The 56,424-nt window shown below is 71.7% G+C and carries 54 protein-coding genes and 1 pseudogene (2 of these 55 only partly in view); 16 read left to right on the top strand and 39 right to left on the bottom strand.

Annotated elements, in window-relative coordinates:
- Positions 1–157: the 3' end of a hypothetical protein gene (locus A4R43_RS07350; protein WP_113691621.1), read on the top strand. The gene continues 224 nt to the left of window position 1, outside the view; only the last 157 of its 381 coding nucleotides appear in the window; its start codon lies off the left edge, out of view; the stop codon is at positions 155–157.
- Between the two features lie 7 nt (positions 158–164).
- On the opposite strand, the gene ligA is transcribed toward A4R43_RS07350, so the two are convergent.
- The 4 genes from ligA to A4R43_RS07330 are packed head-to-tail and all read right to left on the bottom strand — an operon-like array spanning position 165 to position 4,534.
- Positions 165–2,150 (bottom strand): NAD-dependent DNA ligase LigA, encoded by a 1,986-nt coding sequence (ligA, locus tag A4R43_RS07345; protein ID WP_113697406.1) that lies wholly within the window; start codon positions 2,148–2,150, stop codon positions 165–167.
- A 41-nt stretch (positions 2,151–2,191) separates the two neighbouring features.
- Entirely contained in the window at positions 2,192–3,433 is a 1,242-nt protein-coding gene (locus tag A4R43_RS07340; RefSeq protein ID WP_113691620.1) for an RNA polymerase sigma factor, read from the bottom strand.
- The gene (locus A4R43_RS07335) at positions 3,434–3,802 is read right to left on the bottom strand and encodes a YciI family protein (RefSeq protein WP_113691619.1); all 369 of its coding nucleotides are present in this window, start codon (positions 3,800–3,802) and stop codon (positions 3,434–3,436) included. It lies immediately after the preceding gene.
- Positions 3,803–3,847: 45 nt separating this feature from the next.
- Complete coding sequence (locus A4R43_RS07330; protein WP_113691618.1) at positions 3,848–4,534, bottom strand: DUF998 domain-containing protein; 687 nt, start codon at positions 4,532–4,534, stop codon at positions 3,848–3,850.
- A gap of 395 nt (positions 4,535–4,929) precedes the next feature.
- Between A4R43_RS07330 and A4R43_RS07325 the strand changes: the two genes are divergently transcribed.
- A complete protein-coding gene (locus A4R43_RS07325; protein WP_418190810.1) occupies positions 4,930–6,912 on the top strand; it encodes a hypothetical protein in 1,983 nt (660 codons plus the stop codon).
- A 10-nt stretch (positions 6,913–6,922) separates the two neighbouring features.
- Here A4R43_RS07325 and A4R43_RS07320 read toward each other — a convergent pair whose 3' ends face one another.
- Genes A4R43_RS07320 through A4R43_RS07310 form a run of 3 tightly spaced genes read right to left on the bottom strand, consistent with a single transcriptional unit; the run spans position 6,923 to position 8,690 of the window.
- The gene (locus A4R43_RS07320) at positions 6,923–7,336 is read right to left on the bottom strand and encodes an acyl-CoA thioesterase (RefSeq protein WP_113691617.1); all 414 of its coding nucleotides are present in this window, start codon (positions 7,334–7,336) and stop codon (positions 6,923–6,925) included.
- 17 nt (positions 7,337–7,353) lie between these two features.
- Positions 7,354–8,121, bottom strand: coding sequence for a helix-turn-helix domain-containing protein (locus A4R43_RS07315; protein WP_113691616.1), 768 nt, complete (start codon positions 8,119–8,121; stop codon positions 7,354–7,356).
- 2 nt (positions 8,122–8,123) lie between these two features.
- Positions 8,124–8,690 carry a carboxymuconolactone decarboxylase family protein gene (locus tag A4R43_RS07310; protein ID WP_113697405.1) on the bottom strand — a complete coding sequence of 189 codons (567 nt, stop codon included), beginning with the start codon at positions 8,688–8,690 and terminating at the stop codon, positions 8,124–8,126.
- A gap of 200 nt (positions 8,691–8,890) precedes the next feature.
- Between A4R43_RS07310 and A4R43_RS07305 the strand changes: the two are divergent.
- Positions 8,891–9,590, top strand: a pseudogene (locus A4R43_RS07305) (S1 family peptidase).
- A 17-nt stretch (positions 9,591–9,607) separates the two neighbouring features.
- Here the strand turns inward: A4R43_RS07305 and A4R43_RS07300 are convergent.
- Complete coding sequence (locus A4R43_RS07300; protein WP_113691615.1) at positions 9,608–9,961, bottom strand: cupin domain-containing protein; 354 nt, start codon at positions 9,959–9,961, stop codon at positions 9,608–9,610.
- 157 nt (positions 9,962–10,118) lie between these two features.
- Here A4R43_RS07300 and A4R43_RS07295 point away from each other — a divergent pair, with 157 nt between their 5' ends.
- From A4R43_RS07295 to A4R43_RS07285, 3 genes are all read left to right on the top strand, one after another.
- On the top strand, positions 10,119–10,337 hold the full coding sequence (locus tag A4R43_RS07295) for a hypothetical protein (RefSeq protein ID WP_113697404.1): 219 nt from the start codon (positions 10,119–10,121) through the stop codon (positions 10,335–10,337).
- A gap of 25 nt (positions 10,338–10,362) precedes the next feature.
- Positions 10,363–11,607 (top strand): PucR family transcriptional regulator, encoded by a 1,245-nt coding sequence (locus tag A4R43_RS07290; protein WP_113691614.1) that lies wholly within the window; start codon positions 10,363–10,365, stop codon positions 11,605–11,607.
- 89 nt (positions 11,608–11,696) lie between these two features.
- Complete coding sequence (locus tag A4R43_RS07285) at positions 11,697–11,951, top strand: hypothetical protein (RefSeq protein WP_236808820.1); 255 nt, start codon at positions 11,697–11,699, stop codon at positions 11,949–11,951.
- Here the strand turns inward: A4R43_RS07285 and A4R43_RS07280 are convergent, their stop codons facing one another.
- Positions 11,952–12,302 (bottom strand): arsenate reductase family protein, encoded by a 351-nt coding sequence (locus A4R43_RS07280; protein WP_113691613.1) that lies wholly within the window; start codon positions 12,300–12,302, stop codon positions 11,952–11,954.
- Between the two features lie 176 nt (positions 12,303–12,478).
- Here A4R43_RS07280 and A4R43_RS07275 point away from each other — a divergent pair, with 176 nt between their 5' ends.
- Together A4R43_RS07275 and A4R43_RS07270 are read left to right on the top strand one after the other, a co-directional pair.
- On the top strand, positions 12,479–14,284 hold the full coding sequence (locus A4R43_RS07275; RefSeq protein ID WP_113691612.1) for a rhamnogalacturonan lyase: 1,806 nt from the start codon (positions 12,479–12,481) through the stop codon (positions 14,282–14,284).
- A gap of 13 nt (positions 14,285–14,297) precedes the next feature.
- A complete protein-coding gene (locus A4R43_RS07270; protein ID WP_113691611.1) occupies positions 14,298–15,686 on the top strand; it encodes a glycoside hydrolase family 30 protein in 1,389 nt (462 codons plus the stop codon).
- A 38-nt stretch (positions 15,687–15,724) separates the two neighbouring features.
- Here A4R43_RS07270 and A4R43_RS44595 read toward each other — a convergent pair whose 3' ends face one another.
- Positions 15,725–15,886, bottom strand: a complete 162-nt coding sequence (locus A4R43_RS44595; protein ID WP_335645147.1) for an NADAR family protein — start codon at positions 15,884–15,886, stop codon at positions 15,725–15,727.
- A gap of 299 nt (positions 15,887–16,185) precedes the next feature.
- On the opposite strand from A4R43_RS44595, the gene A4R43_RS07260 reads away from it, so the two are divergent.
- Entirely contained in the window at positions 16,186–16,896 is a 711-nt protein-coding gene (locus tag A4R43_RS07260) for an SDR family oxidoreductase (RefSeq protein WP_236808818.1), read from the top strand.
- Between the two features lie 17 nt (positions 16,897–16,913).
- Positions 16,914–17,786, top strand: a complete 873-nt coding sequence (locus tag A4R43_RS07255) for a LysR substrate-binding domain-containing protein (protein ID WP_113697402.1) — start codon at positions 16,914–16,916, stop codon at positions 17,784–17,786.
- Positions 17,787–17,790: 4 nt separating this feature from the next.
- On the opposite strand, the gene A4R43_RS07250 is transcribed toward A4R43_RS07255, so the two are convergent.
- Entirely contained in the window at positions 17,791–18,231 is a 441-nt protein-coding gene (locus A4R43_RS07250) for a PaaI family thioesterase (protein WP_205215262.1), read from the bottom strand.
- A gap of 47 nt (positions 18,232–18,278) precedes the next feature.
- Positions 18,279–19,439 (bottom strand): MFS transporter, encoded by a 1,161-nt coding sequence (locus tag A4R43_RS07245; RefSeq protein ID WP_113691610.1) that lies wholly within the window; start codon positions 19,437–19,439, stop codon positions 18,279–18,281.
- Positions 19,440–19,530: 91 nt separating this feature from the next.
- Between A4R43_RS07245 and A4R43_RS07240 the strand changes: the two genes are divergently transcribed.
- Entirely contained in the window at positions 19,531–20,478 is a 948-nt protein-coding gene (locus A4R43_RS07240; RefSeq protein WP_113691609.1) for a LysR family transcriptional regulator, read from the top strand.
- A gap of 273 nt (positions 20,479–20,751) precedes the next feature.
- On the opposite strand, the gene A4R43_RS07230 is transcribed toward A4R43_RS07240, so the two are convergent.
- The 6 genes from A4R43_RS07230 to A4R43_RS07205 all read right to left on the bottom strand — a co-directional run bounded on the left by A4R43_RS07230 (position 20,752) and on the right by A4R43_RS07205 (position 27,687).
- A complete protein-coding gene (locus A4R43_RS07230; RefSeq protein WP_162788356.1) occupies positions 20,752–22,191 on the bottom strand; it encodes an alpha/beta hydrolase in 1,440 nt (479 codons plus the stop codon).
- Between the two features lie 94 nt (positions 22,192–22,285).
- Entirely contained in the window at positions 22,286–22,915 is a 630-nt protein-coding gene (locus tag A4R43_RS07225; protein ID WP_113691607.1) for a response regulator transcription factor, read from the bottom strand.
- Entirely contained in the window at positions 22,912–24,051 is a 1,140-nt protein-coding gene (locus tag A4R43_RS07220; RefSeq protein WP_113691606.1) for a sensor histidine kinase, read from the bottom strand. The genes A4R43_RS07225 and A4R43_RS07220 overlap by 4 nt, the downstream gene beginning before the upstream one ends.
- 31 nt (positions 24,052–24,082) lie before the next feature.
- The gene (locus A4R43_RS07215) at positions 24,083–25,675 is read right to left on the bottom strand and encodes an FAD-binding oxidoreductase (protein WP_113691605.1); all 1,593 of its coding nucleotides are present in this window, start codon (positions 25,673–25,675) and stop codon (positions 24,083–24,085) included.
- Between the two features lie 123 nt (positions 25,676–25,798).
- Positions 25,799–26,668, bottom strand: coding sequence for an LLM class flavin-dependent oxidoreductase (locus tag A4R43_RS07210; RefSeq protein ID WP_113691604.1), 870 nt, complete (start codon positions 26,666–26,668; stop codon positions 25,799–25,801).
- Positions 26,668–27,687 carry an aldo/keto reductase gene (locus tag A4R43_RS07205; protein WP_113697399.1) on the bottom strand — a complete coding sequence of 340 codons (1,020 nt, stop codon included), beginning with the start codon at positions 27,685–27,687 and terminating at the stop codon, positions 26,668–26,670. Before A4R43_RS07205 ends, A4R43_RS07210 begins: the two co-directional genes overlap by 1 nt.
- A gap of 96 nt (positions 27,688–27,783) precedes the next feature.
- On the opposite strand from A4R43_RS07205, the gene A4R43_RS07200 reads away from it, so the two are divergent.
- A complete protein-coding gene (locus tag A4R43_RS07200) occupies positions 27,784–28,356 on the top strand; it encodes a TetR/AcrR family transcriptional regulator (RefSeq protein ID WP_236808816.1) in 573 nt (190 codons plus the stop codon).
- Here A4R43_RS07200 and A4R43_RS07195 read toward each other — a convergent pair.
- A complete protein-coding gene (locus A4R43_RS07195) occupies positions 28,347–30,155 on the bottom strand; it encodes an AMP-dependent synthetase/ligase (protein WP_113691602.1) in 1,809 nt (602 codons plus the stop codon). The genes A4R43_RS07200 and A4R43_RS07195 overlap by 10 nt on opposite strands.
- Before the next feature lie 33 nt (positions 30,156–30,188).
- On the bottom strand, positions 30,189–33,065 hold the full coding sequence (locus tag A4R43_RS44590) for a type II toxin-antitoxin system Rv0910 family toxin (RefSeq protein WP_113691601.1): 2,877 nt from the start codon (positions 33,063–33,065) through the stop codon (positions 30,189–30,191).
- A 63-nt stretch (positions 33,066–33,128) separates the two neighbouring features.
- Here A4R43_RS44590 and A4R43_RS07185 point away from each other — a divergent pair, with 63 nt between their 5' ends.
- Complete coding sequence (locus A4R43_RS07185) at positions 33,129–33,749, top strand: TetR/AcrR family transcriptional regulator (RefSeq protein WP_113691600.1); 621 nt, start codon at positions 33,129–33,131, stop codon at positions 33,747–33,749.
- Here A4R43_RS07185 and A4R43_RS07180 read toward each other — a convergent pair.
- From A4R43_RS07180 to A4R43_RS07155, 6 genes are all read right to left on the bottom strand, one after another.
- Entirely contained in the window at positions 33,701–34,702 is a 1,002-nt protein-coding gene (locus A4R43_RS07180; RefSeq protein ID WP_113691599.1) for a proline racemase family protein, read from the bottom strand. The two genes, A4R43_RS07185 and A4R43_RS07180, sit on opposite strands and share 49 nt — an antisense overlap.
- Positions 34,702–35,619: a dihydrodipicolinate synthase family protein gene (locus tag A4R43_RS07175; protein ID WP_113691598.1), complete on the bottom strand. Its 918-nt coding sequence runs from the start codon at positions 35,617–35,619 to the stop codon at positions 34,702–34,704. Before A4R43_RS07175 ends, A4R43_RS07180 begins: the two co-directional genes overlap by 1 nt.
- On the bottom strand, positions 35,616–36,977 hold the full coding sequence (locus A4R43_RS07170) for an NAD(P)/FAD-dependent oxidoreductase (RefSeq protein WP_113691597.1): 1,362 nt from the start codon (positions 36,975–36,977) through the stop codon (positions 35,616–35,618). The genes A4R43_RS07175 and A4R43_RS07170 overlap by 4 nt, the downstream gene beginning before the upstream one ends.
- The gene (locus A4R43_RS07165; RefSeq protein WP_113691596.1) at positions 36,974–37,243 is read right to left on the bottom strand and encodes a (2Fe-2S)-binding protein; all 270 of its coding nucleotides are present in this window, start codon (positions 37,241–37,243) and stop codon (positions 36,974–36,976) included. The genes A4R43_RS07170 and A4R43_RS07165 overlap by 4 nt, the downstream gene beginning before the upstream one ends.
- Positions 37,240–38,391, bottom strand: coding sequence for an NAD(P)/FAD-dependent oxidoreductase (locus tag A4R43_RS07160; protein ID WP_113691595.1), 1,152 nt, complete (start codon positions 38,389–38,391; stop codon positions 37,240–37,242). The genes A4R43_RS07165 and A4R43_RS07160 overlap by 4 nt, the downstream gene beginning before the upstream one ends.
- Before the next feature lie 61 nt (positions 38,392–38,452).
- Positions 38,453–39,025, bottom strand: coding sequence for a helix-turn-helix domain-containing protein (locus A4R43_RS07155; protein WP_113691594.1), 573 nt, complete (start codon positions 39,023–39,025; stop codon positions 38,453–38,455).
- Positions 39,026–39,139: 114 nt separating this feature from the next.
- On the opposite strand from A4R43_RS07155, the gene A4R43_RS07150 reads away from it, so the two are divergent.
- Together A4R43_RS07150 and A4R43_RS07145 are read left to right on the top strand one after the other, a co-directional pair.
- Complete coding sequence (locus A4R43_RS07150; RefSeq protein WP_113697398.1) at positions 39,140–40,117, top strand: LLM class flavin-dependent oxidoreductase; 978 nt, start codon at positions 39,140–39,142, stop codon at positions 40,115–40,117.
- 214 nt (positions 40,118–40,331) lie between these two features.
- Positions 40,332–41,195, top strand: a complete 864-nt coding sequence (locus tag A4R43_RS07145; protein WP_113691593.1) for an NAD(P)-dependent oxidoreductase — start codon at positions 40,332–40,334, stop codon at positions 41,193–41,195.
- Here A4R43_RS07145 and A4R43_RS07140 read toward each other — a convergent pair.
- From A4R43_RS07140 to A4R43_RS07090, 11 genes are all read right to left on the bottom strand, one after another.
- Positions 41,182–43,104, bottom strand: coding sequence for an SUMF1/EgtB/PvdO family nonheme iron enzyme (locus A4R43_RS07140; protein WP_113691592.1), 1,923 nt, complete (start codon positions 43,102–43,104; stop codon positions 41,182–41,184). The genes A4R43_RS07145 and A4R43_RS07140 overlap by 14 nt on opposite strands.
- A complete protein-coding gene (locus A4R43_RS07135; RefSeq protein WP_113691591.1) occupies positions 43,101–43,979 on the bottom strand; it encodes a ribokinase in 879 nt (292 codons plus the stop codon). Before A4R43_RS07135 ends, A4R43_RS07140 begins: the two co-directional genes overlap by 4 nt.
- Positions 43,976–45,283 carry an ADP-ribosylglycohydrolase family protein gene (locus A4R43_RS07130; protein ID WP_113691590.1) on the bottom strand — a complete coding sequence of 436 codons (1,308 nt, stop codon included), beginning with the start codon at positions 45,281–45,283 and terminating at the stop codon, positions 43,976–43,978. Before A4R43_RS07130 ends, A4R43_RS07135 begins: the two co-directional genes overlap by 4 nt.
- Positions 45,280–46,443 (bottom strand): ADP-ribosylglycohydrolase family protein, encoded by a 1,164-nt coding sequence (locus A4R43_RS07125; RefSeq protein WP_113691589.1) that lies wholly within the window; start codon positions 46,441–46,443, stop codon positions 45,280–45,282. The genes A4R43_RS07130 and A4R43_RS07125 overlap by 4 nt, the downstream gene beginning before the upstream one ends.
- 35 nt (positions 46,444–46,478) lie before the next feature.
- The gene (locus tag A4R43_RS07120; protein ID WP_113691588.1) at positions 46,479–47,747 is read right to left on the bottom strand and encodes an ABC transporter substrate-binding protein; all 1,269 of its coding nucleotides are present in this window, start codon (positions 47,745–47,747) and stop codon (positions 46,479–46,481) included.
- A gap of 29 nt (positions 47,748–47,776) precedes the next feature.
- Positions 47,777–48,604, bottom strand: a complete 828-nt coding sequence (locus A4R43_RS07115; protein WP_113691587.1) for a carbohydrate ABC transporter permease — start codon at positions 48,602–48,604, stop codon at positions 47,777–47,779.
- Complete coding sequence (locus A4R43_RS07110; RefSeq protein WP_113691586.1) at positions 48,604–49,503, bottom strand: carbohydrate ABC transporter permease; 900 nt, start codon at positions 49,501–49,503, stop codon at positions 48,604–48,606. The genes A4R43_RS07115 and A4R43_RS07110 overlap by 1 nt, the downstream gene beginning before the upstream one ends.
- Entirely contained in the window at positions 49,503–50,498 is a 996-nt protein-coding gene (locus A4R43_RS07105; protein ID WP_113691585.1) for a LacI family DNA-binding transcriptional regulator, read from the bottom strand. Before A4R43_RS07105 ends, A4R43_RS07110 begins: the two co-directional genes overlap by 1 nt.
- 163 nt (positions 50,499–50,661) lie before the next feature.
- Positions 50,662–51,663, bottom strand: coding sequence for a helix-turn-helix transcriptional regulator (locus A4R43_RS07100; RefSeq protein WP_162788355.1), 1,002 nt, complete (start codon positions 51,661–51,663; stop codon positions 50,662–50,664).
- Positions 51,664–51,744: 81 nt separating this feature from the next.
- Positions 51,745–52,257 (bottom strand): RICIN domain-containing protein, encoded by a 513-nt coding sequence (locus tag A4R43_RS07095; RefSeq protein WP_162788354.1) that lies wholly within the window; start codon positions 52,255–52,257, stop codon positions 51,745–51,747.
- Between the two features lie 124 nt (positions 52,258–52,381).
- Positions 52,382–52,921, bottom strand: a complete 540-nt coding sequence (locus A4R43_RS07090) for an isochorismatase family protein (protein WP_113691582.1) — start codon at positions 52,919–52,921, stop codon at positions 52,382–52,384.
- A 105-nt stretch (positions 52,922–53,026) separates the two neighbouring features.
- On the opposite strand from A4R43_RS07090, the gene A4R43_RS07085 reads away from it, so the two are divergent.
- Complete coding sequence (locus A4R43_RS07085) at positions 53,027–54,463, top strand: Nramp family divalent metal transporter (protein ID WP_113691581.1); 1,437 nt, start codon at positions 53,027–53,029, stop codon at positions 54,461–54,463.
- A gap of 66 nt (positions 54,464–54,529) precedes the next feature.
- Here A4R43_RS07085 and A4R43_RS07080 read toward each other — a convergent pair whose 3' ends face one another.
- Both A4R43_RS07080 and A4R43_RS07075 read right to left on the bottom strand, forming a co-directional pair.
- Positions 54,530–55,672, bottom strand: coding sequence for a M20 family metallopeptidase (locus tag A4R43_RS07080; protein ID WP_113691580.1), 1,143 nt, complete (start codon positions 55,670–55,672; stop codon positions 54,530–54,532).
- A gap of 6 nt (positions 55,673–55,678) precedes the next feature.
- Positions 55,679–56,424, bottom strand: partial view of an AbgT family transporter gene (locus tag A4R43_RS07075; RefSeq protein ID WP_113691579.1) — the 3' end only. The gene runs 799 nt beyond the window's last position; the window shows 746 of its 1,545 coding nt (coding positions 800–1,545); its start codon lies beyond the right edge, outside the window; the stop codon is at positions 55,679–55,681.

The raw sequence follows: 56,424 nt of genomic DNA, 5'->3' as shown, positions 1-56,424 counted from the left end.
GCTCACCGAGGCACGGCACGACGCGGAGGACAACCAGCGCGCGTTCCGCGAGATCCAGCGCGCGGAGGAGGAGCAGGCGCGGCACAGCAACCAGCCGCCGCCCCAGGAGGACTGGTCCGAGGGCGACTGGACCTGGCTCTCGAACGCCAGCGAGTGACTACCGGTTACACGACGCCCGCCTCGATCAGCTGCCGCCAGATCTCACCCTGGTCGACGACTTCGACACCGTGCTTCTCGGCCTTGGTGAGCTTGCTGGCCCCGACGTCGGCCCCGGTGATCAGCAGGTCCGTGCTCGCCGAGACCGAGGACGCGATGGCCGCGCCCGCCTTCTCGCACAAGCGCTGGAAGGTCGGGCGGGCGACCTTCTCCCCCGACCGCGGATCGCTGATCGCGCCGGTGATCACCACGGTCTTCCCGGCCAGCGGCGCACCGGCCGCCACCACCGGCGGCAGGTCCTCCTCTCGCACGTCCAGCGACACTCCCCGCTCGCGCAGCCGCGCCAGCTCCGGCCGCAGCCGCGTGAGGTGCTCGATCAGCGACGCGGCGACCTTCGGCCCGATGTCCTCCACCGCCACCAGCCCGTCCACGCCGGCGTCGGCGACCTCCTCCAGCGAGCCGAAGCCCGCACGGCACAGCCGCGCGGCGGTGCCTTCCGACGCCATCGGGATCGCCAGCCCGATCAGCGCACGGCGCAGGCCGACCTGCCTGCTCGCGTCGATCGACTCGATCATGCGGGTGGCCGACACCTCGCCGATGCGCTCGAACTCCAGCAGCCGTTCCTTGGTCAGCCGGTAGAAGTCCGACGGGTGCTCGAGAATGCCCGCTTCGGCCAGCCGTTCGATCCACACGCCGCCGATGGCGTCGATGTCCGCCGCCGCGCGCGAAGCCCAGTGGATCAGCCGCCGCACCGTCTGCGCCGGGCAGGACACGTTGGTGCAGAACAGTTCCCGGCTGTTGCCCTGCTCGGTCAGCGGCTGCCCGCAGGACGGGCACTCGGCGGGCGGCACGATCTCGCGCTCCGCGCCGGTGCGCTTGGCCGCGTCGAGCACCCCGGCCACGAACGGGATCACGTCACCCGCGCGGCGCACCAGCACGGTGTCACCGATCTTGATGCCGCGGGCGCGGATGACCTCCTGGTTGGCCAGCGTCGCGCGGCTGACCGTGGTCCCGCCCACAAAAACCGGCTCCAGCCAGGCCACCGGGGCGATCTTGCCGGTCTTGCCGACGTCCCAGACCACATCGGACAGCACGGTGGTGCGTTCCTCGGCGGCGAACTTGTACGCCAGTGCCCCACGCGGTGAAGCCGACCGCGTCCCGGCGGCGGCGTACGCGTCCCGGTCGGCCAGGCGCAGCACGGCGCCGTCGAGGTCGTAGTCCAGCTCGTCGCGCTGCCGCTCGATCTCGGCGATCACCTCCTGCGCTTCGTCGGCGTTCGCGCAGCGGCGCATCTCGGCGGCGGTGAACCCGAGCGTCTGCAGCGCGCTGCCGAGGTCGGTCTCCGCGATTTCGGAGTACAGGTCGAACGCGAAGAAGCGCAGGTTCCGCCCGGCCACGGTGGCCGGATCCTTGGCACGCAGCGTGCCCGCGGCCGCGTTGCGCGGGTTGATCAGCGGCTTGTCGGGATGCGCGGCGTTGTAGGCGGCGAAGGTGGAGCGCAGCATGACCGCCTCCCCACGCACCTCCACCCGGCCGGGCGCGTCGACGCGGTCCGGGATGCCGTCGGTCAGCGCCCGGACCAGCATGGTCACGTCGTCACCGGTGGTGCCGTCACCCCGGGTGACCGCCCTGGCCAGCCGCCCGTTCTCGTAGACGACGGCCAGTGACAGCCCGTCCAGCTTCGGCATCACCACCACCGGCTGGCCGGGGAAACGGGCGAAGAAGGCGGCGACCTGCTCGGGCTGGGTCGCCTTCTCCAGCGACAGCATCGGGCGGGAGTGCCGGATCGGCGCGTGCAGCACCGCGGGCGCGCCGACCTGGTCCAGCGGGTTGGGGTCGGGCGCCAGCTCGGGGTGCGCCTCGATCAGCCCGCGCAGCTCGTCCTCGATCGCGTCGTACTCCGCGTCGGCCACTTCCGGCGATCCCCGGTAGTAGGCGTCGCGCAGCACGACGATCCGATCGGCGAGTTCCTCTATGCGCTCCCGTGCGTCCACGACCAGCAACTTACCCGCGCCCACCGACAATCCCGTGCAGGCTACGGCGGTGTCCGCGCGGCTCGCTGGGTGAAGAGGTGGCGTTCGGCTTCGTTGCCGGTGTGGGTGGCGGCTCGGGTGTAGGCGGCGCGCGCCTCCTCGTGGCGGCCGGCCATCGCGAGCAGCTCGCCTTCGACGGCGTGCCGGTGGGCGTAGTCCTCCAGCGCGCCGTCGCTCAGGGTGGCGAGGACGGCCAGGCCCGCGAGCGGTCCGTCCGCGTGGCCGTGTGCCATGGCCCGGTTGAGGGTGACGACCGGATTCGGCTGGACCCGTTCGAGTACGTCGTACAGTCCGGCGATCCGCGCCCAGTCGGTCTCGACGGCGGTCGCGGCCGTGGCGTGGCAGCCGGCGATGGCCGCCTGCAGCACGTACGGCCCGGCCGCACCGAGCCGGTAGGCCCGGTTCAGCGCGTCCAGGCCACGCCGGATCAGCAGGCGATCCCACCGCGAACGGTCCTGGTCCGGCAACAACACCGGCGCACCCTGGCGATCGTGCCGGGCGGGCGCGCGGGCCTGCGTCAGTTCCAGCAGTGCCTGCAAGCCTTGCGCCTCGGCCACGTCCGGCATCAGCGCCGCCGTGCGCCGGGCGAGGCGGAGCGCGTCGTTGGCCAGCTCCGGCCGCATCCAGTCCGCGCCCGACGTGGCGCGGTACCCCTCGTTGAAGATCAGGTAGATGACCTCGAGCACCGACGCCAGCCGGGTGCGCAGCTCGTCCTCCCCTGGCAGCTCCAGCTGAATCCCCTTGTCCCGCAACGTCTTCTTCGCCCTTGAGATGCGCTGCCCGACCACCGGATCGGGCACCAGGAAGGCACCGGCGATCTCGCGGGTGCTCAGCCCGGCCAGGCAGCGCAACGTCAGCGCGACGCGGTACTCGCGCTTGAGTTCCGGGTGGCAGGCGGCGAAGAGCAAGCGCAACTCGTCGTCGCCGACCGGGTCGATCTCCGGCTCGGTCACCTCGGAGGTGGTGCGCCCCAAGGCTGCCACCGCCCGCCGGTGGGTGCCGTCGCGGCGGAACAGGTCGATCGCGCGGTTCTTGGCGGTGGTCATCAGCCAGCCTCCCGGCTTCGGCGGCACCCCGGACACCGGCCACTGCTCGAGCGCCGCGACCAGCGCGTCCTGCGCGAGGTCCTCAGCGAGGCCGACATCGCCGGTGAACCGGGCGAGCGCCGCGACGAGCCGGGCGGATTCGATCCGCCAGATCGCCTCGACGGTGTCCCGCCCGGGCCCCGGGTGTGCCGCGGTCACTCAGGCCCCTGGCATGTCTTCGGGACCGAACACCCGCAGCACGCGCGCCTCGCCCGTCCAGCCGGGCCAGTGCTCGGCGTGCAGCGCGAGGAAGCGCCGCGCCCACTCCACCGCCTCCTCCTTGGTGCGGGTGTCGTAGATGGCGTAGCTGATCATTTCCTTCGATTCGGCGAACGGGCCGTCGGTGATCGTCACCTCGCCGCCGTCGAGGGTGACCTTCGCACCGTCGGCACTGGGCGCCAGGCCCGCGTTGTCGATCATCGCGCCGGACTGGGTGGCTTCCGCACCCAGCCGCATGATGCCTGCCATCAGTTCGTCCGGCGGCGGGGTGTCGGGCTGGCTGGCTTCGAGTACCACGAGGTAGCGCATGGGTTCTTCCTTCTCTGGTTGTCTGTCCATGATGGAGGATCGGGGTCAGCCGCAGGTGTTGGGCATCTGACGGTAGCGGTGCACGGCCAGCGCGGCGATGAGCGCGAAGACAGCCACCACCGCGGCGGCGAACACGCCGACGCCCGCCGCCCCGGAGGCCATCGCGGCGAACGAAGCGAGGAACAGCGGCGCGATCACCCGGGCGGCCAGGGCGTGACGTGCGAAGCCCTCCCGCGCGAGACGCCGAGCCAGCACCAGCAGCCCGGCCGCCAGGCACGGGAAACCGACACCGCCCGCGGCGAAGTGGATCAGCGCGCTGGTGCTCATCACCTCGGGTGCCACCGCACCGGCCGGGAAGCCGCCGCCGGCGTCGACCGGGAAGATCCCGGCGACGACCATGCTCAGCCCGAACACGCCGATCAGCGCCGGCGCCCACCGCGCGCCGGGCCCGGTGGCCAGCGCCCGCCGCAGGCCGACCGCGAAGGCCAGCACCATCAGGCCGGTGGCCACCAGGTTCACCACCTGCACCCAGCCGCCGTCGCCGACCGCGAGCTGGCTCCAGGCGTGCCGGGACAGGTCGAAGCCGTCGCGCAGCGCGCCCTGCACGAGCGAGGCGGTGACGTAGACCGGACCGGCCAGCACGCCGTAGCCGAGGAGCGACTTGGTGATCCGGTCGGCGGTCAGCTCCGCCGGGGCGGAGGCGGTTCCGGCGCGGGTCGCGATGGTGGTCATGGCGGGACTCCTTCGTGGGCGGTGGCCGGCCTGTCCGGCACCTCACCACCTCCACGAACACCGCCGCCGGATTTTGCACCTCCGCCCGAACTTTTTTGAATTCCGGGAAACCGCAGGTCAGCGCGCTAGGACAAGGTAGGCGAAGCCGAACACGCCCCGGTAGTCCTCGAGGTACTGGCGCTGGCGGGGTGTCCAGCCAGTCGCGCACTTCGGCGGCACGCGAGTCATCGCCGTTGCCGACCAGCCACTCCCGCAGCCCGGCCAATGAGGTCGTCCCCGCGCGCCGGTGGGTGCAGGGGGTTGCCTGGGGCGGCGGAGATGTCACGAATGTGGCTTTCGAGACGCCAAACGTCTCGAAAGCCACATTCGTGACATCGGCTCCCCTCGACTCAGTCATGGTGCGAGTTTTGCGTGATCCTGTCAACTTCTTGCGTGATCTGCTGCCGGTATTGCATGCTATTCACCCACCTGTGAACTGGATCACTACCCGTCCCCACGGAAAACGAGGCGCCCATGCGACGCGCACCGACCGTCCGCCTCCTGGCGGCCACCCTGCTCACCACCGCCATCGCCGCCCCAGCGGCCACCGCGCAACCAGCCGCCCCGACGACCACCGAGCAACCGGCCACGCCCCGCGGCGCGACCCTCACCTACACCACCTACGAAGCCGAAAACGCCGACTTCCAGGGCCAGCTCCTGGAACCGACCCGAAACGCACCTTCGGGCACACGAACTTCGCGACCGAGTCGTCGGGCCGCAAGTCGGTCCGGCTCGACGCCCAGGGCCAGTTCGTCGAGTTCACCTCGGCCAACCAGGCCAACTCGCTGGTGGTCCGCAACTCCGTGCCGGACGCGCCGGGCGGTGGCGGCCAGGACCACACCCTCAGCCTGTACATCGACGGCGCCTTCAGCCAGAAGGTGACGCTGTCCTCCAAGCACAGCTGGCTCTACGGCAACACCGACGATCCCGAGGGCCTGACCAACACCCCGCAGGCCGACGCCCGCCGGCTGTTCGACGAAAGCCACCTGCTGCTGCCGAAGTCCTATCCCCCGGGCACGAAGTTCAAGCTGCAGCGCGACGCCGACGACAACGCGGCCTTCCACATCATCGACCTGCTCGACCTCGAACAGGTCGCCCCACCGTCCGGAAAACCCGCCGAGTGCACGTCGATCACCGACTACGGCGCCGTGCCCGGCGACGGCGTCGACGACGCCGCGGCCATCCAGAAAGCGGTGACCGACGACCAGAACGGCGTCATCGACTGCGTGTGGATCCCGCCGGGCCAGTGGCGGCAGGAAGCCAAGATCCTCACCGACGACCCGGACAACAACGGGCCGTACAACCAGGTCGGCATCTCGGACGTGACCGTCCGCGGCGCGGGCATGTGGCACTCCCAGCTGTACTCGCTGATCGAGCCGCAGGACGCGGGCGGCATCAACCACCCGCACGAAGGCAACTTCGGCTTCGACATCGACCGCAACACGCAGATCTCCGACATCGCGATCTTCGGTTCCGGCCGCATCCGCGGCGGTGACGGCGGCGACGAAGGCGGGGTCGGCCTCAACGGCCGCTTCGGCACCGGCACCAGGATCTCGAACGTCTGGATCGAGCACGCCAACGTCGGCGTCTGGGTCGGCCGCGACTACAGCAACATCCCCGCGCGCTGGGGTCCGGCCGACGGCCTGGAGTTCAGCGGCATGCGCATCCGCAACACCTACGCGGACGGCATCAACTTCACCAACGGCACCCGGAACTCACAGGTGCGCGAGTCCTCGTTCCGCACCACCGGCGACGATTCGCTCGCGGTGTGGGCCAGCCAGTACGTCAAGGACCCGGCGGTGGACATCGCGCACGACAACGTGTTCGCCAACAACACCATCCAGCTTCCCTGGCGCGCCAACGGAATCGCGGTCTACGGCGGTCACGGCAACCGGATCGAGCAGAACCTGGTCGAGGACACCATGAACTACCCGGGCATCATGCTGGCCACCGACCACGACCCGCTGCCCTTCTCCGGCACCACCACCATCACCGGCAACGCCCTGCACCGCACCGGCGGCGCGTTCTGGGGTGAGCAACAGGAATTCGGGGCCATCACGCTGTTCGCGGCGAGCCGCGACATCCCCGGCGTGACCATATCCGGCACCGAGATCCACGACTCCACCTACGACGGCATCCAGTTCAAGAACGGCGGTGGCGCGGTGCCGGACGTCGCGATCAGCGACGTGACCATCACCAAGTCCAACAACGGCGCGGGCGTGCTCGCCATGGGCGGTGCGCGCGGCAGCGCCACGCTGACGGACGTGACCATCACCGGCTCGGCCGAGGGCGACATCGTGGTCGAACCGGGTTCGCAGTTCGTGATCAACCGGCCCTGAGCCTGCGTGCTCACAGGCCCAGCAGGCCGGGGCGGGTGGCGTGGCGGCGCCAGTGCGCGGCCGGGTCGGGCACCAGCCGCCGCTCGGTGAGGTCGAGCAGCCCGCACACGCTGCTCACCTCGGCCACCCGCTCGCCGTCCTGCCGGTGCAGTTGCTGGACGATGCGCGAGGTCTTGCCGCCGGTCCACGTGTACGCCGAGGTGACCGTGGCGCGGTCGCCCGCGCGCAGTTCGGCGAGGTGCCGGATGGTGGTTTCGAGGTTCACCGGCCCCACGCCCGCCGCGTGCAGCGCGGCCGGGTCGACGCCGGCCGCCTCGGCGGTCACCCAGCGGGCGTGGTCGGCGTAGACCAGGTACGCCGGTCCGCGGACGTGGCCGTTGGTGTCGAGGTCGTCGAGGCGGACGGACAGCGTTATCGGCTCCATGCGCCGACTCTGGCCGGTCAGGACAACGTCGTCTGGTGGATTCCGGCCACTCCGGCGTGACGTGCGTAACCGGCCACCAGCCGCGCCGGTGACGAGCCGGACAGGCGGGCGCACTCGTGGCCGAGGTGCGACTGGTCGGCGTAGCCCAGCTCCGCGGCCACTGTGGACAGCGACGCCCGGCCGGTCGCCAGCTCACCGATCCGGCGCACGAAACCGGAAAACCGCAGTGTCCGCTGCACTTCCTTCGGGCCGCACCCGGTGGCGGCCCGCAGGCGCCGTCGCAGGGTGCGCTCGCTCAGGCCGAGCCGGTCGGCCGCGAGATCGACCCTGGCGCCTGGGATCGCCAACTCCCGCACCACTGCCGGGAGCGCGGGATCCGGCCGGAACCCGTCACGCAGCCGTCGCGCGACGAACCGTTCCAGCACCACACGCTGCTCGGCGGGACTCACCGCCGCTTCGAGCGCCCCGGCCGGGACCAAATCGGTCACCGGCGCGGCACCGAGCAATCCACCCGCGACCCCGCAGCGCAGCCGGAGCCCGACTGACCGGCCGTCCGCCGCCAGCGGAACCCGCAGCGGCCCGAAACCGGTGGTGACGAACAGCCGTTCCCCATTCCACGCGAGGTCCACGCAGCCGTCCGGCAGCACCCGCAGCATCCGCGACCAGCCGGGCACGCCTTCCCAGGTGCACCGGACCACCCCGGCCAGCTCCGGCCGCGGCGCGAACTCCCGGTACACGGACAGCCGCCCGCGCACGGCGGCCGAAGAACACAGTGGCACTCCCATGGCTAGTCGCCCTCGGGAGTGGGCACCCGGAAGACCCGCAGTTGCAGGGCGAGTGTCGCGTAGTAACCGACCAGCGTGGTCAACTCGACGACCGTCCGCTCACCGACCGCCGTGACGGCCGCGGCGTAGGTCGAATCGTCGGCATCGCCGTCATCGAGCAGCGCGCGGACGAATCGCAGCGCGGCCAGCTCGGTGTGGTCCAGGCCGTCCGGCAGTTCGCCGGACCGGACGGCCGCCAGCTGCTCCGCCGTGACGCCCGCCGCCAGCGCGACCGGCTCGTGGGCGTACCGCTCGAAGCCGGAGTCCCAATGCGCGGCGACGGCGAGAATCGCCAGCTCGCGCACACGCGCGCTCAGTGAAGTCTCGTACCGGATGGCGGCGCCGAGCCGTTGCAGCGCGGTGCCCACCGCGGGCGCGACCAGCATCGCGTTGAACGGCCCGGCGAGCCGTCCGTAGTCGTCGGTCAGCGGGACCGGACCGCCCGCGCGCGGGCCGCCGGTGATGGCGTCGTACAGCTCGCGTTGCCTGTCGTCGAGTTCGCCTGGTTCGAGGTGCGGCAACCGGGTCATGACCGCCATCCCACCCTACTGAGTAAATGCACCGTCGGGCGGCCACGGAATTAACTGCGTAGCGAAACCCCCGCCGTCCGTAGGCATCCGCGCCGCCACCCGACCTTCGTCGGTACCCGGCGCGCTGAGCAGGCGCTTACTTTTCGCCGTACCCGCCGGATTCCCGGCGGTTTCCCCGGTTCGGAGAAAGGACCTCGACCGTGAGCCGAGTCCGTACCCTTGGCGCCGCCGCGGCCGCCACCCTCGCCATGACCCTGCTCGCCGGCGGAACGGCCACCGCGGGCGGTGCGCAGCCCGACATCGTCGGCGGCGGCACCGCGCCCAGCGTGCCGTGGGGCGCGCAGGTCTACGTGGGCGGCAACTTCAACTGCTCCGGCACGATCATCGCGCCGCAGTGGGGTGCTCACCGCCGAGCACTGCCTCGGCAGCTCGATGAGCGTGCGCGTGGGCAGCAACAACCTCGGTGGCGGCACGCAGATCAGCGTGGACCAGCAGCGGGTCTCGCCGGTCGGGGACGTGGCGCTGCTGCACCTGACGCGCTCGTTCAGCACCACCTACATCACCCTCGGCAACGCCGATCCGGCCGTCGGCTCGACCAACCAGATCTACGGCTGGGGCCGCACCACGCCGACCGGCCCGGCCTCCCCGGTGCTCAAGACCGCCAACGTGCGGGTGACCGGGAAGTCGACCGACGCGTACGGCGGACCGGCGATCCAGAGCCGCGGGATCGACGGTGCCGCCTGGAAGGGCGACTCCGGCGGCCCGCAGCTCTCCGGCGGTCGCCAGGTCGGGGTGGCTTCGACCGTGCAGAACCAGGGCGGCAGCAACCCGACCGGCACGAACAACTACGCCAGCGTGGCCAGCAGCCGCTCCTGGATCAGCCAGACCGCGGGCGTCTGACCCGGGGCACCGGCCGGTCAGGGGATCGGGTCGGTGCTGTCCAGCCATTCGGTGCTCATCTCACCGGCGGCGTGGATGCAGACCAGTTCCAGGCGCTCGGTGCCGTTGTTGCGGAAGGTGTGCGGGGTGTTCGCGCCGACCACGACAACGTCACCGGGCCCGGCCTCGGTCACGTCACCCTCGGCGTAGAAGGTGCCCCGCCCGGAGCGCACGATCCACGTCTCCGGGTACGGGTGCCGGTGCGGCTTCGGGCCCTGGCCCGGTTCGGCGTCGACCAGGAAGAAGGAGATGTCGGCGCCGTAGGGCGCGCCGATGAACTGGGCGTTGCGCGGGCCTTGGGGCGGGTGGAGTTCCCGGATCACGTGGTGCACGGCTGGCTCCTGCCTGTCTGTTTTCCGGCGGTTCACTACTCCGTCGAACGAGCATGCCCCGCATCGACCGGCGCACCGATCCGGAATTGCGCTTCTTCCTGGTGTGGAACCGGCCGCGACGGGGTATCTCCCCGATGTGCTGGGCAGCAGGGAAACGGTGCGGAACTGGGTGTTGCGGAGCAGGCGGAGCGGCACCTCGCTGGCGGTGCTCTGGACGCTGATTTCCCTGGGCGTCGCGTTGATGCTGTGGGTTTCGGGGATCCGCGCCTGGCCGGTCTACCTGCTGGTGGCACCGAGCACGGTGGTTTCGGTGCTGCTGTGGATCGGCGTGGTGCGCCGCCGCCGGGCGGGAAACGGCAGGTTACAGCGGGAATGACGGTGTCACGCCCTACAGTGATCACGTGGAGGATCCCCGCTCGGACCGGCTCGCCGCGGTCGCCAAAGCGCTGAACGACCGCGCCTCGGCGGTGACGGCCGAACTGGTCGGCCTGTACGAACGGGAGCTGCCCCACCTGGTGCACGACGACGAGGGCATGGTCAGCCTGCTCTCGGCGAGCGTCTACCAGAACATCGACACCGCGTTGCGCATCTTCCAGCACGGCATCGACCCCGCCCGCGTCGAGGCGCCCGCCGCGGCGATCGAGTACGCGCGGCGCCTGGCGCAGCGCGGCACCTCGGTGATCGACCTGATCCGCGCCTACTACCTCGGCCAGATGGCGGTGCTGGACCTGGCCATCGAGGAGGGCACGCGGCAGATCGACGACGCGGCCGTGCTCGGCGCGCTGACCCGCGAGGCGCTGTCCGGCGCGCTGGTGTTCATCGACCGGGTGACCCAGCAGGTGGTGGCCGCCTACGAGGAGGAGCGCGACACCTGGCTGCTCAACCGCAGCGCCGTGCGCGCGGCGCGGGTCCGCTCGCTGCTCGAGGGCGAGGCGGGCGATCTCGCCGCCAGCGAGGCCGCGCTCGGCTACCGGGTGCGCGGCAACCACGTCGGGCTGGTCGCCTGGTACGCCGAGACCGCGCGCCCGCCGCACGCGCTGGCCGGGTTGGAAGCGCTGGCGCACCGGTTCGTGCCGCCCGGTGGGCCGCGCCCGTTGTTCGTGCCGCACGACGAGCTGTGCGCGTGGGTGTGGCTGCCGGTGGGCGAACTCGCCGGGCCTTCCGACGCGCAGATCGAAGCCGCGCTGGCGGAGGACTCCCAGGTGCGGGTCGCGGTCGGTGAGCCGGGGCGCGGTGTCGAGGGGTTCCGGCGCACCCATCGGCAGGCCGCCCGCGTGCACGCGCTCGCCGTCGCCGCCGGGGACGGCTGTGACCGGGCGATGACCTTCCGTGACGTCGGCGCGATGGCGCTGATGGCCACGGACCTGACCGCCACCCGCATGTGGATCGAGGACACCCTGGGCGACCTGGCCACCGACGACGAGCAGCACGAGCGGCTGCGCGAGACGCTGCGGGTGTTCCTCACCGTCGGCAGCAGCTACACCGCCGCGGCCGATCGCCTGCTCATGCACAAGAACTCGGTGCAGTACCGGGTGCGCCGGGCGCAGGAGCTGCTCGGCAGGCCGGTGGCGGACAACCGGCTGGACGTGGAGCTGGCGCTGAACCTCTGCCACCGGCTGGGCAGCGCCGTGGTGGCCCGCCGTTAGGCGTTTTCGGTACGCCGGACCAGTGCGGGCGGAATTCCTTGGTCCGTTGGCACGAAGCTTCTTCACCCGCCTGGCCCTAGCCTGACGCCATGGAAGGCATGGCACCGGAGCCCGGTCCCGCGATGATGATCGTCCGCCTGCGGCGCGGCATCGTCGGCGAGACCAGACGGGTGTGCCACCTGGTGCCCGCGTCCGCCCAGGCCATCCCGGCCGAGCTGCGCGCGCTGTGCGGCGAGGTGCTCCAGCGGGTCCAGGCGGACCTGCTGGACGGCCTGCGCGGCATGCCCTGCGACCGGTGCCTGGCGCTGTCCACCCGCTCGCTGCGACTGGAGCGCGCTTCGTAGCTACCGGATGCGGCGCAGGGACTCCTCGTCGCGGCCGACGACGGCGGTCGTGCCGTCGATCAGGATCGGGCGTTCGATCAGCACCGGGTGCTCGGCCAGCAACTGGATCCAGCGGTCGCGGTTCGCGGCGTCCTTCGGCAGCCCGGCGAGGCCGAGTTCCTTCGCGACCGGCTCCTTGGTCCGCGTGATCTCCCACGGCTCGCGGCCCAGCTTGCCGAGCACCTCGGTCAGCTCCGCCACGGTCGGCGGCTGGTCCAGGTAGCGGCGCTCGGTGTACTCGGTGCCCGCCTCGTCCAGTGCCTTCTTCGCCGTCCGTGACTTCGTGCACCGCGGGTTGTGCCAGATCTCCATGCGGTCATTCTCCACCGGGGTGTGCCGCGGGTGGCCACAACCGGACATTTGACACGCCGGCGGGCCCGGTGCTCCCCATTTCCCAGTAGTCTGTGAGCGCTCCCAGAACACCGGCTCTGTTTCCGGCGGCGGAGCCGAACCCGATTCTCTGCCCCCTTGCGATTCGGAGTTCAGCCATGGCAAGAACCACCCGTGCCGCCGCGGCGATCGCGCTGCTCGGCGCTTTGCTCTCGACGCCCGTGACGCAGGCCGCCCCGCCCGCCGGGGCCACCACCGAGCAGCTCGACCGCGGCCTGATCAGCGTGCGGACCGCCGACGGGAACTTCCTCAGCTGGCGGCTGCTCACCGGCGATCCGGACAGCCCGGCCTTTGCCGTCTACCGCGACGGCACCCGCCTCACCGAGGTCACCGGCGCGACGAGCTTCCTCGACCAGGACGCACCCGCCACCGCCTCCTACACCGTGCACCCCGTGGTGAACGGCGTCGAGTCCCGCGCGGCCGCGGGCGCGCAGTCGCTGGCGTTCCCGATGGCCTCCAGCATGGACGTGCCGCTCCAGATCCCGCCCGGCGGCACCACGCCGTCCGGCGAGAACTACACCTACAACGCCAACGACGCCAGCGTCGGCGACCTCGACGGCGACGGCCAGTACGAGCTGGTGCTCAAGTGGGAACCCAGCAACGCCAAGGACAATTCGCAGGCGGGTTACACCGGCCACACCTATCTCGACGCGTACAAGCTCAACGGCACCCGGCTGTGGCGGATCGACCTCGGCCGCAACATCCGCTCCGGCGCGCACTACACGCAGTTCCAGGTGTTCGACTACGACGGCGACGGCCGCGCCGAGGTCGCGATGAAAACCGCCGACGGCACCAGGTCCGGCACCGGCCAGGTGATCGGCAACGCCGGTGCCGACCACCGCAACTCCAGCGGGTACATCCTCGCCGGGCCCGAGTTCCTGTCGGTCTTCCGCGGCACGGACGGCGCGGTGCTGGCGACCGCGGACTACGTGCCGCCGCGCGGGAACGTGGCTTCGTGGGGTGACAACTACGGCAACCGGGCCGACCGCTTCCTGGCGGGCACCGCGTACGTGGACGGGTCGCGGCCCAGCATCATCATGGCGCGCGGGTACTACACGCGGTCGGTGATCGCCGCGTGGGACTTCCGCAACGGGCAGCTGACGCGGCGGTGGACCTTCGATTCGAACTCCTCCACCAACGGCGCGGCGTGGACCGGCAAGGGCAACCACCAACTGTCGGTCGCCGACGTGGACGCGGACGGCCGCGACGAGATCATGTACGGCTCGATGGCGATCGACGACAACGGGCACGGCCTGTGGCAGAACAACACCCACCACGGCGACGCCTACCACGTCGGCGACTTCATCCCGTCGCGTGCCGGGCTGGAGGTGTTCAAGCCGTCGGAGTGGACCAGCGAGCCCACGCACTGGATGGGTGACGCGCGCACCGGGCAGATCATCTGGAGCGCGCCGGCCTGCGGCTGCGACAACGGCCGCGCGGTGGCCGCGGACGTCTGGGCCGGCCATCCCGGCGCCGAGGCGTGGTCGTCGTCGGTGTCCGGACTTCGCAGCGGTACCAACGGAAACCAGGTCTCCGCGCGCAAGCCCGGCTCGACCAACTTCGTGATCTGGTGGGACGGGGACGCGCAACGCGAACTGCTCGACGGCACGCACATCGACAAGTACGGCACCGGCGGGGACACCCGGCTGCTCACCGGTTCCGGGGTCGCGTCGAACAACGGCTCGAAGGCCACGCCCGCGCTGTCCGCCGACATCCTCGGCGACTGGCGGGAAGAGGTCGTCTGGCGCACCACCGACAACCGGGCGCTGCGGATCTACTCGACCACCGACGGCACCGGCATCAGCCGCCCGTCGCTGATGCAGGACCGGCAGTACCGGGTGGCCGTCGCCTGGCAGAACACCGCCTACAACCAGCCGCCGCACCCCAGTTTCGCGATCGGCTGAGAAGGGACCCGGCATGAACCGGCTCGTCGTCGCCGCCCTGTGCGTGCTCTGCATGGTCGGCGGGATGCCCGCCACCGCCCAGGCGGCTTCGCCCGCGACGATCGACGGCGCGCGGCGGCACCAGCCCATCGACGGGTTCGGCTTCTCCGAGGCGTTCGGCCGGGCCGAGATCATGCGCGGGTCCCAGGGACTGTCCGAGCCGCGGCAGCGGGAGGTCCTCGACCTCCTGCTGTCCGGCGCCGGCGCGGCCCTGTCCATCCTGCGGCTGCACATCGTGTCGACCCCGGCCGGGTCGATCCAGCCGGAGGACCCCGGCGGGCCGGGCGCGGAGCCGCGTTACGTGTGGGACGGTGACAACGAAGGCCAAGTGTGGCTGGCCCGCGAAGCCAAGGCGTACGGCGTGAACCGCTTCTACGCCAACGCCTGGAGCGCGCCGGGCTACATGAAGACCAACGGCGACGAGGCGAACGGCGGCACGTTGTGCGGGCTGGCCGGAACGTCCTGCGCGAGCGGCGACTGGCGCACGGCGTACGCGAACTACCTGGTCAAGTACGCCGAGTTCTACGCGGGCGAGGGCATCCGGATCACCGATCTGGGGTTCACCAACGAGCCCGACTACACCGCGACCTACTCCTCGATGCGGTTCACCCCGGCGCAGGCCACCGAGTTCACCAAGGTGCTCGGGCCGATCGCGGCGACGGCCGGGCTCGCCGTGGCGTGCTGCAATTCGTTCGGCTGGACGCACCAGCGCGACTACACCGCCGCGATCGAGGCCGATCCGGTGGCGCGCGAGCTGGTCACCACGCACACCGGGCACACCTACGCCAGCCAGGTCACCGGCCCGCTGCCGACCTCGCGGCGGACGTGGATGTCGGAGTGGTCGCCGGACGGCACGACCTGGAACGAGAACTGGGACGACGGCAGCGGGTACGACGGGTTCACCGTCGCCAAGGCCGTGCACACCGCGCTGACCACCGGGAACACCTCCGGTTACGTGTACTGGTACGGGGCGTCGGTGGGGACCACGCGGGGCCTGATCCAGCTGGACGGTGATGGTTACCGCGTGTCGAAGCGGTTGTGGGCGCTGGCGAACTACAGCCGGTTCATCCGGCCGGGCGCCACGCGGATCGGCGCGGACACCGGTGACGGGAACCTGGCGCTGTCCGCCTTCCGCAATCCCGACGGCTCACTGGCGGTCGTCGCGCTCAACTCGGCGACGAGCCCCACCACGGTGTCGTACACCCTGCCGAACACCGGCGTCTCCCGCGGCACGGCGGTCCCCCACGTCACGGACAGCACTCGCGACACGGCGGCCTTGTCCCCGATCCGGGTGAGCGGCGGGCGGTTCACCGCTACGGTACCGGCGCGCTCACTGGTCACCTACCGCATCACCGGCGGCTAGCCGGGCACGCGCTTCCGCCAGCGCGAAGCCGAGCAGGTTCAGCCCTGGCCAGCGCGCCGGTTCGTCCCCGGTGGCGAGCAGAAACTCGCGCAGGTGCGGATGGCTGTGAGGATCGCCTTCGCCGAGGGGTGGTCGCCGAACAGCACGGCCTTGCGCCACATCAGGTAGTGCTCCGCCGTGGGAAAGACACGTCCGTCCACTTCGAACGGTTCCGGCCACCACTGGCTCAGGCAGCCGCGCCCGGCGCGTCCGTCCCGTTCGGGCTGGTGCCCCCCAGAAGAACAGGAACTTCACCCGGCCATCGTTCTTGAGGGTGGCCCGGTTTTCGCGTCGCCGAGTGCGGCACGCAGCGGGTATCGGCGGGCTTTGTGGCCCCAACCAGATCTTGTGTTTCCCCGCGTCCGCCACCGGCTCCTACCGTCGGGAACAGCGAAAACGTTCCGGCCACAAAGGAGAGAAAACATGAGCCTGCGCGACAAGGTGGCGGTCATCGCCGGCGGTGCGAAGAACCTCGGCGGCCTGCTGTCCACCACGCTCGGGCGAGGAGGGCGCGAAGGTGGTCGTCCACTACCACGGGGACGGCTCGGCCGCCGACGCCGAGAAGACCGTCGAGGCGGTGCGCGGCGCCGGTTCCGAAGCCGTCGCCGTGCAGGGCGACCTGACCAAGGTGGCCGACGTGCGGCGGTTGTTCGACACCGCCGTGGACACCTTCGGCGGCGCCGACATCGCGGTGAACACCACCGGCATGGTGCTGCGCAAGCCGATCCTGGACACCACCGAGGAGGAGTACGACCGCATGTTCGCGGTCAACGCCAAGGCGGCCTACTTCTTCATCCAGGAAGCCGGGCGGCGCCTGGCCGACCACGGCCGGATCATCAGCCTCGGCACCTCGCTGCTGGCCGCCTTCACCGACGGCTACGCCACCTACGCCGGCGGCAAGGCCCCGCTGGAGCACTTCACCAGGGCCGCCGCCAAGGAGTTCGCCGACCGCGGCATCTCGGTCAACGTGGTGGCCCCCGGCCCGATGGACACGCCGTTCTTCTACCCGCAGGAAACCCCCGAGCGGGTGGAGTTCCACAAGTCGCAGGCGATGGGCGGGCGGCTGACCCGGATCGAGGACATCGTGCCGATCATCCGGTTCCTGGCCACCGGCGGCGGCTGGTTCACCGGGCAGACGCTGTTCCCGAACGGGGGCTACACCACCCGCTGACGCCTACCATGCCGGACGTGGGCCTCGACCTGTACAAGCTGAACCACTTCGTCGCCGTCGCCGAGGAGGGCAGCTTCACCCGTGCCGCGGCACGCCTGCACCTGAGCCAGCAGGCGCTGTCGACCTCGGTGCGCACGCTCGAACGCGAGATCGGCGTCGCCCTGCTCGAGCGCGGTGCGACCGGCGTCACCGTGCTCCCGGCGGGCCAGGCGCTGATCGACGATGCCCGCGTCCTGCACGGTGTGGCCGCGTCGGCGGTGCAGCGGGCCCGCCGCATCGGGCGCGGTGAGCCGGAGCGCCTCCGCATCGGGCACACCCCGGCCGTCACCGGCGACGAGGTCATCTCCCTGCTGCGCCGGGCGCAAGCCGCGCATCCCGGGCTGGTCACCGACGTCAACCAGCGCTACCCCGCCGAACTCACCGCGCAACTGCTCGACGGGGAACTCGACCTCGGGCTGGGCCGTGCGCTGACCCCGGCGCACGGCCTGGTCCGCACCACGCTGATCCGGCAGCGGCTGCGCGTGGCCGTCGGCGCCGGGCACCCGCTCGCCGGGCAGCGCGAAGTCGAGCTGGCCGATCTCGCGGACGAGGAGATCACCGTGTGGGGGCAGCCGGGCCGGTCCGGCTACACCGATCTGCTGCTCAACCTGTGCCGCGACGCCGGGTTCGAGCCCCGCGTCCGCCGCAACCCGATCCAGGGCACACCGCCGGTGACCGCCGTGCTCGAAACCGACGGCATCGCCTTTGTCACCGCCTCCCCCGGCCCGGCCGCGGGCGACGCGGTCCGGGTGCTCGAACTGCGGCCGCCGGTGCACGTCCCGCTCCAGGCGCTCTGGCCGCAGCACAGCAATTCCGACGCCCGCGACGCCTTCCTCACCGCGTTCGCCTGAAACCTCACTGCTCCGGGCGCGCGTCCACGCAGATCAGGGTCTGCTGACCGGCGGCCACCAGCTTCGGCTGCCCGTCCCGCACGGCGAAGACCTCGAGGCGGCAGATGGTCAGCGTGCGGCCGGGCTTGAGCACCGTGCCGACCGCCTCCAGGTACTCGCCGATCGCCGGGGCCAGCAGGTTCATCTTGTATTCGACGGTGAGCACCGAGGTGTTCTCGGGGAACAGCGTGAACCCGGCGAAGCCGCCCGCGGTGTCGGCGATGGCGCTGGTCGCCCCGGCGTGGAAGTAGCCGTTCTGCTGGGTCACTTCCGGCCGCGCGGGCAGGGTGATGCGCACGGTGCCTTCCTCGATGCCGGTCAGGCGCGCGCCGAGATGGGTCATCAGCCCCTGGCGGTCGAAACTGGCCTGCACCCGCGCCCGCACCTCGGGGCTCACCTCTGCCACGCGCTCTCCTCGCCTTCGCCGGATCACCGTCCACTATGCAAGATCGTTCAGAGCCTGCCGGACGCGGGCGCCCGGCCGAGCCCGGCGACCACGGCCGCGGCGACGGCCAGCGCGCCACCCGCCCACATCACCGCGGTCACGCCCAGCCCGTCGGCGACCCGGCCACCCACCAGCGCACCCGCCGCGATGGCCGCGTTGAACACGCCGACGAACAACGCCGAACCCGCCTCCCGCGCGTGCGGCACCGACGCCAGCAGCCAGGTCTGCGTGCCCACCGAAACGCCGCCGTAGGCCAGGCCCCACACCACCATCAGCACGATCCCGCCACCGAGCAGCGGGATCAGCAGCACCGCGGCCGCCAGCACCACACCGAGCCCGGCCAGCGTCGCGCGCGGGGAACGGGCCGCCGCCCACCCGGCGGCGAAGTTGCCCGCCACCCCGGCGATCCCGTACCCCAGCAGCAGCGCACCGAGCCCGCTGTCCACACCGGACACTTCCGCCAATACCGGCCGCACGTAGGTGTAGGCGGCGAAGTGCCCGGTGACCAGCAGCGCCACCACGGCCAGTCCGGTGCCGGCACGCGGGTCGCCCACCAGCCGCAGCACCCCGCTCAGCCGCAGGCCCGGCTCGGCGGGCAGCGGCGGCAACAGCACCACGAGCGCGACCGCCACGGCCAGCGCCAGCACGGCCGCGACCAGGAACACCGTCCGCCAGTCCGCCAGCTCACCGAGATAGGTGCCCAGCGGCACACCCAGCACCGAGGCCACCGCGATCCCGCTGAAGATCAACGCGGTAGCTGACGGCCGTCCCGGCACCAGCCGCGCGCCGAGGCCCGCGGCGATGGCCCACACCCCGCCCATGCCGACGCCGACCAGCACCCGGCCCGCCACCATCACCCCGAACCCCGGCGACCACGCGGCCAGCAGATTGCCCAGCGCCAGCACCACCATCAGCGCGGCCAGCGCGAGGCGGCGGTCCAACCGGCCCAGCAGCGGGGTCAGCAGCGGCGCCGACACCGCGGCGACCAGTCCGGTGATGGTCAGCGTGAGCCCGGCGACGCCCTCGGTGACGCGCAGCGCCGAGCCGATCGGCGTGAGCAGCCCGACCGGCAGCATTTCGGAGGTGACGACGGTGAAGGTCGCGGCGGCCGTGGCCGCGACACCGAACCAGCCGCGCAGCGGGCGGGCGGTGTCCGTGAGTTGTGCCATGGGTCCAGCCAATCCGCCCTGAACAGCCGGAACAACGACCGATCCGTCATCGGTCGATTAGGCTGGCTCATGGACCGAGAGGGAGGTACCGGTGGGCGGGCTGGAGGTGCGCGAGCTGGAGTGCTTCCTCGTGCTGGCCGAGGAACTCCACTTCGGACGGACGGGCGAGCGCCTGTACCTGTCGCAGAGCCGGGTCAGCCAGCTGCTGCGTGCGCTGGAGAGCCGGATCGGCGCGCGGCTGGTCGAGCGGACCAGCCGCCGGGTGCGGCTGACCCCGCTGGGCGAGCAGTTCCTGGCCAGGGCCCGGCCCGCCTACGAGGAACTGCGCGCCGCGGTCGCCGACACCACCGCCGCCGCGCGCGGGGTGCGGGGCCTGCTGCGGCTGGGGTTCCAGGGCAGCGCGAACGACCAGCTGATGGCCGCGATCGCCCGGTTCGGCGAGCGGTGGCCCGGCTGCACGACCGAGGTGGTGGAGATCCCGCTGGCCGACCCGTTCGGCCCGCTGTACCGGCAGGAAGTGGACGCGGCGGTGGTGCTGCTGCCGGTGGACGAGCCGGATTTGGTGCTGGGGCCGATTTTTTCGCGGCAGCAGCAGACCCTCGCGGTGTCGGTGCGGCATCCCTTCGCTTCGCGTGCCTCGGTGGTGGCCGAAGACCTGGCCGACTGCGCGCTCATCGGGATCAAGGAACCGGCCCCGGCGTACTGGCGCGAGTTCCAAGCTCCCGCCCACACTCCGGCTGGCGCGCCCGTGCCACCCGGCCCGCTGGTGAGCACGTTGCAGGAAGGGCTGACGCTCGCCGCCGCGGGCCGGGGCGCGATGCTGCTGTGCCAGCCCACCGCCGAGCACCACCGCCGAGCCGCGCTCGCCTACCTGCCGGTCACCGGGCTGCCCGAATCCAGCCTGGGCCTGGTCTGGCGCCGGGAGCACGAGACCCCCGCCATCCGCGCCTTCGCCGAGGCGCTGGGTGAGATCGCCGCTCGCGCTGACCGCGCCCACCGGGCCGTTCCCCGTCGGCTGGTCGAGCCTGCACCTGCGTGACGAGTCACCGGCGGGCGGACCACCGGCTGCCTCGCCTGCGGCAGCACTGACGGTGATGGCGGGTCATTCAGTGGGTGGCGCGAGCACGATCACCGCGATGCACGCGCACCACCGGTCACCCGCTGCTGGCACGTCAGTTCGGCCTCCCGCCGCCGGAGGGCAGCCCCTCCCCACCACCCGCGGCACGCGGGTGACCAGGGCCTACGTCACCGCGTTCGCCGACCGCCACCTGCGCGGCCGGCCCGGCTCGCTGCTGGACCGGCCGTCGAAGGCCTATCCCGAGGTGCACCACTGGTCCCCGGCGGGCAGGGCGCCGTCGACCAGCCAGCGCGTGGCGAGTTCGTCGGCACACGGGTTGAGGCCCGGGTAGATCCCGTGCCCGCCCTCGTCCACGGTCACCAGCCGCGCCCGGCCGCCGAGCTGGGCCCGCAACCGCACCCCGGAGCTGTAGACCGTCGCCGGGTCGCGGAGGTTCTGCAGGATCAGGAACCGCGCCGGGCCGTGGCCGCTGATCTCGGTCGGCGCCTCACGCGGGGCGAGCGGCCAGCGGGCACACGGCGTGACGTTCGCGGTCATCGCGCCCACCATCGGATACCGTGCGCGGTCGGTGCGGACCGCGTGCTGGTAGTGCGCCAGCGAAGTCGGCCACCGCACGTCCCCGCAGGTGACCGCGAGATATCCGGCGACGAAGTTGTCACCCGGCGCGGGCGGGCCGCTCGGCGGCGGCGCTTCGCCGTTCGCCAGGTGCTGCCAGATTCCGGCAAGCGCGGGGAAAGCGGCGTCGCTGTACAGCTGGAACCGCGTCAGCTGGCGGAACACGTCCCCGTTGATCCCGGCGATCGGTGTCCGGTCGAGCCGGCCCGCGAGCGCGAAGTAGGTCGCGCGGACTTCGTCGACCGTGCGCCCGAGCCGGTAGGTCTCGTGCCTGGCCGCGGCCCACGCGCCGAAGTCGGGGAAGCGCAGTTCGGTACCCGGCCCCCAGCCGCGGAACTGCTCGCGCCACACCAGATCCGGGCTCGCGGCGCTGTCGAGCAGGAACCGGTCGGTGCGCGCCGGGAACAGTTCCGCGTAGACCACGCCGAGATAGGTGCCGTAGGACGTGCCGAAATAGGAGATCCGGCGCTCACCGAGTGCTTCGCGGATCCGGTCGAGGTCGCGGGCGGTGTTCCTGGTGGTCAGGTGGGGCAGGTTGTCCCCGCCCTTCGCCACGCATTTCTCCGCGATTTCCGTGGCCCGCCCAGCCTGCGCCACCACGTCGTCCGGGGTGTGGGCGTAGGTGCCGAAAGCGGTGGTCAGCTGCTCCGGGGAAAGGTCGCAGGTCACCGGAGCGCTGCGGCCGATCCCGCGGGGATCGAACCCGACGAGGTCGTAGGAATCCAGCAGGCTCCGCGGCACTCCCCGGTTCGCGATGACCGCCGGAAGGTCGAGCCCGGCCAGCCCTGGACCACCCGGATTGACCAGCAGCACTCCGCGTCGCCGGGCCGGATCGGCGCTGCGCAACCGCGAAACCGCGATTTCGAGCTGGGCTCCGCCTGGTTCGCGGTAATCCACGGGCACGCGGAGCACGCCGCATTCAAGCCCGGGCGCGGACGGCGACGGACAACTCCCCCACTCGATTTCCGGCGTTTCCCCGGCCGCTGCCGCACCGCTGGTGAACAGACCGGCAACGAGCACACCGACCACGGCCACGGCGGTTTTCCTGGACTTCTTCACGGTTCACCTCTCCCCTGGGTTCACCGGAAAGCGTCGCGGAACCGCCGGGGTGGCAACCACGGTGCACTCCCCCGCTTCCGTGGTGAGGCAGGCCCTAGTCCGGGCCGCGCGGGGTGAGCAGGCCGCGGTGGAAGCCTTCGGTGACGGCGGCCGCGCGGTCGTTGACGCCGAGCTTGCCGTAGATGCTGAGCAGGTGGGACTTGACGGTGGCTTCGGTGACAAACAGCTTCGCCGCCGCCTCGCGGTTGGTGTTTCCGGCGGCGACCAGCCGCAGCACCTCGAGTTCACGCGCGCTGAGCGGTCCGGTGGCGGGCGTGCGCACGCGGTTCATCAGCAGCGCGACCGCCGACGGCGCGAGCACCGCCTCACCCCGCGCGGTCGCCCGGACCGCGCGCAGCAGTTCGTCGCGCGGGGCGTCCTTGAGCAGGTAGCCGGTGGCGCCCGCCTCGATCGCGGGCAGCACGTGGCTGTCGGTGTCGTAGGTGGTGAGCACCAGCACACGCGCGCCGCCCGCGGCCAGTTCGCGGGTGGCGCTCACACCGTCCACGCCCGGCATGCGCAGGTCCATCAGCACCACGTCCGGCCGCAGCGTCCCGGCGAGCCGGATCGCCTCGGCACCGTCGCCGGCCTCGCCGACCACCTCGAATTCGGGATCACGCCCGAACAGGCTGCTCAGCCCGTCCCGGACCACCGGGTGGTCGTCCACGATCAGCAGCCGGATCACGCGACCGGCACCCTGGCCGAGATGCCCGCGCCCGCCCCGGGCGCCGACTCGATCCGCAGCGTGCCGGACAGCTCCTCGATCCGCTGCCGCATAGCGACCAGCCCGAACCCGCCCGCGCGGACCGGGTCGAAGCCGCTGCCGTCGTCACGCACGTCCAGCGCCACCTCCTCGTCCAAATAGGACAGTGTCACGCCCACGCGGTTCGCCCGCGCGTGCCTGGCCACGTTGGCCAGCGCCTCCTGCGCGGCCCGGAGCAGGGCGACCTCGGCCTCCGGCCGCAGCGGCCGCACGGTGCCGGTGGTGGTGACCTGGACCGGGACGCCGTGCAGCGCCGACCAGCGCTCGGCCACGCTCGCCAGCGCCTCGCCCAGCCTGGCCGTCCGCAGCGAATCCGGCCGCAGCGCGTCCACCGAGCGGCGCGCCTCGGTCAGGCTCTCCCTGGCCAGGCCGGCCGCGGTGACCACGTGCCGTCGCATGTCCCCGGGCTCGGCGTGCTCGGCGGCGCGGAGCTGGCTGATGATGCCGGTGAGCCCCTGCGCCAGGGTGTCGTGGATCTCCCGCGCCATCCGGTCCCGTTCCTCGTGCACCCCGGCGGTCTTGGCCTGCGCCACCAGCTGCTCGTGCAGCACGGCGTTCTCCGCCAGTATCCGCAGCCGCTCGGCGTTCTGCTGGTCGCTGCGCCAGGCGTACCAGGCGAACAGGCACAGCGGCAGCACGTTCGCGGCCACCACGGCACCGTAGATCAGCAGCCCGGCGGGCGTGCCCTTCTGCACGCCGTACGCCTGCGCGGTGCCCGCGACCACGGAAACCGCCGCCACCCCGCCCAGCCGCCACGGCCACCGCAGCACCAGGAACGTGAAGAGGTACGCGGCGGGTGTGAAGAAGCCGAACCACGGCGCCCGGAACACCAGCACGGCCAGGAGCACGATCAGCCCGGCGCAGAACACCGCCATCACGCCGGGGCACTCGCGCCAGTCGGGCCGCAGCGTGTACAGCGCCAGGATCCAGCCCGCCATCAGCGCGCACAGCACCAGCTCCGCCACCGGCGACTGGCCTTCGGACACCCGAAGCACCACCGTCAGCCCCGCCAGCGCCGCCAGCAGGCCGTACGGCACCACCCCGGTCGCCCAGTCCATGCGCACCCCTCCCCGCCACCATCATGGCCGGTCAGCCCGACAGTTCGACGCCCAGGGCGTGCCCGAACACCCCGCGCGGGTCCCAGCGTGCCTTGATCCGCCGCAGCCGCGGGTAGTTGTCCTTGTAGTACAGCGTCCGCGCCGGCACCCCGGAGGCGTTCCACGCCGGATCGAGCAGATCGACGTCCGGATAGTTGATGTAGGAGCCGTCGTTGATCTCCCCGGGCACCGGCACCCCGCCGGTGGCGAGGTAGACGTCGCGGTAGAACTCCCGGACCCAGGTGAGGTGGGCCTCGTCACCGCCTTTGTCGGCCCACGCGGTGAAGTAGACCGCCTTCATCACCACGTCGCGCTGCGCGATCGCGGTGGCCTCCGGCGCCACCGCGCGGATCTGGCCGCCGTAGCCGATCAGCAGCAAACCGGAGGCCGGGGTGCCGGTGTTGTTCGTCAGGTGCCGGTGGATGGCGGCGAGCTGGTCGCCGTCGGGTGCGCGGCGGAAGTAGGCGGCCTTGTTCTTGTACCGGCGCGTGCCCGCGTCGCCGGATTCGCCGGTGCCCGGCCAGGTCAGCTTGTGCAGCCACGAGTGCCGTCGCCGCAGGTCCTCGATCGGCTTGACTCCGGTGCCCGCGGTCAGCGCGGCGACGAACTCGCCGACCAGTTCGTCGGCGCCGGGCAGGCCGCCGTCGATCTGCACGGCCAGCGAGAAGTACCCGCTGCTGCGGTGGGTCAGCAGCAGGATCGCGTACAGCCCGGCGGCCCGCCCGCCCGGCTCGCTGTGCTGCTCGTGCCAGGCACCGAAGTTCCGCAGCAGCGTGGTGAACGCCTGCTCGGTCATGTCCTCCCACGACCACGCGAGCACGCACTCCAGCATTTCACCGGGTGAAGCGGGCAGCAGCCGCTCGCCGGTGGCGCCGGGCGAGCGCAGCCAGTACCGGGTGACCACGCCGAAGTTCCCGCCGCCACCGCCGGTGTGCGCCCACCACAGGTCGTGGTGGGGGTCGCCGGGTTCGCGGGTGGCGACCACCACGCGGGCGCCGTCGCGATCGGCGACCACCACTTCGACGCCGTACAGGTGGTCGACCACCGAGCCGTGGCGGCGGGACAGCGCCCCGTACCCGCCACCGGCGAAGTGCCCGCCGGCGCCGACCGCCGGGCAGCTGCCGCCGGGGATCGTCACGCCCCAGCCCTGGTAGAGCCGCCGGTACACCCGGCCGAGCGTGGCTCCCGGCTGCACCGAGAACGCACGCATCGCCGGGTCGTAGCCGACTTCGTCCATCGGTGAGAGGTCGAGCAGCACCTTGACCGCGGGGTCGGCGGTGAAGTTCTCGAAGCAGTGGCCACCGCTGCGTGGCGCGACCCGCCGCCCGGAGCGCACCGCGTCGGACACCGCCCGCACCACCTGCCCGGCGGATCCGGCCACGCGGATCTCGTCCGGCTGCCCGGTGAACCGGAAGTTGTTGCCGCGCAACAGGTTCTCGTACCTCGGATCACCGGGCCGGATCGACACCGGCGCCGCTGGTTCCCCGGCCACGGCCGGAACCGCGCTCCCCACCAGCCCGGCTCCCGCCGCCGCACCCGCTCCGGTGAGCAGCAGCCGCCTGCTCACCTCGTGCCGTTCGGTCATCCCGCTCCCCTTCGCCGGTGGACCCCACCACCGTTCCAGCGAAGGCCACGGACCCGCATCGGTGATCCGGCGGGAAAGCACGGCTGAACCCGCACTCCACCGATCGGCTGAGGCGCGTCCACCTCACCGGGCGCCGATGATCTCCTCGGCAACCCACTTCACGACACCATCCGGATACGGATCAGCCAAACCCAGCACGATATGCCCGAAACCCGCACCTTCCGCCTCCACGACCGCCGCCCGCGTCTCCCCCGGCCGTTCGTAGGAGACCGGCAGGTAGATCGAGCGGGTGATCGCCGCCGGGTCGCGCCCGATCTCCGTGCAGTACCGGTCCAGCAGCTTGCTGCGGCTAATCGCGGCTGCGATGTCCTCGATGCCCCCGCCCGGCATGTTCCACAGGTCGGCGTGCTCGGCCACCACCCGCAGCGTCGCGGACGAGCGGCCGCCGATCATGATGGGCGGGTGCGGCCGCTGCACCGGTTTCGGGTTCCCGTACGCACCGGCCAGCCGGACGTGCGCGCCGTCGAAGTCGAACGGCTCCTCCTCCGTCCACAAGCGACGGATGACCGCGCACGCCTCGGCCAGGCCCGCCACCGCATGGGCCGCGTCGTGGTACGGCAGGCCGTGTGCGTCGTACTCGCGCCGGGCCAGCGGGTGGCTCGGGCGTGAACCGGCGCCGATGCCGAAGTCGAGCCGTCCACCGGAAACCTGGTCCACCGTGGTGGCGATCTTCGCCAGCAGCGCGGGCGGCCGGAACCGGTTGCTGGTGACCAGCACGCCCAGCCGCAGCCGGCGCGTCCGCGCGGCCAGTGCCGAAAGCAGCGTCCAGCCTTCGAGGATCGGCCCGGCGGGGTCACCGCCGATCGGCATGAAGTGGTCGAACACCCACGCGTGCTGGATCTCCGGGACCGCGTCGGCCTCGGTCCACACCCGCAGGATGTCCTCATAGGACACTTGCTGCTGTGCGGTCATGATGCCGAAGGCGGTGCCCATCATCGCCTCCGCAGCTTCGCGTCGAGCAGTGCTGGCGGGGTGTCGTGCTTCTCGTCCGGAGCGAGGTCGATCCCGGGCGCGACGATCTCGTCGATCGCGTCGAGCACGTCACCGGACAGCACGGTGTCCGCGGCGGCGAGCTGCGACTCCAGGTGGCCCACCGTGCGCGGGCCGATCAGCGCGCTGGTCACCGCCGGGTGCGCGGTGACAAAACCGAGCGCGAGCTGGATCATCGTCAGCCCGGCGTCGGCGGCGACCTTGGCCAGCCGCTCGACCGCCGCCAGCTTGGCCTGGTTGACCGGCAGCGAGGTGTCGAACCGCTGCGGCAGCGTGGACGAGCGGTTGGTGGTGATCTCCTGGCCTTCGCGGACCGCGCCGGAGAGCCAGCCCGACGCCAGCGGGCTCCACGCCAGCACGCCCATGCCGTACTCCTCGGTCACCGGCAGCACGTGGGCCTCCACCCCGCGCTGCAGGATCGAGTACGGCGGCTGCTCGGTGACGTACCGCCCGAGGTTCCCCGCCCGCGCGGCCCACTGCGCCTGCACGATGCGGTACGCCGGGAAGGTCGACGAGCCGAAGTAGCGGATCTTCCCGGCCTGCCGCAGGTCCGTCAGCGCCGACAGGGTTTCCTCGTCGCTGGTGGCCGGGTCCCAGCGGTGCATCTGGTACAGGTCGACGTGGTCGACGCCGAGGCGCCGCAGGCTGTTCTCCAGTTCGGTGACCAGCCAGCGGCGCGAAGTGCCGCGGTGGTTGCGGTCCTCGTCCATCGGCATGGCGGCCTTCGTGGCCAGCACGAGGTCGTCGCGGCGGCCCGCGATGGCCCGGCCGACCATCTCCTCCGACTCGCCCCGCCCGTACATGTCGGCCGTGTCGATCAGGTTGATCCCGGCGTCCAGCGCGCCGTCGACGATGGCGGTGGCCTCGTCCTGGGTGGTGCGCCCGATCGCGCCGAAGTTCATCGCGCCGAGCGCCAGCGTGCTGACCTGCACACCGGTGCGCCCCAAGGTGCGGTACTGCATGAGCGTGCCCTCCATGGCATCATGAGCAACCGGAACGTTGCTCCGTTAACCATACGGAGCACTGTTCCGCTTTGCAACCCCGGAGGTGGAGGCACGGTGACGGACGGCAAGGGCACCCGGTCCAAGCGCGCGGACGCGCGGCGCAACGAGGAGACGCTGCTCGACGCGGCGGCCGCGGTTTTTGTGGCTTCGGGCGTGGACGCGCCGGTGCGCGACATCGCCGCCAAGGCGGGCGTCGGCATGGGCACCATCTACCGGCACTTCCCGACCAGGGCGGACCTGATCATCGCCGTTTACCGGCACCAGGTCGAAGCCTGCGCGGAAGCCGGGCCCGCGCTGCTGGCGGCGAACGCGTCGCCGTACACCGCGCTGGCGCGCTGGATCGACCGGTTCGTCGAGTTCCTGGTCACCAAGCACGGCCTCGCCGCCGTGCTGCAGTCCGACGAAGCCGGGTTCGAGGCGCTGCACACCTACTTCCTCGACCGCCTGGTGCCGGTGTGCGCCCAGCTGCTCGACGCCGCGTCAGCCGCCGATGAGATCCGCACCGATCTGCGGGCCATCGAGCTGATGCGCGGGGTCGGCAACCTCTGCATCGGCGGCGGGCCGGACTACGACGCGAAGCGGCTGGTGAAGGTCCTGATCGCGGGCCTGCGCGCGGATCACTCGTAGAAGGCCGCGAGCAGCTCCGCGTTGTTGGCGGCCACGACGTTGCGCTTGACCTTCATCGACGGGGTCAGCTCACCGGACTCGATGCTGAGGTCCTCGTCGAGGATCTCCCACTTCTTGACCGTCTCCCAGCGGTTGAGGCCCGCGTTGAGCTGGTCGACGTACCCGGCGACCATCGCGCGTGCCTCGTCCGAGCGGATGATCTCCTGGTAGCTCTTGCCCGCCATGCCGTTCTCCCCCGCCCACGACGCCATCGCGTCCGGGTCGAGCGTGATCAGCGCGACCACGAAGTTGCGCTCGGCGCCGAACACCAGGAACTGGCTGGCGTACGGGCAGATCGCGGCGAACTTCGACTCGATCGCGGTGGGCGCGACGTACTTCCCGCCGGAGGTCTTGAACAGGTCCTTGATGCGGCCGGTGATGGTGAGGAAGCCGTCCTCGTCGAGGCTGCCCTGGTCGCCGGTGCGCAGCCAGCCGTCCTCGGTGAACGCGTTCGCCGTCTCCTCGGGGAGGTTGTGGTACCCGGCCATGATGTGCGGGCCGCGCAGCAGCACCTCGTCGTTCTCGCCGATCTTGACCTCGGCACCCGGCAGCGCGCGCCCGACGGTGCCGAACCGGTTGGTGTCCGGGTGGTTGACCGCGGCGCCCGCGGTGTTCTCGGTCATGCCGTAGCCCTCGAGAATGAGGATGCCCGCGGCGTGGAACCACTGCGCGATGTCGCGGTTGAGCGCCGCCGAGCCGGAGATGAAGAACCGCACGCGGCCGCCGAAGCGCTCACGCACCTTGCTGAACACGAGCTTGTCGAACAACGCGTGCCGCACCTTGAGCGGCAGCGGAACGGGCTTGCCCTGGCGCTGGAGTTCGTCGAACCGCAGCCCGTCCTCGAACGCCTTGGTGAACAGCTTCTCCTTCACGCCGCCCTCGGCGGCCTGCATGGTCTGGATGCGGGCGTAGGCCTTCTCGAAGATGCGCGGGGCGGCGCCCATGAAGGTCGGTTTCACCGCCGCGCAGTTGTCCACGATCTTCTCGACGCGGCCGTCGATCGCGGTGGCGAACCCGCACGCGAGCTGCGCGGACAGCAGCACCTTGCCGAACGCGTGCGCCATCGGCAGCCACAGCAGCTGCAGGTCGCGCTCGTCGAGGATGTTCTGGACGCGGATCGCCGCGCCTTCGTAGACCCAGCCGCGGTGCCGCAGACGCACGCCCTTCGGCTTGCCGGTGGTGCCGGAGGTGTAGATCAGCGTGGCCAGCTGGTCGGGCTCGATGGCCGCGGCGGTCTCCTCGACCACACCGGGGTGCTCGGCGAGATAGGCATCCCCGAGTTCGGCGAGCGCGTCCATGGTGAGCACGAAGTCGCCGTCGGCCGTGCCGTCGAAGGTGACCACTTTGGACAGTCGCGGCAGGGAGTCGCGGTGCTCGGTGACCTTGGCGAGCTGGGCGTCGTCCTCGGCGAAGAGCACGCGGCACTCCGAGTCACCGAGGATGTAGGCGGTGTCCTCGGCGTTCGTGCTCGGGTAGACCGTGGTGGTCGCGCCACCGGCGCACATCACCGCGAGGTCGGCGAGAATCCATTCGTAGCGCGTGCCCGAGGCGATGCCGACGCGCTGCTCGGGTTCGAGGCCGAGCGCCAGCAACCCGGCGGCGAGGCGGCGCACCTGGTCGCTGCTTTCCTGCCAGGTCACCGACTTCCAGCCGTCGCCGGCCGGGTAGCGGAACGCCTCCAGGTCCGGGGTTTCGGCCACCCGGTTGAGGAACTGCACGGCCACGTTGGGCTCGAGCTGGTCGACGAAGTCGGCGGTCATGGTGCTCCTCGTTTCGTGCGTTTCCTCGGGTGGTCAGCGGCCGGTCCAGACCGGGGTGCGCCGCTCCGCGAAGGCCGCGACGCCTTCGCGCGCGTCGTCGGAGAGCAGTACGGGACCAGCCAGCTCGCTCTGGCGGGCGAAGCCTTCTTCGGCGGTCCAGCCGGGCGCGGCGTCGATCAGTTCCTTGCCCACGCGCACGGACAGCGGCGCGTTCGCGGCGATGCGGTCGGCCAGTTCCAGAGCCGCGTCGAGTGCGGTGCCGGGCGGCACCACGCGGTTGACCAGGCCGAGTTCGGCGAGCCGGGTGGCGGGCAGCGGTTCGGCGACCAGCGCGAGTTCGAGCGCGACGCTCCTGGGCAGCCTGGCCGCCGTCCGCCAGAGCCCGCCCGCGGCCGCCAGCAGACCGCGTTTTGCCTCGGGGAGGCCAAAAACCGCGTCCTCGGCGGCCACGATCAGGTCGGCGCACAGTGCCAGCTCGAACCCGCCCGCGAGCGCCGCGCCTTCGACGGCGGCGATGGTCGGCTTGGCGGGTGGCTCGGCGGTCAGCCCGAGCGGGCCGCGGCGGTCGGTGACCGGCACGGCACCGCGGTTCGCCTCGGCCAGGTCCATGCCAGCGCAGAACGTGCCCCCGGCACCGGTCAGCACCAGCACGCGGACGGCCGGATCGGCTTCGGCGTCGTTCACCGCCTGTTCCAGCGCGAGCGCCAGGCGCCGGTTCACCGCGTTGCGGACGGCGGGCCGGTCGAGCGTGATCACCGAGATCCCGGTGCCGCGGCGTTCGGTGCGCACGGGCGCGGGTGGCGGCGGTGGCAGTTCGTGGCGCGAGTCGTCGAGCACCTCGATCCGGCCGTCAGCCAGCCGGACTCGGCGGCGCACAAGATCGACGCCGTGCAGTTCCGGTTCCTCGCGCCGCAGCAGGACACGCGCGCCGTCGTCGGTGAGCACGCTCAGCAGCATCGCTTCGGGTTCGCCGTCACGCCGGTGCACCAGCGTTGCCGCTTCGACCACCCCGGCACCGTCCCATTCGGTCAGTGCGGGCCGGGTGGCCGGCCGGGGGAACGCCGGTCGCAGGTGTGCGAACGCCCGGTCCGGCGGCGTCGCGGAGTAGACGCCGACCGCGTGCTTGGTCGCGTACCAGCCCAGCGACGTGGTGAGCCCGACCTCGTCCGGCGCGGCCCGCAGCCGCGGCACGATCGACGCCACCGCGTGCGTTCCGTAGTTGTTGCCCGGCCCGCCCGCCGAGGTGAGCCCGCCGGTGACGGTCAGCGGGCGTGCCGGGTCGTCCCACGGCAGGCCGAGCGCGTTGGCCGCCAGCTGAACGGCGGACGGGAAGCACGAGTAGAGGTCCACCGGGCCAAGGTCGGCCGGTTTGACGCCCGCGTGCCCGAGCGCCGCGGCCCCGGCGGCCGCGATGGCCGGGGATTCGGCGAGCGAAGCGCGTTCGGAGACAAACCACTCCTCGGTGGCCGATGCCCCGGCGTGCACAAAAACCCAGCGGTCCTGCGGAATGCCCGCCGCCCGCGCGGCCGCCGCGCTCGTCACGATCACCGCGGCCGCGAGATCGACCTGCAGATTGGCGCACATGAGCTTGGTGTACGGGTCGCTGACCCACCGGTTGCGCTCACCCGGCGTCGCGATCTCCTCCGCCGTGCGCGCGGTCCGGTCCCACGCGTACGGGTTTTCGGCGGCCACCTGCGACATCCGCGCCCAGAGCGCGGCGATGCGGGCGCGGTGCTCGCCGGGCGCGGTGCCCTCGCGACCCCGCAGCGCCGACTCCAGCAGCGGGTAGACGAAGATCGGCGCGCCGAGTCCCACGGCCGTCTCGGCCTCGTTGTTGGCGGGCCGGTCCAGCCCGATCTTCCGGTGGGGCGCGGCCGACGCGGGCTGCCGGGTCCAGCGGGGTTCACCGGTCAGCGCGGCCATCGTGGCACCGGCCTCGGCACCCGAGATGACGGCGATGTCCGCGCGGCCGTCGACGATCTCCTGGGCGGCGTCGTTGACCGCGAGCTGTCCGCCGTCGCCGCCCTGGGCGCTGGTCTGCACGGTGGTCGCGCGCGAAGCACCGACCAGCCCGGCGACCGCGCCCGCCTGGTCGGGATAACTCCACGAAGCACTCGGCACCGCGTAGACCAGATCGGCCTGCGCCAGCAGATCCACCTCCGCGCCCGAGTCGGCGGCGGCCGCGCGCAAGGCTTCGACGGCCAGATCGACCGGCTCGCGTGGTGCGGACAGGTCCGGCGTCCGGTTGACCACCTGCCCGACACCGACCACCACGGGGGTGTGCGGATCGAGCAGCTTTCCGGTCCGCTCATGGTGAATCGGCTCGCTCGGCACGGACAGCCGCCGCACCGGGGCGTCGCCCACGAGCCCCGCGAGCGCGGCCAGTGAGTCGGTCAGTGCCTGCTCGACACTGCGCACGGCCGTCGAACCGACGGGACCACGCACCGGTGACCCGTCCAGCGCGGCGTCCAGCCGAACCACCGAGCCGTCCGCTGCCGGGCGGACCGTGCACCACAGGCCCAGCGTGATGCCCATCGGACCGGTCCCGCGCAACGCGAACCCGTCGTCGTCCGCCCGTTCGACCACCCACCTCGCCTGCGCGGGGATGTCCATCAGCCGGATCTGCTGCACGAACTCCGCGCCCGGCTCGATCCGCTCCGGCCGTTCACCCCGCCAGGCCGCGTGCAGGGTCAGCCACTCGTGGGTGCGGTCGAGGTCGCGGGCGAGCGCGGTCACCGCGGCGGGTTCGGCGGCGACCGCACCCCGCGCGGTCACGTGGCGCGCGTAACCGTCGATTCCGGCGGGCGCGGGCACCTCCGGCAGACCGGCCGGGGCCGCACCGCGCGAGCGCGCGAACGCGCCACGCACCAGCGCGCCGGCCAGCGTCCTGGCGGTACGCCACCTGCTCATCGCTCACCTTCCGCAAACCAGTCCGGTCAGACTGTTCGGCGATCGTGCCATTACAGTGGCCCGGTGTCCACAGTGCGCCCACCACGGCAGGACCGCGCGGCGGCCACCCGCGCCAGGGTGATCGAAGCGGCGTACGCCTGCCTGCTGGAAGGCGGCTACGCGGCCACCACGGTCGGCGCCGTGCAGCAGCGGGCGGGCGTGGCCCGCGGCACGCTGCTGCACCACTTCCCCACCCGCGCGGCGCTGATGGCCGCGGTGGTCGACGACATCGCGGACCGCCGCGTCCAGGTGCTCGACGCCGACCCGCCGGCGGAAGGCGGCTGGGACGGCGTGGTCGACCTGGTCTGGCGCGACCTGCAGAGCCCGGCGTTCGCCGCGGCGCTCGAGCTGTGGGTCGCCTCGCGCACCGATCCCGAGCTGCGGGCCGCGCTCGCCCCGGTGCAGCGGCGCGTGTTCGACTCCGCGCGACGCGCCATCATCACCCATGTCGGTGACCGCGATCCCCGCGTCCCGACGCTCGCGCAGTTCACCATCGACCTGCTCACCGGCACCGCGATGAGCCGCGTGGTCGATCCGGACGCGGACGTCGCGGTGGTGGTCGAGCGGTGGAAGCGGACGCTGGCCACGCTGACCGGTCAGAGCACGAACCCGGTGGGGAACGGGTCGCGCGGGTCGAGCAGGTAGTTCGCGGTGCCGGTGATCCAGGCGCGGCCGGAGAACTCGGGCACCACCGCCGCCACCCCGCCGACCTCGGTGGTGCCGAGCAGCCGCCCGGTGAACCTGGTGCCGATGAACGATTCGTTGACGAACTCGGTGTGCGGCGGCAGCTCACCGCGGGCGTGCAGCTGCGCCATCCTGGCCGACGTGCCGGTGCCGCACGGCGACCGGTCGAACCAGCCGGGGTGGATGGCCATGGCGTTGCGTGAGTGCCGCGCGTCCGAGCCGGGGGCGAGGAACTGCACGTGCTTGCAGCCGCCGATGTGCTCGTCTACCGGGTGCCGCGGCCGGTTCCGCTCGTTGACCGCGGCCATGATGCGCAGCCCGGCGTCGAGAATGTCGTTCTTGCGTGCCCGGTCGAACGGCAGGCCGATGCTCGCCAGGTCCACGATGGCGTAGAAGTTGCCGCCGTAGGCCAGGTCGTACCGGACCTCGCCGATGCCCGGCACGTCGGCGACCGCGTCGAGTTCGACGGCGAACGAGTCGACGTTGCGCAGCGTCACGCGCTGGGCCACGCCGTCGCGCACCTCGACCCTGGCGTGCACCAGCCCGGCCGGGGTGTCCAGCCGCACCACGGTTTCCGGCTCGGTCACCGGCACCATGCCGGTCTCCACCAGCACGGTGGCCACCCCGATGGTGCCGTGCCCGCACATCGGCAGCACCCCGCTGACCTCGACGTAGAGCACGCCCCAGTCGGCGTCGGGCCGGGCCGGCGGCTGCAGGATCGCCCCGCTCATCGCCGGGTGCCCGCGTGGCTCGTCGACCAGGAACCGCCGGAGGTCGTCGAGGTGGTCGATGAAGTGGCGGCGGCGCGCGGCCATGGTGTCACCCGGGATCGGCGCCACTCCCCCGGTGATCACCCGGGTCGGCATGCCCTCGGTGTGCGAGTCGACCGCGGTCAGCGTCCGGATCGAGCGCATCAGGACCGCCTCGCCAGCGCGTCCATCGCGCGCGCCAGGTCGGCCCGCACCCGTTCGTCGTGTGCCGGGACCAGCGGCCCGCGTGGTGGCCGGCACGGGCCGCCGTACCGGCCGGCCAGGTCCATGCCCAGCTTGATCGCCTGGACGAACTCGGTGCGCGAGTCCCAGCGGAACGCGGCCACCAGCGGTTCGTACCGCGCGCGGGCGCGCGTCAGCTCGCCGCGGACGGCCAGTTCGTACAGCTCGACCGACTCGGCGGGGAACACGTTCGGGAACCCGGCGAACCAGCCGGTGGAGCCCATCAGCAGCATCTCCAGCGCGACGTCGTCGGCCCCGCTGATCACCGCCAGGTCCGGCGCGTGCTCCTTGATCTCCAGCACCCGCCGCACGTCTCCGGAGAACTCCTTGACCGCGGTGATGTGCTCGATGCCAGCCAGTTCGCCGAGCAGGTCGGGGGTGAGATCGACCTTGGTGTCGTGCGGGTTGTTGTAGACCATCACCGGCAGGCCCACCGAAGCCACCGCTTCGAAGTGCGCCACGACCTCGCCTCGGTTGGCCCGGTACATCGTCGGCGGCAGGCACAGCACCCCGTGTGCGCCGTCCTCGGCGGCGAGTTCGGCCCAGTGCTTCGCCTGGTGCGAGCCGACACCGTGCACGCCGACCACCACCTTGCCGTCATTGCCGACGGCCTCGATGGCGGTCTGCGCCACGCGGCGGCGTTCTTCGTCGGTGAGCGAGGAATACTCGCCGAGCGAGCCGTTCGGCCCGATGCCGTGGCAGCCGTTGTCGATCAGCCAGCGGCAGTGCTCGGCGTAGCGGTCGTAGTCCACCGCGAGTCCGGCTGGTGCTTGTGCGTCTTCCCGGTACGGCAGCGCGGTCGCCACCACAACGCCGCCCAGATCGGCCTTGGTGCTCAACGGTTCTCCTCTGTTCGCTGGTTCGCCAGCTCGCCCAGCCGGATGGGCTGGGCGATCGGCCGGTGGTGCGCACCGGCCGCTTCGGCACCGGCCGCGGTGGTGAGCGCGGCGACGGCGGGCCCGCAGATCCGGCCCTGGCAGGGGCCGAGCCCCGCGCGGGTGGACAGCTTCACCGAGCGCGCGCCGGCGGTCACCGGGTCGGCGAGCGCGCGGGTCAGGCACGCGTGGTCGACGGCTTCGCAGCGGCAGATCACCGTGTCCGGTCGCAGCCAGCCCGCCCAACCGTCACCGATCGGATGGGCTTCGGCGAGCCGTCGCCCGAAGGCGCGGCCGCGATCCCGCCGCCGCAATGCACCGGCGATCTCGGCGGGCGCGCCCCCGGCGGCAAGCCAGCCCGCCACCGTTCCACTGTCCACAGCGGACGGCTGACCGGCGATCCCGGTGATCTCCCCGGCGGCGAACACCCCGGGCTGGGTGGTCCGCTGATCGCCGTCCACGCGCACGGTGTCACCGGCCAGCTCGCACCCGGCGGCCACGGGGAGTTCGAGCTGCGCGCTGAACCCGTGGCCGACACACACCGCGTCCGCGGTCAGCGTGCGTTCGGTTCCGGGCACGATCGACCAGTCCGCCCGCAGCCGCGCCACCACGACCTCCTCCACGCGGCCGTCGCCGCGGGCTTCGACCACCGCCTGCCCCATCCGGTAGGGCACGCGGTGCCGGAGCTGACCGGCCGCGTACCGGGCGAGCCGCGCCGCCTTCCCGGTGTGCGGCACCAGTTCGCTGAGGTCTTGGGCCCATCCCCGGAGGATCGTTCGTGGCTGGTTGGCTTCCAGTACCGCTTCGACGCGGGCTCCGACTTGAAGCAGTGACGCGGCCACCGGGAGCAGGAACGGGCCGGTACCCGAGACCACGACGTGCTGGCCGACGGCCACGCGCTCGCCCTTCGCCAGCGCCTGCGCCGCCCCCGCGGTGAACACCCCGGGCAGCGTCCAGCCGGGGAACGGCAGCACCCGGTCATGTGCCCCGGTGGCCAGCACCAGGGCATCCGGGTCGAGGCACACGGCTTCCCGGTCCGCGCCGTCGGCGACCCCGCGCAACGCGTGCACCAGTGGCGCCCGGCCGTCGCGGCGTTCCAGCGCCCACACCGAGGTGTCCGCTCGCCACGTGCAGCGCGGATGGCCGAGCACCCGGTCGAACGCCTTCGCCGCCCGGTACCGTGCGCCCAGCGGCCTGCGGTGATACTGGCCCCCGGGCTCCTCGGCCGAATCGAGCACCGTCACCACGGCCCCGGCTCGCAACGCCGCCGCGGCCGCCGCCATTCCGGCCGGACCGGCACCGATCACCACCACGTGCTTCACCGCTCACCATCCACTCTGGACTGCGTGCGCACGTCGTCGCCTTCGCGGGCACGGCGTCGGCAGGCTCGCACGTCGCGCAGCGCGTTGACGGTCACCACGCAGTCGAAGCAGACGCCGATGCCGCAGAAGACCCCGCGCGGCTGCCCGGCCGGATCGGTGCGCCACGCTTTCCGCCCCGACGCCAGCAACACCCCGGCGATGGTCTGACCGTCCATTCCGGACACCGGTTCGCCGTCGATGGTCAGCCGGATCGGCCGCGGGCTCATCGGGCACCTCCCAGCACCGCCGGGCGGTCCACCCGGAACGGTCCGACCTCGATTTCCGGTTTCCGCCCGGCAACCAGGTCGCGCAGCACGCGGCCGGTGCCTGCGGACAGGCCGATCCCGGCACCTTCGTGCCCGGTCGCGTGCCACAGCCCTGGCAGCCGCGGATCGGCGCCGATCACCGGCAGGTGGTCCGGTACGTAGGGCCGGAAACCGCCGTACGCGCGCATCACCGGCACGCCCGCGAGTCCCGGGAACAACCGCAGCGCCTTGGCGGCGATCGCGGAGAGCGCCGGGATGTGCAGGCGGCCGTCGAAGCCGACCTGGCGCCGGGAGGAACCGAGCAGGATGGTGCCCGCCTTGGTCGACTCGACCACGGCGGAGGTCCGCAGCCCGGCCGCATCGCTGACGACCGCGCCCACGTAGTCCGCGTCGTAGACCTTGTGGAACACGGTCGGCGGCATCGGCGTGGTCACCAGCACCTCGCCCCGGCGCGGCCGGACGTCGATCGGCGCGCCGAGCACACCGGCCACCTCTCCCGCCCACGGCCCGGCGGCGTTCACCACCAGGTCGGCGGGCAGGTCACCGGCCGTGGTGCGGATTCCGTTGAGGCACCCGGAATCGGTGAGCGGTCCGGTCACGTTACAGCCGGTGCGCAGGGTGGCGCCCGAGGCGGCGAGCAGTGCGGTGGCGGCGGCGACGGGCTGCACCTGAGCGTCTTCCGGGTAGTGGATCGCCGCGGTGACTTCGCGGGTCAGCCGCGGTTCGGCTTCGGCGAGCGCGGCCGCGTCGAGCGGTTCGGCAAGGATGCCGGCGTTCCGCTGGCCATCGGCGAACCCGGTCAGCGCGCGAGCCCCGGCTTCCGTGGTGGCGACGACGATTCCGCCCTTGGCGTCCCACTCGACGGCGTCGGTACCTGGCAGCCCGTCCAGGATTTCCGGCCACAGCCGGCGCGACAACCTGGCCAGTTCCAGTTCAGGGCCGGGGCCCTTGTCGGAGACCAGCACGTTGCCCTCGCCGTGTGCGGTGGTCGCGCCGCCGGGGTGCCCGCGATCGACCACGGTCACGCGGAAGCCTTCGGCGGACAACTCGCGGGCACAGGCGGCGCCGACGATCCCGGCGCCGATCACCACCGCCCGCGTTCCGTACACCGAACCTCCACCGTTCGCTGACCCGAACGCTGTCGAAGCTAGGCCGCCGGTGGCGCGCCTGTCAACACACGTGCGGCCCGGTGCCGCGGTACTGCAGCAGGAGGACCGAGCGCACCTCGCCGCCGATCGCCTGGTAGCTGTGCGGGATCGACGCGTCGAAAGCGACCGAATCGCCCGGCCCCAGTTCCGCCGCGCTGTCACCGACCTCGACGCGCAGTTTGCCCGCCTGCACGATGGTGTGCTCGGTGCCCACGTGCCCGAGCGACCGCTGCCGCGCCGTGCCGCGCACACGCTGGTCGTACACCTCGACGATCAGCCCGCCGTCCTCGATCCGCCGCAGCAGGCGAAGTTCCACGGCCTCCCCGGCGAGCACCTCCTGCTCGTCGCCGCGCACGACGGTCATCTCGCCGCGCCCGCCTTCGAGCAGGTCCGAGATCGGCAGCTCCAGCGCGCGCGAGAGGCTGAACACCGTCTCGATGGTCGGGTTCCCGGCGCCCGATTCGAGCTGCGACAGCGTCGCCTTGCCGATCGACGACCGGCGCGACAGCTCCGACAGCGACAACCCGCGGTCCGCCCTGGCCCGCTTGATGTTCGCCGCCAGCAGGTCTCGCACCGACTGGTCGGAGGTCTCCACTGCCGCCGCCTTTCGTTCGGTAAATCGTACGCTCGCACGGTAGGCCGTTCACTATAGCGTCCGCCCGCCGTGGACTACGGTGTGCTGAGGGGCGCCAAAAGGGAGGGGGCCGTCGTGCGGTTGTCGGTGCTGGACACCTCGCCGATCGTGCAGGGCGCGACGCCGTCGGAGGCCCTGCACAACACGGTCGATCTCGCGAAACTGGCCGACTCGCTGGGGTTCCACCGCTACTGGGTACCCGAGCACCACGGGATGCGCGGTGTCGCCAGCTCGGCGCCCGCGGTGGTGGTCGGCCACCTCGCCAACGCCACCCGGCGGCTGCGCGTCGGCGCGGGCGGGGTGCTGCTGCCCAACCACGCGCCGATCGTGGTGGCCGAGCAGTTCGGCACGCTGGCCGCGTTCCACCCCGGGCGCATCGATCTCGGCATCGGCCGCGCGCCGGGCGGTGCGAAGCCGGCCGTGGCGGCGGTCCGTCCAGATCGGACGGTGGCGGACTTCGAGCGGCAGCTGGCCGAACTGCGGTCCTTCCTGCACCCGGCCGAAGACGCCCCGGTGAAGGCGATTCCGGTGCTCGGCGGCAATGTGCCGGACCTGTGGCTGCTCGGTTCCTCGGCGGCCAGCGCCGAACTGGCGGGCAGGCTCGGCCTGGCCTACGCCTTCGCCCACCACCTCAACCCCGGCGAAGCGGCCCGTTCCGCGGACGCCTACCGCGAGCACTTCCGTCCTTCGGAGCATGCCGAGTCGCCGGCGCTGCTGGTCAGCCTGTCCGTGATCGCCGCCGAAACCGACGAGCGGGCGGAGTGGCTGGCGGGCTCCACGCGGTTGAAGGTGCTCAGCCGGATTCGCGGCACCCGCATCCAGCTGCCGAGCCCGGAAGACGCGGCGGCCTACCCCTACACGGCGGACGACCGCGCCGAGATCGCGATCCGCTCCCGAAGTGTGCTCAGCGGCGGCCCGGAAACCGTGGCCGCGGGACTCCGGGAAGTGCGCGAGGCCACCGGAACCGGCGAATTCATGGTGACCACGCCGGTGTACCACCACGCGGACCGCCGCCGGTCGTACGAACTGCTCGCCGCGCTCGACCACATCTGACCGGCTACGTCTACGCGGCCGCCCGACGCCGCTCCGGTCCCGCACTGGCCCTCGCTCTCCAACGCACCACGGTGAGAACGCTATGAATGTGGCTTTCATTGCGCCAGACGCTATGAAAGCCACATTCATAGCGCGCGGCCGCGCGGGGCGGCGGGAAGCACGCACAAAAATGTCGGTACTTCCGCGCCACCGCGAGCGGGCGGAGGATGGGGACATGATCAAGAACGTGACGGTCCTCGGGCTCGGGCCGATGGGGCGGGCGATGGCACGCACCTTCCTCCGCGACGGCTACCGGGTCACCGTGTGGAACCGCACCGCGAGCAAGGCCGACGCCCTGGTGGCCGAAGGCGCCCACCGCCCCGCCACCGTGCGCGAAGCGGTCGCCGCCAGCGAACTCGTCGTGCTGAGCCTGACCGACTACGACGCCATGTACACCCTCCTCGAACCGGCCACCGACACGCTGCCCGGCCGGGTCCTGGTCAACCTCAGTTCCGACACACCCGAGCAGGCCCGCGCCGCCGCGAAGTGGGCGGCCGGGCACGGTGCCGCGCATCTCACCGGTGGCGTCCAGGCCTCGCCCCCGCAGATCGGGCAGCCGGGGGCCTACACCTTCTACAGTGGACCCCGCGAGGTCTTCGACGCCCATCGCGAAGCCCTGTCGGTGCTCACCGAAACCGACTACCGCGGCGAGGATCCCGGGCTGGCCGCCGCCTACTACCAGCTCACCATGGACCTGTTCTGGACCACCACGCTGGGCTGGCTGCACAGTCTCGCCCTGGCGAACGCGCACGGCATTTCCGCCGATGACTTCCTGCCGCACGCCGCGTCCCTGCTCGGCGGGCTCCCGGAGTTCCTCACCTTCTACTCACCGCGCATCGACGCCGGCGAATACGCGGGCGACGCCGAACGACTGACCATGGCGGCGGCCAGTGTGGACCACGTCGTCCGGACCGCCGAGGACGCCGGTGTCGACACCACGCTGCCCGAAGCCCTCCGCGCCGCGGTCCGCCGGGGCATCGCGGCCGGTCACGGCGAGAACAGCGCGACGAGCCTGGTCGAGGTGTTCAGGAAGCCGTGATGTCCCAGGCACAACGGAAGCCGACGGTCGCGCTCCGCGCCTGGCCCAGGCCCGGCAGCAGCAGTTTCACGCTGTGGTCCGGCGCGTGCCGCCCGCCCTCGACGTACCAGTCGGCGCCGTCCGCCCGGTAGTCGCTGCCGCCCTTGAGCAGGACAAACCGGGTGCGGCCGTCCGAGTGCTCGCTTTCGGTCCAGTTCCACACCGCGGGCTCACCCCGGTGCAGCCGATCCCCGGCGAGCTGCCATTCGTCCTCGGTCGGCAGCCTGCCGCCCCGCCAGGCGCAGTAGGCACGTGCGTCGTCGAGATCGACGTAGGTCACGGGCGCGCCAGGCGATTCGCCGTTGCCCCAGTGTGCCAGGAAACGGTGTGGTTGCGCGGGACGGTAGCCGGTCGCGGCCAGGAAGGCGGCGAACTGCTCGTTGGTCACCTCGGTCAGCGCGACGGCCACGTCGTTGGCCAGCTCGCCGTCCCGCTGCAGCGTCCGCGCGTCGTGCAGCCGGGGCGGCAGCGGCTTCCACTCGTCCACATAGGGCGCACCCTGGTACATCCCGGTTTCCCTGGCGCGGTACCGCACGGTGAGCACATAGGGCCCGGCGGGCACGACGACCGCATCCGGCTCGGGCGTACCCGTGCTCCGTTGTGGACGGACGCGGACCGCGAGCCGGTGCGGGAAGCTGGCGTCGGGGTCGTGCGGCAGGCCGCGCAGGGTTTCCCGCAAGCCGGGCAGCCATTCCGCCTCCGGCGTCCCAGGCTCGACGCGGACGAACGCGCCGATCCCCCGCGCCGGAACAGCACCGGGGAACAGTGAATCCGCCGCCACCACGGGCCCCGAATAGTCCTGGTCGCCGCGATTGACGACCGTCCACAAGGTAACGCCGTCGAGTTCCCACCGGGACGCGTAGATCCCGGCGGCCTCCGCCTCCGGCGCGAGTTCCGCGAGCGGCGTCCACTCGCCGTCGAGCAGCAGCGAACTCACGGCCCGCTGCACGGTGGTCATCCGCCGCACGGTCGCGGCGTCACGCGCGGACCACCCGACCCACACGCCGAACACCACCTCCCACACCATCACGCCGACCCCGTTGAGCCACGCCGACTGCAGTTCCTCGGAGTGGTCGCGGTGCCAGCGGCGGATGTGGTGCTGCATGTGACGCCGTTCGTACCAGTGCGCGCGCAGCACCCCCGGCACCGGCGAATCGGCGAAGAACTGCGCCCACGAGCAGGCGTGGTCTTCGATGCGCTCGACGGCCAGCTTCGACTCGCCCTCCAGCACGATGCCGGGACGCGCCTGCTCGAGCCGTTCGACGAACTCCGGTTCGGCCTTCTTGAGCGTGTCGAGGAAAACGCCGTCGGCCCCGAAGTCGGCCACCAGCTCGGCGAGTTCGGTGAGGTCGTCACGACCGCGCCGCGTGCCGACGTCCCAGGGGTTGTAGTCGACGAACACGTGCAGTCCCGCCACGTGCAGCGCGCCGATCAGCTCGGTCAGGCCCGGCACGTCGCGGTAGTAGTCCCACTGGTTGCGGTCGTCCAGGCCGATCACCGGATAGGCGTGCCACAGCACCACCGCGTCCAGGCCGCCGAAGCGCTTCCGCGCGTCGGCGAGAAAGCGCGCCGGAGTGAACCGGCCTTCCTCGAACGAATACAGCAGTTCGTCCCACAACCACACCTGCGCGACGGTGTAGCAGCGCGCGGCCCAGGCCGCGCCGGGCCGTTCGTAGGCCGTGCCCGTGTACGCGTGCCGCGCCCGCGCGTCCTCGCGCCACTCCCGGAGCCGCTCGCGCCAGGCCGGGCGGTCGGCCGGATCGGCGGGTCCGCTGAAGATCTTCGCCTCGTCCAGGTCGGCGAGCGGACCGTCCACAGTGGTCGGGAGGTCGATCGGCCGGGGCACGAGCGGGTCGAACGTGTAGGTCATGGTGCCTTTCCTCCGGCCGCGGCGACTTCGGCTGCCGACGGGACGGCGGCCTGCGCACCCCGGCGGGTGACCGAAAGCGCCGCGGCCACGCAGGCCAGCCGCGCTGCCTCGGCGAGGCCCGAGCGCCGGGCCAGCGCGGCGGCGAGCACTCCGCAGAACGTGTCACCGGCGCCCGTGGTGTCCACCGCCTCCACCCGGATTCCGGGAATGCGCAAGGATTCGCGGCCGCGTTCCAGCACCAGGCAGCCCTCACCGCCCAGCGTGACCACCGCCGCGGGCACCCGGTCGAGCAGCGCTTCCGGGGAACCCGCCAGCTCGGCTGCCTCGTGCTCGTTGACCACCAGCAGGTCGAGCGCGTTCCACACGTCGTCGGGCAGCTCGCGTGCCGGTGCGGCGTTGAGCACCATGAGCGCGCCGGAACGCCGTGCGGCCGCCGCCGCGCGGACCGTGTCGAGCGGAATCTCCAGCTGTGCCAGCACCACGGCCGCCGATGCGATGCGGTCCGCCTGCGCCGGACCGAGCGTGAGCCGTGAGTTGGCTCCCGGCGCGACCACGATCGTGTTCTCCCCGTTCGGGGCCACGGTGATCAACGCGGTGCCGGTGGCCGCGTCCGCCCGCTCGACCAGTTCGGTGCGCACGCCGGCGTCCCGCAGTGAAGTGAGCAGCAGTTCCGCCGGTTCGTCCCGGCCGAGCGCGCCGACGAAGGTGGTGTCCGCGCCACCCGCCCGCGCGGCCGCCACCGCCTGGTTGGCGCCCTTGCCGCCCGGACTCCGCCGCAGGTCACCACCGAGCACGGTCTCCCCCGCGCCCGGCGGGTGCGGTACGTCCACCAGGAAGTCGACGTTGGCCGAGCCGACCACCACCACGCCGCTCATCGTGTCACCAGCGCCTTCGTGCGCGCGGCCAGCTCGGCGATGCGCTGCTCACCTCCGGGCAGCGAGGTGGCGATCCGCCCGTCGAGCGGTGCCGCCCACCGATCCGGTACCCCGTGCAACGCGCCGACCACCCCGCCGACCGTGGCCGCCGCCGAGTCGGTGTCCCAGCCCGCGGTGACCGCGATCGACACGCTCGGGCCGAATTCGCCGTCGCCCTTGGCCAGCGCGTACGCGATGACCGCCGCGTTGTTCAGCACGTGGACCCAGTGCAGGTGCCCGTATTCGGCGTGCAACCGGTCCAGCCCGGTCCGCACGTCGCCGTCGGCAGCCGCGGCCCGGCCGAACTCGATGGCACGAGCGAGTGCACTGCCGGGCGGGATCACGGTTTCCGCCGCGTCCAGGACATTGTGGACGGTGTCGCACACCATCGCCGCCGAGCAAAGCGCCGCCGCCCACATCGCGCCGTACACGCCGTTGCGCGTGTGGCTGAGGCGGGCGTCGGTGTAGGCCAGACGGGCGGCCTCGCGCACGTCCCCCGGCGAAACCCAGCCGAACACGTCGGCGCGGATCAACGCGCCGATCCATTCGCGGAACGGGTTGTGGTGCGTCGCCGTCTCGGGCACCGGACGTGCTTCGAGCACGTTGCGGTACGCGGCGCGCTCGGCGGTGAAGACGCGCCCCGCCGGGAGGTGGTCGAGCCACAGCTGCGCGACGTCGTCGGTGGTGAACCCGCGACCGTGTTGTTCCAGCAGCAGCAGCGCGAGGATCGGGTAGTTGAGGTCGTCGTCCTCGGGCATGCCGTTGATGTTCTCTTCCAGCGACGTCGGCGCCGACCGGCGGTTCCACGGCCAGCGCGCGGCCACGTCCGCGGGCAGGCCGACCGCGGTGAACCACCGGTCCAGCGGCCACCGCCCGGTGGCACGCAGGATCTCCTCGATGCCCTCACGCGGGATCTTCTCCACCGGCTTGCCGAGCAGGCAGCCCGCCGCGCGGCCGGTCCAGGCGCCGAGGCGGCGATCGTCCTTTTCGGACGGCAGCTGCGGCGCGGGCGGCAGCGAAGCGACGATGGTGTCCCAGGTTTCCTCCGGTGCCCGGCGCAGGCCCAGGATGTCGAGCAGGGTCCGTGCGAGCGCCCGCAGTTCCGGCGTCGCGGGCCGCGGCCCGGCACCGCTCACCGCCGGTGTGGGGTCGCCACCGGCGGCCGTCCAGCGCGCCCGCACCGCCGTGACGTCCGTGCCCTCGGCGGCGGACTGGACCAGTTCGTGGGCGATCAGGTCCTCCGGCTGCGCCCAGGTGAGCCTCACGACCCGGCCCCGACCGCGTCCAGCGCGGCAATCCTGGCGAGCGCGCGGTCACGGTCCGCACGCAGGATGTCCGCCGCGGCCGAGGCCATCAGCCGCCCGGTTTCGATGATGTCCATGCGGCTGGCTTCGCTCACCGCGTCGAGCCACTCCCCCGGCACGGCCGCCGATCCGCCCAGCCCGGCGCAGATCGCACCGGCCATGGTCGCGATCGAATCGGCGTCACGGCCGTAGTTCACCGCCGCGAGCACCGCGCCGCGGTAGTCACCGTGGTGCGCCAGCACGAAGGCCAGCGCGGCCGGAAGCTCCTCGATGGACTTGGTGCGTGACGGCCGCCGGGCGTCCATCGACATCTGCCGGTATTCCGGGCCCACGGAATCGAACGGCGCCACGGTTTCCCGCACCAGCCGGGCCAGCGCGCGCTCCTCGTCGTCCGTGGAGGGCGCCTTCTCCCACTCGCCGAAGGTGTCCACCACCGCACGCAACGCCGCGGCCGTGCCGTCGTGGGCCACGTCCAGCGCGGCGGCCACCACGTCCCCGACCCCGGCACCGGGCGCCACCGACGCGGCGACCATCGCGGCCACCACCCCCGCCGCCTCACGGCCGTAGCTCGACTGGTGAGCGCCGGTCAGGTCGATCGCCTCGGCGTAGGCACCGCGTGGATCACCCGCGTTCGCGATGCCCACCGGCGCCACGTACATCGCGGCGCCGCAGTTGACCACGTTGCCCACACCCGCCTCACGCGGATCCACGTGTCCATAGTGGAGCCTCGCGACGATCCACTTCTCCGCCAGGAACACGCGTTGCAGCAGCAGCGCGGTGGACTCCAGCTCGGGCACCCACCGCGGTTCGCCGATCATCAGCGGGACCAGGTCCTCGGCCATGGCGTAGGCGTCGAGGTGCGCGCGGCGCTTCGCGTACACCTCGACCAGCGCCCGCGTCATCAGCGTGTCGTCGGTGATGTGCCCGTCACCCTTGTGGTAGGGCGCGATCGGCCGGGCGTCCCGCCAGTTCGGGTACCACGGCCCGACGATGCCGGTCACGCGGCCGCCGTGCCGCTGCTCGATCTGTTCGGGGGTCCACCCCTCGGTGGCCCCGCCGAGCGCGTCCCCGACGGCCGCCCCCGCGATCACCGCGATGGCCCGGTCTTCCAGCCAGGTCAACGATCCCGCCCTCTCTTCAGGTCCGCGGAGGCCATTCAGCCACTGATGTTCTGCCAGCCGTCGCGGAGTTGCGCCGCCAGGCCGTTCGCGTCGATCTTCTGGGCCAGGAACTGCTGGTACGCGGGCGTCGCGACGGTGTCCTTCCACTGCGCGTACTTGTCCGCGAACACGTACGGCGCCGAGGTCAGGTGCTCCCCGGACGACAGGATGACGTCCCAGCCGTTCTTGGTGCCCACCTTCGCCGCCAGCGCCTCGCGCGCGGACTTCGTCGGCGGGATCAGCCCGTCGGCCTCGTTGATCGCGGCCAGGTTCTCCGTGCTGGTGAAGAAGTCGATGAACTGGGCGGCCTGCTCCACGTGCGCCGAGTCCTTGTTGACCGACAGGGTCTGCGCGCTGCTCGCCTGCGCCGGACCGGCCGGACCGGCCAGGGGCGGCAGCACCACCCAGTCGAACCCGGGCGGCGCGTCCTTGGCGATGTTCGCCGCCTGGTACGAGCCCTGGATGGTCATCGCCACCTGGCCGCCGTAGAACGGCGCGAGCGCCTTGGTGCCGGACTGCGTCAGCGTCACCGGCATGATCGACTTGTCCTCGTACGCCATCGCGCTGACCAGCTTCGGCAGTGCCATCTCACCTTCGCCGATGCTGACCTTCATCGCGTCGCCGGTGCCCTCGAAGTACTTGCCGCCGAAGCCGGGCGCCATCGCCACGAACGAGGCCGTCGGGCTCGACAGTCCCCAGCCGAGGCCGAAGTTGCCGTCCTTCGTGGTCGCCTTGGCGATCTCGCGCAGCTGGTCCCAGGTCATCGTCGGCCCGGTCGGCAGGCTCACGCCCGCGTTGGCCAGCATGGTCTTGTTCGCGAAGACCACATAGGACTGCACCTCGGTCGGGTAGCCGACCAGCTGCCCGTCCACGGTCACCGAGTCGAGCACGCCCTTGGTGACGTCGGCGCGCTTGGCCTCCGGCAGGTACGGCGTCAGGTCGGCGACGTAACCGTCCTTGGCGAACGGCACGATGCCCGCCGCCTCGTAGTGGATGATGTCGGGCGCGCTGCCCGCGTTGAACTGGGTGACCAGCTTGTCGTAGACGCCGTCCCAGCCCGCGGGCACGATCTCGACCTGCGCCTCGGGATGGGTGCGGTTCCACTCGTCGACCGTCTTGCGCGTCTGCTCGATCGCGCCCGGCTGGTCCGAAAGGGACTGGAAGGTCAGCTTCACCGGTCCCGAGTCGCCGCTTTCCCCGCTCCCGCAGGCGGTGAGCACCAGGCTCAGCAGGCTGGCGGCGAGCGCCGCGCGTCGAATCTTCATTGACCGACCTTTCGCGTTCCGTTGTGGACTCATCCCTTCACCGCCCCGGCCATCAGCCCGCCGGTGAGGCGGCGGCGCAGCAGGGTGAAGAAGACGATGCTGGGAATGGCGGCGAGCACCGCGCCCGCGGCCAGCGGCCCGAGCGCGACCTTGCCCTCGCCGCCGATGAACATGTTCAGCGTGATCGGCAGCGTGTAGTTCTCGGGCGACTGCAACAGCACCAGCGCGAAGAAGAACTCGTTCCACGACGCGACGAAGCTGAACATCGCGGTGGCCACCACGCCGGGGGCCAGCAGCGGGAAGACGATTGCGCGCAGCACCCGCAGCCTGCTCGCGCCGTCCATCGCGCCGGCCTCCTCCAGTTCCACCGGGATCGCCGCGACGTAACCCTGCAGCATCCACAGCGCGAACGGCAGCGTGTAGGTGGTGTGCACCAGGGTCAGCCCGGGCAGGCTGTCGGTCAGCCCGAGCGTGCGCAGGATCAGGAACAGCGGCAGGATGATCAGCACCACCGGGAACACCTGGCTGACCAGGATCCAGCCGATCCCGGCCGCGCGCACCTTGCCCTTGAGCCTGGCCAGCACGTAGGACGCGGGCAGCGCGATCAGGATGACCAGCGCGGTCGAAGCCAGCGCCACCACCAGGCTGTTGCCCGCCGAGCGGATCAGTCCCTGCCGCTCCAGCGCTTCGGGGTAGTTCTGCCAGTGCCACTGCTCGGGCACCAGGCTCACGGTCAGCGAGTTCAGCTCGCCCGACGACTTCACCGACGCCGAAATGAGCCACAGCAACGGGAAGCCGAGGAACAACAGGTAGCAGGCCAGCGCCAGGTACTGGGCGGGCCGGGCGAGTGCGCGCATCACCGCCCCCTTTCCGCGCGGTCGTCACGGAACTGCGCACGCAGGTAGACGGCCAGGATCAGCACGATGAGCACCACCAGCACCACGCCCATCGCCGCGGCCTGGCCGATTTCGCGGTTCTTGAACGCCTCGAGGTAGACGAAGAGCACCGGCACCATGGTCTTGCCGCCCGGCCCGCCCGCGGTGAGCACGTAGACCAGCGAGAACGAGTTGAAGTTCCAGATGAAGTTGAGCGAGGTGATCGAGGTGACGATCGGCCGCAGGCTCGGCCAGGTCACCGCGGTGAACCGGCGCCAGGCGCTCGCGCCGTCCACCGCGGCCGCCTCGTGCAGCTCGGCCGGGATCTGCTGGAGCCCGGCCAGCAGCGTCACCGTGGTCTGCGGCATGCCCACCCACACCCCGACGATGATCACCGCGGGCAGCGCGGTGGCGAAGTCGCCGAGCCAGTTGGTGTCGCCGGGCAGGCCGACGCTGCCGAGCACCGCGTTGAGCGGGCCGCCGTTGGCCGAATAGATCATCTGCCACATGATCGCCACCACCACCGGTGGCATCGCCCACGGCACCAGCGCGAGCACCCGCGTGAGCCCCTGCAGCCGCAGCCCGGAGTTCAGCAGCAGCGCCAGCCCCATCGAGGCGGCCAGCTGGAGCACGGTGACCCCGACCGTCCAAATGAGACCGATGCGCAGGGAGTCCCAGAACAGCTCGTTGCCGACCAGTGCGCCGAAGTTGCCCAGGCCGGTGAAGCCGTAGTCGGGATTGCGCACCAGCCGCGCGTCGGTGAACGCCAGCGCCACACCGACCACCAGCGGCGCCACGCTGAGCACCAGGATCGGGATCAGCGACGGCAGCACCAGGGCGACCGCTTCACGGCGGCGGGCCCGTACCAACGGGGTCGCCATCACGCACCCCCGCCCGTGGACTCGCGGACCACCAGCTCGGGGCTGACCGCGACCTGCCGCGCCGCGCTTTCCGGATCGTCGGCCAGTTCCAGCATCAGCCGGGCCGCGGCGCGGCCGCGCTCGGTCGAGCCGAGTGACACGCTGGTGAGGCTGGGCAGGAACACCCGGCCGATCTCGGTGTCGTCCATCCCGGTCACCGCGATGTCCTCCGGCACCGAAAGACCGCGTTCGCGCACCGCCCGGATCACGCCGATCGCGAGCAGGTCGTTGGCCGCCACGATCGCGTCGAGTTCGGCGCGTTCCAGCAACCGCCGCGCGGCTTCGAGCCCGGCGGCGACGGTGAAGTCGGCGGCGACCTCGACTTCGGTCCGCTCGGCGTCGACCGCGGCGTCGAACCCCCGCTGGCGCGCGGCACCCGGGGTGGTGTCGAGCGGGCCGTTGAGGAATCCGATGCGACGGCGGCCGATCGAGTGCAGGTGCCGGACCGCGTCGCCGATGCCGCCCGCCGAATCCGTGGACACCGAGCTGATCCCGCGGTCGGCCATCGCCCGCCCGATCACCACCACCGGCACCGGCGCCTGCAGGATCTCGCGGACCAGCCGGTCGTCGGTGCGCAGCGGGCTGACGATCAGCCCGTCCACCACGCCGCTGCCGAGGCTGCCGACGAGTTCGGCGGTGGAGGTGGCGGTGTCGCCAGTGGACATCACCACCACGCGGTATCCGCGCGGCGCCAGGACCTCGTGGATCGCGCGCATCATCTCGACGTAGACCGGGTTGCCGATGTCGGCCACCGCGAAGGCGATCTGGAAGGTCTTCTTCAGGCGCAGCGACCGGCCGATCGCGTCCGGGCTGTACCCGAGTTCGGCGGCCGCGGCCCGCACGCGCTCGACCATCGCCGGGCTCGCGCCGGTGCCGTGCAGCGCGCGGGAGGTCGAGGCCAGCGAGACCCCGGCACGCTGCGCCACCTGCAACAGCGTGGCGCGGGTTGACGTCATCAAGCGCTCCAGTAGCTCCAGTGCTCCGGCCGGGAAGATCTCCGCCTGGAAACGTTTCCAGCTCGGCGCGTGGCTGCTCTGGAAACGTTTCCAACGTGGGGTAGCCGGAATACTTGCACCCGAGTGGCGGTAAGTCAACAAGCCCCGAAGGGCTGACGGTGTGCTACGCGGACAGTCCGGCCATCAGCTCGTCCCGGCTGGTCACGCCGGTCTTCCGGTAGAGCGACTTGAAGTGGTCGTAGACGGTGTGCGAGGACAGCTCCAGCCGTCGCGCGATGTGCTTGGCCCCGAACCCGCGCACCGCCAGCTCGAGCACCGTCCGCTCGGTCGCGGTGATGCCGTACCAGCCGCACACCGCCGGGAGCAGGAGCTGGGCGGGCGCGCTCTGCAGGGTCACCGCCACCCGGCCGGTGTCGCCCAGCGGTTCCGCGCTCATCGCCGCCCAGCCCGCCGAGGTCGGCACCCGGCTCAGCGCGCGCCTGCCCGGCTGCCGCGCCAGCAGCGTGACGTTGAGCAGGGTGTTGTGGTGCTCGGCCTCGGAAAGGGAGAACTCGTCGGCGATCGCGCCCAGCCACACGCGGCCGGCGGCGGTGGCGTCGGTGATCCGGTTGTGCTGGTCGAGGATGACCACGCCCGGCGGCAGGACCAGCTTGCCCGGCCGCAGCGGTTTTGCCGAAACGAACCGGGAAACCGCGCTCGCCAGGTACCCGGAGAGGCGTTCGGCGTGCACGGCGTCGGCGGCGGAGAACGGTCTTCGGTCCCGCTCCCGCAACAGGACCAGCCAGCCCCTGGCCACGCCGCGGTGCCGCAGGGCGAGCCGCAGCTCCGCGCCGAAGCCCTCACCGCGCATGTGCTCGTGGAGGTGGGCGTACCGGCTTTCGTCGGTGAACCCGGACCCCACCACGTCCACCCGCTGATCCCCGGTGAACAGCCCCGCCAGCACCTGCTCGCGCGAGTCCTCCACCTCCAGCCGGTGCCGCAGTTCCGGGCTGTAGCAGTGCTGCCGGTCGATCAGGCAGCCGGCGCCGGTCACCGGATCCAGCGCCACGAGGATGTGCCCGTCGTGCGGCACCAGCAGGCCGACGCGGCGCGAAAGCTCGTTGCCGAGCTCCCGCGCCGTCAGCGCCTCCCCCGCCGCCGGAACCACGTCACCGACCAGGCTCATGCCCGCCATCATCCGCCCGGACGGCGGTCCCCGGGCCGATCGCGGGCGGGTCCACCCGGCTGTGTGAAGATCAGCTCCCGCTCAGCTGAACCACTGCATGGTCGGGATGTCCGCGCACTGCCACTGCTGCGCGCGGGCACCGTTGTCGCCGGAGGAGTTTTCGATTTCCAGGCACTTCCCGCTGAGCCGGTTGACGATGTGCCAGGCATAACCCGCGCGCACGGTCCTCCACTGCATGTTGTAACTGCCGCAGGTCCACTGCTGCGCGTTCCCGCCGTTGTCGAACGACGAGTTCTCGATTTCCAGGCACTTCCCGCTGTTGGCGTTGATCAGCCGGAACCAGATCCCGTCCACCGGCACCGCCGTCCACCGCATGGTGGCGATGTTCGCGCAGCTCCACTGCTGGGCCTGGCCGCCGTTGTCCAGCGTCGAATTCTCGATTTCCAGGCACTTGTGGGTGTTGGCGTTGAAGATGTGCCAGTCCTGCCTGCCCGCCGGTGCGACAAAAGGATCATTGCCCACCAGCGGCCCGGCCGAGGCCGGGAGCGCCGCCGACGTGCCCAGTGCGGCGAGCGCCGCCAGAATTGTGGTCAACCGCTTTGTCCCGTTCACGAGTTCCCCGTTTCCCCGATTTCGGATCGTCAACGCGGCCGCGCGACTCGACGATCAGTTTCCGGGCCGGGGAACACCGGGCGTATCCCCAATTTTCGGGGGGTGCCTACCAGACGATTTCCGCGGCGGCGCGCACGGTCAGCTCCCCGCCGGGGTGCACGGCCTTGGCGAGGATGCGGTTATGCCGGTCGATGATCTGCTCGGCGGACAACCCGGCTTCGGGATCTCCCTCGGCGGCCGGGGCGTGCGCGTCACCGACCAGGACCACGTCGAAACCGTGGCTCAGCGCCGAGCGCGCGGTCGCGTCCACGCAGAAGTCGGTGGCCACACCGGTCAGCACGAGCGTGTCGATGTCCTGGTCGGCGCACAACGCGGCCAGGCGCGTCTCGTAGAAGGCGTCGGTCGCGGTCTTGTCGATCAGCGCGTCCCCCGGTTCGAGACCGAGGCGCGCGCTGAACTGCGCCCCGGGACTGTCCGGATCGAACGCGGTACCGCTCGGGCCGACCTGCCGGACCGCGATCACCGGGACCTGGTGCGCGCGAGCGTCCCGTGCCAGCGCGGCGATCCGGTCGGCCAGCTCCTCACCCCGCCAGACCAGCGGAACCAGCATCTCCTGCACGTCGACGATCACCAGTGCGGCGCTCATACCCGCGCAGCGTAGGGGGCCGGTGGATTCCTCACCCGATCGGGTGGGTTTCCGGGTACCATCCCCCTCCAAGATCTCCTTGGTTCGCGCGAAGGGATCACCACGATGACGAGGCAGCACAACGACGTGACCACCTCGCCCACCGGCCGGTTCCCGGTGAGCAAGCACCTGCCGGCACCGGAACTGAAGCCCCTGCCCGAACCGCCCGCCTCCACCTGGCGGATCATCGGGCCGGGGGTGGTCGCCGCCGGCGTCGGACTGGCGTCGGGCGAGTTCATCCTGTTCCCCTACATCGCCTCCCAGGTCGGCCTGGTTTTTGTCTGGGCGGCGCTGGTCGGCCTGGCCACGCAGTTCTTCCTGAACATGGAGATCGAGCGGTACACGCTGGCCACCGGCGAAACCGCGCTCACCGGGTTCAGCCGCTACTGGCGGCACTGGGGCCTGGTGTTCGCGATCCTGACCATGCTGGCCAATCTGTGGCCGGGCTGGGCGACCAGCTCGGCGACCATGATCACCTACCTGTGGGGCGGTGACGTGCGGTGGATCTCGGTCGGCCTGCTGCTCGCCATCGGGCTGATCCTGACGCTGGCGCCGGTGGTCTACGTGGCGCTGGAGCGCGCCGAAATGCTCAAGGTCGCCGCGGTGATCGTGCTGCTCGCGGTCGGCGCGGTGGTGGCGATCACCGCGGACGCCTGGGCGGACGTGCCCAAGATCGTCACCGACGCGAGCGTGCCGGTCGATCTCGGACTGGCGTTCCTGATGGGGGCGCTCGCCTTCGCCGGGGCCGGTGGCGGGCAGAACCTGGTGCAGAGCAACTGGATCCGCGACAAGGGCTTCGGCATGGGCAAGTACGTGCCGCGCATCAAGAGCCCGGTCACCGGCAAGCCGGAGGCCGCGCCGAGCACCGGGTTCATCTTCGAGCCGACCGAGGAGCACCTTTCGCGGTGGCGCTCGTGGTGGCGGTTCGCCAACCGCGAGCAGCTCTACACCTTCGTGCTGATCACCTTCCTGTCCATCATGTTCACCTCGCTGCTGGCGTATTCGACGGTGTACGGCAGGCCGGGGCTGCCGAACAACATCGGCTTCCTGAAGATCGAGGGCGAGGTGCTCAAGGAGACCGTCGGCGCCTGGTTCGGCACGCTGTTCTGGGTGGTCGGCGCGTTCGCCCTGTTCGCCGCGGCGCTGGGCATCGTGGACTACTCGAGCAGGCTGGCCGCGGACGTGATCAAGACCGCGTATGCCAAGAACACCAAGGAAAGCACGCTCTACTTCGCGGTGGTGTGGGTGCTGGTGCTGCTCGGCTGCGTGATCGTGCTGGCCGGGTTCGCGCAGCCGCTGATCCTGCTGGTCATCTCGGCCTGCGTGGGCGGGCTGATGATGTTCGTCTACTCCGGACTGCTGATCGTGCTCAACCGGCGGGTGCTGCCGAAGCCGATCCGCATCCGGGGCGGGCGGATGGCCGTGCTGGGCTGGTCGGTCGCCCTGTTCGGCGTGCTGAGCGTGCTGACCATCATCGAGCAGGTGGGCAAGCTCTTCGGCTGATGTCACGAATGTGGCTTTCGAGACGTCTGGCGTCTCGAAAGCCACATTCGTGACACTGCCGGCTCGTCAGGCGAGGTCGGTGATCAGGCCGATGGTGAGCGCGGTCCGGTGCGGGATGTCCGCGACCACCACGTGTTCGTGCCGCGCGTGCGCGCCGCCGCCCACCGCGCCCATGCCGTCGAGCACCGGGCGGCCCAGCGCGGAGACGAAGTTGCCGTCGCTGGCCCCGCCCACGGCGGCGTCCTCCAGCGTCCACCCGAGTTCCTTCGCCACCGCCCGCGCCCGGTCGAGCAACGCGGCCGACGGCGGGTTGGTGGTCATCGGCGGGCGGTTCCACTCGCCGGTGACCGACACCGTCACGCGCGGGTCCGAAGCCTTGAGCCCGGCGAAGACCGCGTCGATCCGGTCCATTTCGGACGGTTCGGCCACGCGCACGTCGATGCCGCAGGTGGCCTGCCCGGCGGTGACGTTGCGGCCGGTGCCACCGCTGATGGTGCCGACGTTCACCGTGGTGCCGTGCTCACGCGAACCGGCCGCCGCGACCTGCGTGACCACCTCCGCCAGCGCGTGCACCGCGCTCGCACCCTTGTATGGGTCCAGGCCGGCGTGTGCCTCGACACCGGTCACCGTCACGTCGAACAGGCCGACGCCCTTGCGCGCGGTCTTGAGCTTGCCGTCCACCGCGGCCTCGAACACCAGGTTCGCCAGCGTGCCTTCGCTGGCGGCCTCGATCAGCGGCCGGGAGAACGGGCTGCCGATCTCCTCGTCGCCGTTGAACAGGAACTTGACCGACGGGTGCGGCAGGCCCAGTTCCCGCAGCCCGCGCAGCGCCCACACCGACTGCACCAGCCCGAGCTTCATGTCGAACGCGCCCGGCCCGCTGACCTTGCCGTCGGCCTCGGTGAACGGCCAGACCGCGGTGGTGCCGGTCGGCCACACCGTGTCGTAGTGGCACAGCAGCAGGACCTCACCGGCCGCGGTGCCGCGGTAGGTCAGCTCGAGCACGTCGCCGTGGGTTTCGGCGCGGTGCCGGACCTCCGCGTCGGGCGCGCCGAGCCGCTCGGCGGCCCACGACCGGATGGTGTCGAGACCGGTGTCCAGCTTGGCCTTGTCGTAGCTGTGGGTTTCCAGCTCGACGATCATCCGGAGGTCGTCGAGCATCCCGGGCAGTGCCTGCTGGGACCAGTCGGCGGTGCGTGACACGGCGATTCCTTTCTATCGGACGGGCGCGCCGGGGCCGAGCGGGATGCCGAAGCCCCAGAACACGAAGAACAGCACGGTCCAGACCACGAGCAGGGTCAGCGAAAGCGGGATCGTCATCGACAGCAGCGTGCCGATGCCTGCCTGCTTGCGGTACCGCTGCAGGAAGCCCAGTGCCATCACGAAGTACGGGCTCATCGGCGTGATGGCGTTCGTGCAGGAGTCGGCGATGCGGTAGAGCGCCTGCGTGGTCTCCGGCGGGATGTCCAGCAGCATCAGCATCGGCACGAACACCGGGCCGACCAGCGCCCACTGGGCCGAACCGCTGGTCACCACCAGGTTGATCACGGTGACCACGACCAGGATGCCCAGCAGGATCACCGGCCCGGAGACCCCGCCCGCCTTGAGCAGTTCGGCGCCGTGGATGGCCACGATCTCGCCGATGCCGGTCCACTTGAAGTAGGCGAGGAACTGCGAGATCGCGAAGAACAGCACCAGGATCGGCGCCATCTCGCGGAACCCGTGTGCCATGAAGCCGGGGATGTCGCGGCTGCTGGTGACCGTGCCGGCCACCTTGCCGTACGCCCAGCCGGCGGCCAGGAAGCCCAGCGCCAGGAAGATCGCGACGGAGGTGAGCAGCGGCGACTGCACGATGCTGCCGCCCTCCCCGCGCAGCGGCGACGAAGCGGGCAGCAGCGCCGCCACCAGCACCACCGCGAACACCACCAGCGCGATCAGCGCGGCCCGCAGCCCGCGCCGCT

Source organism: Amycolatopsis albispora (assembly GCF_003312875.1).
GTDB lineage: Bacteria > Actinomycetota > Actinomycetes > Mycobacteriales > Pseudonocardiaceae > Amycolatopsis > Amycolatopsis albispora.
The sequence above is the reverse complement of the archived record's forward strand: the minus strand, read 5'-3'. Positions and strand labels throughout refer to the sequence as shown.

What these genes read in the sequence shown, in the direction of transcription:
- A4R43_RS07335 (WP_113691619.1), bottom strand. Translation starts at nt 3,802, where the DNA reads ATGCGCTACCTCGTGGTACTCGAAGCCAGCCAGCCCGACACCCCGCCG.
- A4R43_RS07330 (WP_113691618.1), bottom strand. Translation starts at nt 4,534, where the DNA reads ATGACCACCATCGCGACCCGCGCCGGAACCGCCTCCGCCCCGGCGGAG.
- A4R43_RS07325 (WP_418190810.1), top strand. Translation starts at nt 4,930, where the DNA reads ATGGTGCGAGTTTTGCGTGATCCTGTCAACTTCTTGCGTGATCTGCTG.
- A4R43_RS07320 (WP_113691617.1), bottom strand. Translation starts at nt 7,336, where the DNA reads ATGGAGCCGATAACGCTGTCCGTCCGCCTCGACGACCTCGACACCAAC.
- A4R43_RS07315 (WP_113691616.1), bottom strand. Translation starts at nt 8,121, where the DNA reads ATGGGAGTGCCACTGTGTTCTTCGGCCGCCGTGCGCGGGCGGCTGTCC.
- A4R43_RS07310 (WP_113697405.1), bottom strand. Translation starts at nt 8,690, where the DNA reads ATGACCCGGTTGCCGCACCTCGAACCAGGCGAACTCGACGACAGGCAA.
- A4R43_RS07285 (WP_236808820.1), top strand. Translation starts at nt 11,697, where the DNA reads ATGGAAGGCATGGCACCGGAGCCCGGTCCCGCGATGATGATCGTCCGC.
- A4R43_RS07280 (WP_113691613.1), bottom strand. Translation starts at nt 12,302, where the DNA reads ATGGAGATCTGGCACAACCCGCGGTGCACGAAGTCACGGACGGCGAAG.
- A4R43_RS07275 (WP_113691612.1), top strand. Translation starts at nt 12,479, where the DNA reads ATGGCAAGAACCACCCGTGCCGCCGCGGCGATCGCGCTGCTCGGCGCT.
- A4R43_RS07270 (WP_113691611.1), top strand. Translation starts at nt 14,298, where the DNA reads ATGAACCGGCTCGTCGTCGCCGCCCTGTGCGTGCTCTGCATGGTCGGC.
- A4R43_RS07245 (WP_113691610.1), bottom strand. Translation starts at nt 19,439, where the DNA reads ATGGCACAACTCACGGACACCGCCCGCCCGCTGCGCGGCTGGTTCGGT.
- A4R43_RS07220 (WP_113691606.1), bottom strand. Translation starts at nt 24,051, where the DNA reads ATGGACTGGGCGACCGGGGTGGTGCCGTACGGCCTGCTGGCGGCGCTG.
- A4R43_RS07215 (WP_113691605.1), bottom strand. Translation starts at nt 25,675, where the DNA reads ATGACCGAACGGCACGAGGTGAGCAGGCGGCTGCTGCTCACCGGAGCG.
- A4R43_RS07210 (WP_113691604.1), bottom strand. Translation starts at nt 26,668, where the DNA reads ATGGGCACCGCCTTCGGCATCATGACCGCACAGCAGCAAGTGTCCTAT.
- A4R43_RS07205 (WP_113697399.1), bottom strand. Translation starts at nt 27,687, where the DNA reads ATGCAGTACCGCACCTTGGGGCGCACCGGTGTGCAGGTCAGCACGCTG.
- A4R43_RS07195 (WP_113691602.1), bottom strand. Translation starts at nt 30,155, where the DNA reads ATGACCGCCGACTTCGTCGACCAGCTCGAGCCCAACGTGGCCGTGCAG.
- A4R43_RS44590 (WP_113691601.1), bottom strand. Translation starts at nt 33,065, where the DNA reads ATGAGCAGGTGGCGTACCGCCAGGACGCTGGCCGGCGCGCTGGTGCGT.
- A4R43_RS07180 (WP_113691599.1), bottom strand. Translation starts at nt 34,702, where the DNA reads ATGCGCTCGATCCGGACGCTGACCGCGGTCGACTCGCACACCGAGGGC.
- A4R43_RS07165 (WP_113691596.1), bottom strand. Translation starts at nt 37,243, where the DNA reads ATGAGCCCGCGGCCGATCCGGCTGACCATCGACGGCGAACCGGTGTCC.
- A4R43_RS07145 (WP_113691593.1), top strand. Translation starts at nt 40,332, where the DNA reads ATGATCAAGAACGTGACGGTCCTCGGGCTCGGGCCGATGGGGCGGGCG.
- A4R43_RS07140 (WP_113691592.1), bottom strand. Translation starts at nt 43,104, where the DNA reads ATGACCTACACGTTCGACCCGCTCGTGCCCCGGCCGATCGACCTCCCG.
- A4R43_RS07135 (WP_113691591.1), bottom strand. Translation starts at nt 43,979, where the DNA reads ATGAGCGGCGTGGTGGTGGTCGGCTCGGCCAACGTCGACTTCCTGGTG.
- A4R43_RS07120 (WP_113691588.1), bottom strand. Translation starts at nt 47,747, where the DNA reads ATGAAGATTCGACGCGCGGCGCTCGCCGCCAGCCTGCTGAGCCTGGTG.
- A4R43_RS07115 (WP_113691587.1), bottom strand. Translation starts at nt 48,604, where the DNA reads ATGCGCGCACTCGCCCGGCCCGCCCAGTACCTGGCGCTGGCCTGCTAC.
- A4R43_RS07110 (WP_113691586.1), bottom strand. Translation starts at nt 49,503, where the DNA reads ATGGCGACCCCGTTGGTACGGGCCCGCCGCCGTGAAGCGGTCGCCCTG.
- A4R43_RS07105 (WP_113691585.1), bottom strand. Translation starts at nt 50,498, where the DNA reads ATGACGTCAACCCGCGCCACGCTGTTGCAGGTGGCGCAGCGTGCCGGG.
- A4R43_RS07100 (WP_162788355.1), bottom strand. Translation starts at nt 51,663, where the DNA reads ATGAGCCTGGTCGGTGACGTGGTTCCGGCGGCGGGGGAGGCGCTGACG.
- A4R43_RS07090 (WP_113691582.1), bottom strand. Translation starts at nt 52,921, where the DNA reads ATGAGCGCCGCACTGGTGATCGTCGACGTGCAGGAGATGCTGGTTCCG.
- A4R43_RS07085 (WP_113691581.1), top strand. Translation starts at nt 53,027, where the DNA reads ATGACGAGGCAGCACAACGACGTGACCACCTCGCCCACCGGCCGGTTC.